41 protein-coding genes are annotated in these 53,701 nt (G+C 69.8%); 14 read left to right on the top strand and 27 right to left on the bottom strand.

The window, feature by feature from the left end:
• Positions 1–949: 949 nt before the first annotated feature.
• A complete protein-coding gene (locus D7X30_RS21275) occupies positions 950–2,035 on the bottom strand; it encodes an SGNH/GDSL hydrolase family protein (RefSeq protein ID WP_120564765.1) in 1,086 nt (361 codons plus the stop codon).
• Between the two features lie 227 nt (positions 2,036–2,262).
• Here D7X30_RS21275 and D7X30_RS21270 point away from each other — a divergent pair, with 227 nt between their 5' ends.
• A complete protein-coding gene (locus tag D7X30_RS21270) occupies positions 2,263–3,549 on the top strand; it encodes a chloride channel protein (RefSeq protein ID WP_120564764.1) in 1,287 nt (428 codons plus the stop codon).
• Positions 3,550–3,556: 7 nt separating this feature from the next.
• On the opposite strand, the gene D7X30_RS21265 is transcribed toward D7X30_RS21270, so the two are convergent.
• The 11 genes from D7X30_RS21265 to D7X30_RS21215 form a co-directional block, all read right to left on the bottom strand.
• Positions 3,557–5,860, bottom strand: a complete 2,304-nt coding sequence (locus tag D7X30_RS21265) for a membrane dipeptidase (protein ID WP_120564763.1) — start codon at positions 5,858–5,860, stop codon at positions 3,557–3,559.
• A gap of 78 nt (positions 5,861–5,938) precedes the next feature.
• Positions 5,939–7,213 (bottom strand): CapA family protein, encoded by a 1,275-nt coding sequence (locus D7X30_RS21260; RefSeq protein WP_120564762.1) that lies wholly within the window; start codon positions 7,211–7,213, stop codon positions 5,939–5,941.
• Positions 7,213–7,971 (bottom strand): class I SAM-dependent methyltransferase, encoded by a 759-nt coding sequence (locus D7X30_RS21255; RefSeq protein ID WP_120564761.1) that lies wholly within the window; start codon positions 7,969–7,971, stop codon positions 7,213–7,215. Before D7X30_RS21255 ends, D7X30_RS21260 begins: the two co-directional genes overlap by 1 nt.
• Before the next feature lie 63 nt (positions 7,972–8,034).
• Positions 8,035–9,438: a hypothetical protein gene (locus D7X30_RS21250; protein WP_120564760.1), complete on the bottom strand. Its 1,404-nt coding sequence runs from the start codon at positions 9,436–9,438 to the stop codon at positions 8,035–8,037.
• Positions 9,439–9,545: 107 nt separating this feature from the next.
• Positions 9,546–10,319 carry a trypsin-like serine protease gene (locus D7X30_RS21245; protein WP_158619311.1) on the bottom strand — a complete coding sequence of 258 codons (774 nt, stop codon included), beginning with the start codon at positions 10,317–10,319 and terminating at the stop codon, positions 9,546–9,548.
• Positions 10,320–10,374: 55 nt separating this feature from the next.
• Positions 10,375–11,019 carry a uracil phosphoribosyltransferase gene (gene upp, locus D7X30_RS21240; protein ID WP_120564758.1) on the bottom strand — a complete coding sequence of 215 codons (645 nt, stop codon included), beginning with the start codon at positions 11,017–11,019 and terminating at the stop codon, positions 10,375–10,377.
• Between the two features lie 24 nt (positions 11,020–11,043).
• Complete coding sequence (locus D7X30_RS21235) at positions 11,044–12,252, bottom strand: URC4/urg3 family protein (protein WP_120564757.1); 1,209 nt, start codon at positions 12,250–12,252, stop codon at positions 11,044–11,046.
• Entirely contained in the window at positions 12,245–13,498 is a 1,254-nt protein-coding gene (locus D7X30_RS21230) for a GTP cyclohydrolase II (protein WP_120564756.1), read from the bottom strand. Before D7X30_RS21230 ends, D7X30_RS21235 begins: the two co-directional genes overlap by 8 nt.
• Before the next feature lie 66 nt (positions 13,499–13,564).
• A complete protein-coding gene (locus tag D7X30_RS21225) occupies positions 13,565–15,049 on the bottom strand; it encodes a CoA-acylating methylmalonate-semialdehyde dehydrogenase (RefSeq protein WP_120564790.1) in 1,485 nt (494 codons plus the stop codon).
• Between the two features lie 180 nt (positions 15,050–15,229).
• Positions 15,230–15,670 carry a hypothetical protein gene (locus D7X30_RS21220; protein ID WP_120564755.1) on the bottom strand — a complete coding sequence of 147 codons (441 nt, stop codon included), beginning with the start codon at positions 15,668–15,670 and terminating at the stop codon, positions 15,230–15,232.
• A 210-nt stretch (positions 15,671–15,880) separates the two neighbouring features.
• Positions 15,881–16,534 carry a hypothetical protein gene (locus D7X30_RS21215; protein WP_139917158.1) on the bottom strand — a complete coding sequence of 218 codons (654 nt, stop codon included), beginning with the start codon at positions 16,532–16,534 and terminating at the stop codon, positions 15,881–15,883.
• Positions 16,535–16,819: 285 nt separating this feature from the next.
• On the opposite strand from D7X30_RS21215, the gene D7X30_RS21210 reads away from it, so the two are divergent.
• The 3 genes from D7X30_RS21210 (at position 16,820) to D7X30_RS21200 (ending at position 20,168) form a co-directional block, all read left to right on the top strand.
• A complete protein-coding gene (locus tag D7X30_RS21210) occupies positions 16,820–17,536 on the top strand; it encodes a hypothetical protein (RefSeq protein WP_120564753.1) in 717 nt (238 codons plus the stop codon).
• Positions 17,537–17,685: 149 nt separating this feature from the next.
• Positions 17,686–19,425 (top strand): PilZ domain-containing protein, encoded by a 1,740-nt coding sequence (locus tag D7X30_RS21205; RefSeq protein ID WP_120564752.1) that lies wholly within the window; start codon positions 17,686–17,688, stop codon positions 19,423–19,425.
• On the top strand, positions 19,422–20,168 hold the full coding sequence (locus D7X30_RS21200) for a hypothetical protein (protein WP_120564751.1): 747 nt from the start codon (positions 19,422–19,424) through the stop codon (positions 20,166–20,168). Before D7X30_RS21205 ends, D7X30_RS21200 begins: the two co-directional genes overlap by 4 nt.
• 15 nt (positions 20,169–20,183) lie before the next feature.
• Here D7X30_RS21200 and D7X30_RS21195 read toward each other — a convergent pair whose 3' ends face one another.
• The 4 genes from D7X30_RS21195 to D7X30_RS21180 all read right to left on the bottom strand — a co-directional run bounded on the left by D7X30_RS21195 (position 20,184) and on the right by D7X30_RS21180 (position 25,644).
• Positions 20,184–21,413, bottom strand: coding sequence for an AAA family ATPase (locus tag D7X30_RS21195; RefSeq protein ID WP_120564750.1), 1,230 nt, complete (start codon positions 21,411–21,413; stop codon positions 20,184–20,186).
• Between the two features lie 179 nt (positions 21,414–21,592).
• Positions 21,593–22,117, bottom strand: coding sequence for a GNAT family N-acetyltransferase (locus D7X30_RS21190; RefSeq protein WP_120564749.1), 525 nt, complete (start codon positions 22,115–22,117; stop codon positions 21,593–21,595).
• Between the two features lie 232 nt (positions 22,118–22,349).
• Positions 22,350–24,296: a DUF4091 domain-containing protein gene (locus D7X30_RS21185; protein WP_120564748.1), complete on the bottom strand. Its 1,947-nt coding sequence runs from the start codon at positions 24,294–24,296 to the stop codon at positions 22,350–22,352.
• 103 nt (positions 24,297–24,399) lie between these two features.
• On the bottom strand, positions 24,400–25,644 hold the full coding sequence (locus D7X30_RS21180) for a phosphatidylserine/phosphatidylglycerophosphate/cardiolipin synthase family protein (RefSeq protein WP_120564789.1): 1,245 nt from the start codon (positions 25,642–25,644) through the stop codon (positions 24,400–24,402).
• A gap of 195 nt (positions 25,645–25,839) precedes the next feature.
• Between D7X30_RS21180 and D7X30_RS21175 the strand changes: the two genes are divergently transcribed.
• Together D7X30_RS21175 and D7X30_RS42355 are read left to right on the top strand one after the other, a co-directional pair.
• Positions 25,840–26,688: a hypothetical protein gene (locus tag D7X30_RS21175; protein ID WP_147443261.1), complete on the top strand. Its 849-nt coding sequence runs from the start codon at positions 25,840–25,842 to the stop codon at positions 26,686–26,688.
• A 166-nt stretch (positions 26,689–26,854) separates the two neighbouring features.
• A complete protein-coding gene (locus tag D7X30_RS42355; protein WP_167508051.1) occupies positions 26,855–27,028 on the top strand; it encodes a hypothetical protein in 174 nt (57 codons plus the stop codon).
• A gap of 93 nt (positions 27,029–27,121) precedes the next feature.
• On the opposite strand, the gene D7X30_RS21170 is transcribed toward D7X30_RS42355, so the two are convergent.
• The 4 genes from D7X30_RS21170 to D7X30_RS21155 form a co-directional block, all read right to left on the bottom strand.
• Positions 27,122–28,348, bottom strand: a complete 1,227-nt coding sequence (locus tag D7X30_RS21170) for an ABC transporter permease (RefSeq protein ID WP_120564746.1) — start codon at positions 28,346–28,348, stop codon at positions 27,122–27,124.
• Positions 28,349–28,369: 21 nt separating this feature from the next.
• The gene (locus D7X30_RS21165) at positions 28,370–29,596 is read right to left on the bottom strand and encodes an ABC transporter permease (RefSeq protein WP_120564745.1); all 1,227 of its coding nucleotides are present in this window, start codon (positions 29,594–29,596) and stop codon (positions 28,370–28,372) included.
• 150 nt (positions 29,597–29,746) lie between these two features.
• Positions 29,747–31,786 (bottom strand): lysyl oxidase family protein, encoded by a 2,040-nt coding sequence (locus D7X30_RS21160; RefSeq protein ID WP_120564744.1) that lies wholly within the window; start codon positions 31,784–31,786, stop codon positions 29,747–29,749.
• 99 nt (positions 31,787–31,885) lie between these two features.
• A complete protein-coding gene (locus D7X30_RS21155; RefSeq protein ID WP_120564743.1) occupies positions 31,886–33,871 on the bottom strand; it encodes a lysyl oxidase family protein in 1,986 nt (661 codons plus the stop codon).
• Positions 33,872–34,118: 247 nt separating this feature from the next.
• Between D7X30_RS21155 and D7X30_RS21150 the strand changes: the two genes are divergently transcribed.
• Complete coding sequence (locus D7X30_RS21150) at positions 34,119–35,879, top strand: MDR family MFS transporter (protein WP_120564742.1); 1,761 nt, start codon at positions 34,119–34,121, stop codon at positions 35,877–35,879.
• Positions 35,880–35,885: 6 nt separating this feature from the next.
• Here D7X30_RS21150 and D7X30_RS21145 read toward each other — a convergent pair whose 3' ends face one another.
• Entirely contained in the window at positions 35,886–37,397 is a 1,512-nt protein-coding gene (locus tag D7X30_RS21145; protein ID WP_120564741.1) for a M20/M25/M40 family metallo-hydrolase, read from the bottom strand.
• A 624-nt stretch (positions 37,398–38,021) separates the two neighbouring features.
• On the opposite strand from D7X30_RS21145, the gene D7X30_RS21140 reads away from it, so the two are divergent.
• Complete coding sequence (locus D7X30_RS21140; RefSeq protein ID WP_120564740.1) at positions 38,022–41,414, top strand: PAS domain-containing protein; 3,393 nt, start codon at positions 38,022–38,024, stop codon at positions 41,412–41,414.
• Between the two features lie 4 nt (positions 41,415–41,418).
• On the opposite strand, the gene D7X30_RS41690 is transcribed toward D7X30_RS21140, so the two are convergent.
• Positions 41,419–41,631, bottom strand: a complete 213-nt coding sequence (locus D7X30_RS41690) for a hypothetical protein (protein WP_147443260.1) — start codon at positions 41,629–41,631, stop codon at positions 41,419–41,421.
• Positions 41,632–42,295: 664 nt separating this feature from the next.
• Positions 42,296–45,739, bottom strand: a complete 3,444-nt coding sequence (locus D7X30_RS21135) for an amidohydrolase family protein (protein WP_120564739.1) — start codon at positions 45,737–45,739, stop codon at positions 42,296–42,298.
• A 160-nt stretch (positions 45,740–45,899) separates the two neighbouring features.
• Here D7X30_RS21135 and D7X30_RS21130 point away from each other — a divergent pair, with 160 nt between their 5' ends.
• Both D7X30_RS21130 and D7X30_RS21125 read left to right on the top strand, forming a co-directional pair.
• Complete coding sequence (locus D7X30_RS21130; protein ID WP_120564788.1) at positions 45,900–46,349, top strand: PaaI family thioesterase; 450 nt, start codon at positions 45,900–45,902, stop codon at positions 46,347–46,349.
• On the top strand, positions 46,349–46,801 hold the full coding sequence (locus tag D7X30_RS21125) for a PaaI family thioesterase (protein ID WP_120564738.1): 453 nt from the start codon (positions 46,349–46,351) through the stop codon (positions 46,799–46,801). Before D7X30_RS21130 ends, D7X30_RS21125 begins: the two co-directional genes overlap by 1 nt.
• A gap of 19 nt (positions 46,802–46,820) precedes the next feature.
• Here D7X30_RS21125 and D7X30_RS21120 read toward each other — a convergent pair whose 3' ends face one another.
• Positions 46,821–47,147, bottom strand: coding sequence for a pilus assembly protein N-terminal domain-containing protein (locus tag D7X30_RS21120; RefSeq protein WP_158619309.1), 327 nt, complete (start codon positions 47,145–47,147; stop codon positions 46,821–46,823).
• A 52-nt stretch (positions 47,148–47,199) separates the two neighbouring features.
• Between D7X30_RS21120 and D7X30_RS21115 the strand changes: the two genes are divergently transcribed.
• Together D7X30_RS21115 and D7X30_RS21110 are read left to right on the top strand one after the other, a co-directional pair.
• The gene (locus D7X30_RS21115) at positions 47,200–48,627 is read left to right on the top strand and encodes a BTAD domain-containing putative transcriptional regulator (RefSeq protein WP_255424210.1); all 1,428 of its coding nucleotides are present in this window, start codon (positions 47,200–47,202) and stop codon (positions 48,625–48,627) included.
• Between the two features lie 205 nt (positions 48,628–48,832).
• Positions 48,833–49,183, top strand: coding sequence for a DUF2019 domain-containing protein (locus D7X30_RS21110; protein WP_199724468.1), 351 nt, complete (start codon positions 48,833–48,835; stop codon positions 49,181–49,183).
• 80 nt (positions 49,184–49,263) lie between these two features.
• On the opposite strand, the gene D7X30_RS21105 is transcribed toward D7X30_RS21110, so the two are convergent.
• The gene (locus tag D7X30_RS21105) at positions 49,264–49,545 is read right to left on the bottom strand and encodes a hypothetical protein (RefSeq protein WP_120564734.1); all 282 of its coding nucleotides are present in this window, start codon (positions 49,543–49,545) and stop codon (positions 49,264–49,266) included.
• Positions 49,546–49,780: 235 nt separating this feature from the next.
• Between D7X30_RS21105 and D7X30_RS21100 the strand changes: the two genes are divergently transcribed.
• Positions 49,781–51,139, top strand: a complete 1,359-nt coding sequence (locus D7X30_RS21100; protein ID WP_120564733.1) for an RtcB family protein — start codon at positions 49,781–49,783, stop codon at positions 51,137–51,139.
• Positions 51,140–51,214: 75 nt separating this feature from the next.
• The gene (locus tag D7X30_RS21095; RefSeq protein ID WP_120564732.1) at positions 51,215–52,147 is read left to right on the top strand and encodes a TIGR02266 family protein; all 933 of its coding nucleotides are present in this window, start codon (positions 51,215–51,217) and stop codon (positions 52,145–52,147) included.
• Here the strand turns inward: D7X30_RS21095 and D7X30_RS43820 are convergent.
• Together D7X30_RS43820 and D7X30_RS21085 are read right to left on the bottom strand one after the other, a co-directional pair.
• A complete protein-coding gene (locus D7X30_RS43820; protein WP_120564731.1) occupies positions 52,135–52,875 on the bottom strand; it encodes an immunity 52 family protein in 741 nt (246 codons plus the stop codon). The two genes, D7X30_RS21095 and D7X30_RS43820, sit on opposite strands and share 13 nt — an antisense overlap.
• A 14-nt stretch (positions 52,876–52,889) precedes the next feature.
• A partial coding sequence (locus D7X30_RS21085) for a restriction endonuclease fold toxin 5 domain-containing protein (protein ID WP_233591691.1) occupies positions 52,890–53,701 on the bottom strand: 812 nt, incomplete at its 5' end.

The raw sequence follows: 53,701 nt of genomic DNA, 5'->3' as shown, positions 1-53,701 counted from the left end.
ATGTGTTAGGCACGCCGCCAGCGTTCGTTCTGAGCCAGGATCAAACTCTCCAATTGTATTCTTGGTTTGCTTGAACCGGCGTTCCCCGAGACCCGGCTAAGGAGTCTCGGCTCGCTGATTCGTCGGCACTTCCCTCTCGCTGCGCTTTTCAGCGCTGCTCTTGAGGTGAAGCGCCCTCAAAAAATTGACTGCGGGTTTCCGCAATCCATTACTACTTGGGCTTGCTATTTGGTTTTCAAAGACCGAGCCGCTTGTTGCGACTTTGTTGCTTGCCGGTTTGTTTCGCCCGGCGGGGTTGCAGCTTCTATTTCAGTTCGCAGTCAGCGTCAACTTCGCTTTTGCGTCCTGCGGGCTGCTTCGAAGTTCGTCGGCGCCGTCCAGTGACTTCCGCCGTTTCTTTTCGAAGGGGAGCGGCTTCTACTTCAGCGCCGCGTTCCCTGTCAACCGCTTGCTGTCAGCTTTCTTCACCGCTTTGCGTCCGTAGTGTTGCCTTCCGGACCGCTGCTTCTTCGGTGGGGCGCGGCTTCTATCTCTTCGCCGCGCTCGCTGTCAACCCGCTTGTTGACTGCCCTATTTTCTTGTCGGTGCTGCTCTCTCCCCGAAGTGCCTTCCGCGCCAGTGCGCGGGCTTCGAGGTGAGGGGCGCGGCTTCTACCTCTTCGCCGCGTTCGGGATCAACAACCTTCGTCGATCCTTTTCTTCCCCCCCGCGCTGATTTCCGAGGCCCGGGGGCCAGCGGTTCGTCGCGGGGGGTGCACTCTCTAACGCTTCAGGCCGATGACGTCAAACCCTCGTTTGAGCCGGACCTGATCATTGGCGCTCCGACGAAAGGAGGCCTGGACGCCTGGACGCTGACCGGGCTGCAGGCCACTCCCTCGGTCCGGACACGACAAGGCCCCCGACCCGGTGACAGGTCGGAGGCCCTTTCTCCCTACGGATGCCGATTTACGTCACGGCGTCGCGGGGTCGAACGTGGAGATGCTCCAGCCCATGCGCTCGTGGCCGAACTTGTTCCAGTCCGGGTTCTTGCCGTCGACGACCTGGGCGTCCGTGTAGGACGGCGCCCCGGAGCCGGAGCCGGAGCCGGAGAAGATGTTCACGCTGATGGTGGAGCCCGTGTACGTCGGGTGCGTGTTGTCCGACTGGATGTAGTCGTAGCTGGTGCTGCTGTTCGCCAGGTGGCCGTTCGCGTCGCGCAGCGTGCTGCGCAGGGTGACGCTGATGCGCTGGACGTAGGCGTCCTCGGTCTCGCCGGCGCGGTACGCGATGGCCGCGGAGTCAATCTGACCGTCGCCGTTGCGGTCGTAGTCGGAGGCCATCATCTCCGCGAAGGCGTCCGCGCACTTGAAGCCGTACTTCGCCGCCAGGTTGCAGGCGCGCCAGTTGCTGCGCGCCAGCAGCGGCAGGAAGTACTGCTGCTTGTTCACCTTCTGGCCCGTCGTCGCGTCCGTGCAGGACGTCAGCACGTTGTCCGCGTCATAGCCGGGGTAATAGATGTTGGAGATGACCTTCACCTTGGCGGTGGTCGCGTACTGGTTGATGGCCTGCATGCCACGCTCCATGTACGTGGTGCACGCCGTCAGCGCGTTCTGCAGGCCGCTGTAGTTACAGGTGCCGGTCTGGTCGGAGAACGCGCTGCGGGCCTGCAGGTAGTCGTTGCCGCACATCTCGAACATCACGACGCGCGTCCGGGAGTCCTGCATGTAGGAGCGCTCGGAGACGATCTTGTTGTTGTAGATGTCGTCCGCCTTCGCGCCGGACTTCGTGCGGCGGATGACCTCCACGTTGGTGCCCCACTTCTTCGCCGCGTACTCACCTTCCACCACCGGGGCCGCACGACGCCCCACGCTGGTGATTCCGCCGTTGTAGCCAGCGAAGATGGAGTCGCCGTAGGCCACCACCCGGTACGTCTGCGACGCCGAGCGGTTGATGGTCCACGACGTGTTCTGGTTGATGGTGCTGGCCATCGCGGTGCCACTGAGGGTGGTGGCGGCGAGGACGGCGGCGAGGGACAGCCCGCTGCGACGAACGGACATACCGGCTCCTGAAGAGGTAGGGGGTTCCCGCCCCGGCAATGGGGAGAGGCCGCGCACGGTACACGGGTTTGACTCTGGAATCACTCCTCAGACCTGAATTAACCCCGCAATATGTATTCCATGTTGAACACGAATTCCGCCACGGTGCGTCAGAATGGAGCCGTTGTGTCCCCATTGCTGACGCAGCGCTTCCGGTTGACGCATTGTTTCACGGCTAGAGTCCAGCCATGAACCTCTCCGGGAGTGCTCGAGCGCTGGGCCAGTGGCTGCTGTTGGGCGCCATCGTGGGGGGCGTGTGTGGCGTGGCGTCCGCGGTGTTCCTGGCGCTGCTGGAAGAGGCCACGGAGTTCCGGCTGGCGCATGAGTGGCTGGTGTACGCGCTGCCCGTGGCGGGACTCGTCCTGGGTGCGGTGTACGGCCGGTGGGGCGCGTCCATCCGGGGCGGCAACAATCTGGTGCTGGACACGGTGCACGCGGGCGACGCGGTGATTCCCCTTCGCATGGCGCCCATGGTGCTGCTGGGCACGGTGCTCACACACCTGTTCGGCGGGAGCGCGGGACGCGAGGGGACCGCGGTGCAGATGGGCGCGAGCCTGGCGGACCAGATTGCCTGGCGCTTCCGTGTGACTCCTGACACCCGGCGCGAGCTGCTGGCGGCGGGCATCGCGGGCGGCTTCGGTTCGGTGTTCGGCACGCCGCTGGCGGGCACGGTGTTCGGGCTGGAGGTCGTGTGCGTGGGCCGGCTGGGCTACGAGGCGCTCCTGCCCGCGCTCACGGCTGCTGTCGTGGGCGACATCGTGACTCGCGGGCTGGGCATCCATCACACCGCGTATCCGGTGCCTCAGGCGCTGGCGCTGACGTTGCCCGTGCTGGGCAAGTGGCTGGTGTTCGCGGTGGGCATCGCGGGCGTGGCGGTGGCCTTCATCGAGGGCACGCATGGACTGAAGCGGGTCCTGGAGCGCCGTGTGCCGTGGCTTCCCGTGCGCATGGCCCTGGGCGGCCTGGGGGTGGTGGGGCTTTGGAAGCTCGCGGGCACCAGCGACTACCTGGGCCTGGGCGTGCCCGGCATCCTTCGCGCGTTCGAGGATGTGTCGCTGCCTTGGGGCGCGTTCGCCTGGAAGCTCGTGTTCACGGTGGTGACGCTGGGCGCGGGGTTCCTGGGCGGTGAGGTGACGCCGCTGTTCTTCATTGGCGCGGCGCTGGGCAACGTCCTCGCTCGGCTGTTGGGACTGCCGGTGGACCTGGGCGCGGCGGTGGGCATGGCGGCGCTGTTCGCGGCGGCGGCCAATACGCCGCTCGCGCTGTCCCTGATGGCGGTGGAGTTGGTGGGCGCCTCCGTGCTGCCTCACGTGGCCATCGTCGCCACGGTGGCGTACCTGCTCACCGGCCACCGGGGCATCTATCCGTCGCAGCGCATCGCCCGGAAGAAGCTGGGCGGGCCTCTGCTGGACCGTGTTGTCGCGTTGCGCGACCTGCACGAGGCGCCCCGGAAGGAATCCGAGGCGCCTCGCTGATTGGGTGCTACTTGCAGGTGAACGACCAGCGACACGTGCCGGAGGCGCACTCGCGATCGCTGGAGCAGGCCGCGCCCCGGCCTCGCTTGTTCACGCACTTGCCGGAGTTGAGCCCCCAGCCACAGAACTGGTTCGCTCCGCAGTGCGAGTCGCTGTCGCAGAGGCAGCTTCCCGTGGGGTTCAGGTAGCAGTCCGCGCTGCAGCGGTCGGTGGTACACTCGCGGTCGGACTTGCACGTCTGCCCGTAGGCCTTGGAGCGCGGCGTGTAGCACCAGCCCACCGCGTTGAAGCAGCCTCCGCAGGCTCCAGAGAGACACTGGCCGTCGCGGCTGCACGACGTGCCGTCCGTCTTGCGGTCCACGCAGTCGTTGTCGCCGGGGTTGCCCGGGATGTCGTTCTGGCAGTAGCGGGACGTGCCGCAGTCGCCGTCGTCATTGCAGACGCAGCGGCCGTCGAAGGTGGCGCAGAGCACGGAGGTGCACTGCTCGCTCTGGCACTCATCGTCAAAGCGGCAGCCCTGGCCCAGCGTCTTGGAGTCCGGTGCGTAGGCCTTGCCGCAGACGGTGGGGTACGCCTTCTCGCGCTCGTCCGGCGGCACCCACTGCGCGATGCCTCCCGTGTCGATGTCCAGCGCGGGGTCCGCCATGCTGCCGTTGCGCGCGGTGCTCGCGGTGCGCTCCCACATGCGGATGAACAGCTCCGCCGAGCGGTCCAGCGGCGTGGTGTCCGCGCCCAGGTTCCGCACGTCCCGGAGCAGGTCCGGCAGGAGGCCCACGTGGGCCAGGCCCTGCTCGTCGAACGGCGTACCCAGCCGGCCCGGTGCCTCCAGTTCCTGCTGGTGGGCCTGGGCGTCCGCCTCCGCCTGGAAGCCCGCGGAGCATGCGCCGTTGGGGCCGAAGCGGGGCCTCGTCTGCTGGATGAAGCCGTTGAAGTCCGCGCCGAAGGCCATGGGGACCTTGAGGCCCTGGCGGCCGTACTCGTAGGCCTGCGCGAAGGAGCGGCTGGAGCCCTGGCAGTCGTTGGCGATGTTCGCGGGCGTGTACGTGCGCGTCTCGTCGTGCGCGGTGCGCAGGCCGAACATGCCTCCCGTGCGGCGGAGCATCTGCACCACCCAGGCGGGCGTGGTCTTCTCGTGCTGGGCGAGCTTGCCGTTCATCACCTCGCGGAAGTGGCCGTGGCTGATGAAGAGCGGGTAGTAGCGGTTCGCCTGGGAGACGGCGTAGGCGTCGCGCACGCTCTTCTCCGACAGGTGCGCCAGGTCGATGAGCATGCCCTTGTCCATCATCGCCTGGAGGAGCTGCTGACCGTCCGCGGTGAGGCCCTTCACGTTGCGGCACTGGGCGTCCACGTCGAAGCCCAGCGTGAAGCCGGAGGCGGTGATTCCGCAGTCGGTGTCGATGTGGCAGTTCTCCAGGAACTGCGCGGCCTGGAAGATGGCGTTGTGCGGGGCCGCTCCGCCGAAGCGGTTGTCCAACTGGTGCACGGGCTGGAGCGTGCGCACGCCCAGCGCGTGGAAGCGGTTCAGCTCCGCGCGCCAGTCCTTCGCGCCGAAGAGCTTGCTGGTCTCGATGGAGAGGACCATGGCGAGCTTGCCTTGCGAGATGATCCGCCTCGCGTCCGCGGGTGACAGGGCGATCTCCACCCAGTCGTTGGCCGCGTCGAAGGCGCGGGCCATCTGGAGCTGGACCTCCACGTCCATCATCTCGTCGCAGGCGCGCTTGCGGTTCTGTGGGGGCAGCGCTTCGCAGAGGAAGCCGTTGCTCACTGCGGACACCACCACCAGCGACATGCCTCCCTGGTGCGCCTGCTTGAGCCACCCACCCCAGGACTGCTGGTGGGCGATGGTGTCCCAGCGGGGCCACTCCGTGCCGGGCTGACGGCGGCCCATGTGCAGGCCGGTGTCCCCTTCTGTTCCTTCAATCTTCCCGATGAACTCCGAGCCCACCGCTCCCGCGACTCCGAAGAGCTGGGACAGGATGGGGACTCCGCTCAGGTCCACGCCTCCGGAGTTGGGACACAGGTTGAGCAGGCCGCTCAGGTCCATGCGGACGCGGGCGTGGTCGCTCTCGGGCCAGCCTCCGTCACAGGTGTCGAGCGCGCCGTTGACGCCGCCGTGGAACCAGCCGCCTCCGAAGGCCTCCTCGGCGAACATGTGGTGGTGCAGCTCGGCGAAGCCCGGCACGTCCACGCCCTGCTTCTGGGTGGTGGGTTGTGGCGGGGGCTCCAGGTCCTCGGTGGGGGCACAAGAGAGGGAGGCCGCCAGCGTCAGAGCCAGGGGACTCCAGCGGAACCATGGGAGGGGATGGGACACGAACGCTCCGGGATGAGGGGAGCGTTCACATGCTTCAGCCCGGACACCGCGTGCAAGACGCGGCGTCCCAGAGTGTGTTCAGTGCGCGGTCTGAGCCGTCAGCTCTCTTCGCCTCAGCTCCGGGGTGGCTACCCGGAACTCCGCGGGCAGCATCCTCAGGATGCGTTCCCGGCGGTAACGGGCGTTGGTCAGGCGCTGCTCCAGGGCGGCCTTCTCGGCTCGGGTCGCCTTGTCGGGCGTCACGGTGCGCTGGGTGAGTGCCGTCAACCTTCGCGATACTTCTTCAATCTCGCGGTCGATGAGCACCGGCTGGATGTTCCGCTTCGATTTCGCCTTGCGGCCCTGGGCGTTGTTCTCAATCCAGACCGGCAACACTGAGACATCCGCCAGGGACACCGGGGCCCCGGGCTCTGCCCGGGTCACTCCAACTCTCAGGAGCAGGGTGTCCCGCTTGTCTCCGTCCTTGCCCAGTTGTCCCTTCACGTGCCGGTAGAAGCGCGCCTGGTTCGCCACCAGGTTGCCCAATGAGTAGGCGATGAAACCCCGGCGCCCGGACTTCGTTGTGTATGCCTCCAACGGCTGGAGCACGTGCGGATGGTGGCCGATGACCGCGAAGGCTCCTGCCTCCAGGAAGGACTGCCCCAAGGCCCTGTCCAACGGGTGCGGCGTGTCCGCGTACTCGCGCCCCCAGTGCCCCATCACGAAGAGCGCGTCACACTTCGCTGCCGCGGCTCGCACCCGCTCCAGCGCTTCCTCCGGCTTCAGCCCCCTTCTCGAGGCGTGCTCCGGGTAGGGCAAGAGCGCTACGTGCGGCGCGTCCGCTTCCTTCGGGTTGCTGAAGCCGTTCAGGCTCCTCGAGAAGGAGAGGAAGCCCAGCTTGATGCCTCGCACCTCCATGAACACCGGCTCCCAGGCCGCGTCTCTCGTGAGCCCCGTGCCCGTGTGGCGCAGTCCCGCCGCGTCCAGGTTTCGCAGCGTCTCCACCAGGCCTTCCACGCGCTGATCCCTTGCGTGGTTGTTGCCCGTGGACACCACCTTCACTCCGGCGTTCACCAACGCTTGCACCATCGCTGGAGGCGCGTTGAAGACCAGCTCCTGTGTGAAGGCCTTTCGCTCGTCCGTGACCGGCGTCTCCAGGTTCACCACGCCTACGTCCGCCGTGCGCAGCACGTCCGACATCGGCCCGAAGACGTGGTCCCAGCCTTCGTGGTTTCCACTGCGCGCGTGGGCCTTCGCCACCGACTTCACCTCGCCGTGCGGAATCACGTCTCCGCCAAAGACGAGCTCCACTCGCGCGGGCGCGGCCATCCCCCACAGCGGGATGAACAGCAGCAGGGCCCCCCACCCTCGCATCAGTCCTGCTCCCGCACTCCGATGAAGACTTCCCGGTTCCAGGGGTCCCTGCGCGTCGTCGCGGGACAGCCGGCCTCTTGCATCCATTCGAGCCAGTCGTCTCGCCGGAAGAGTCCGAAGCGGTGACGCTCCTGCGACATGCTCACCGTTCCGTCCGCTTCGCGCAGCAGATAGGCGAACGCGGTCTCGAACGTCTCGTCCTCCGGATCCGGATCCCAGGTCCACATGAGGTAGCGCATTCCTCTCCCGTCCGGCCCGTCGTGGCCTCCGGACTCGGTGAGGGGCTCGAAGGTCTCACGCACGCAGTCCGGCAACAGCACGACCCGGCCTCCCGGACGGCAGTGCGCCGCCGCCGTGTGGACCGTGGCTCGCGCGTCCTCGCGCTCCACCGCGTACATGATGGCGTCGTGCACCATCACCCGGTCGAACGTGCGCCCCAACCGCAGCGTGCGCATGTCCCCTACGCGGTGCTCGCACTCCGGGTTCACCTTGCGGCTCACCGCCACCATCTCCGCCGAGCGGTCCGTCAGCGTCAGCGTGAAGTGCTTCTTCAGGTGGAAGGCCAGGCTTCCTCCGCCCGAGCCCAATTCCAGCATCGTGCGCGCCGGGCCCTCCTCCGGATGCAACATGGGGAGCAGGTCCTCCGCCTCCTCCCCGTACTCTTCCGGTGGCGAGAACAACGGCCACCAGCCAGCAAGGTCGGTGTAGAGCTGGGGCTCCTCCACGGGAGGCGGGAGCACGGTGCGCAACGACGCCATGGATGACTTCCTCGGAGATGGGGCACCGTTCTATCGCCCGGACAACCCGTGCGTCCATGAGGCCTAACGGACCTGGATGGCGTCCGCGACCACGTAGGTCCCCGCCGTCACCCAACGGCTCAGCTGGACCTTGTTCCACCCCGCCGGGAAGCTCCACGTGCCGAGCGTGTTCCACCTTGCGCCGTTGACCGTCTGGTTCACCTTCACGTTCGCCAGCTGCGTGCCGGAGGCGTTCGTGACGATGAAGGGCGCGGCCGTGGAGCGGTCGCTCGCCGCCGTCCACCACGCGTCCACCGTCTTCGTTCCCGCCGCGGACAGGTAGAACCAGAACGTCGCCGGCTCCGACACCGCCGCGCCCGGAGACACCAGGTAGCTGGTGCCGTAGTAGCCCGCCACGTTCGTGGAGGACGCCCAGCTGGTGCCCGTGAGCTGGATGTAGCCCTTGGACTGGTCGTTGTTCGCGTTGTTGCTGTCGATGACCAGCCCCGTCGACGAACCACCGCCGGACGTCCACAGGTACGTCACGTCCACCCAGTCATTGTTCGACATGCCCAGGTCCAACCAGAACGTCCCGTCCGCGAGGTCGATGCCCGCGGGGTTCGCCGGCCGGCGACCGAACTGGTCCAACCCGCCGTTGAAGTTGTCCTGGTACGCCGCCTGCGCCTCCGGCTTTCCCTGCGGCAACGTCTTCCACATCTCGCGCACGCTGGACGGGTTCCAGTAGTCGTCCTTCGTGTTCCACGGGCCCACGTCCCAGACGGACGTCGTCGCGCACTTCGCCGTCTTCGAATAACAGACGCGCACCTGGTACTCGGAGCCTCCGTTCGACGCGAGCCCTCGCCGCGATGGCAGCGCCACGAAGCGGTCGTTCGTCTTGATGACGTGGCCGTTCGCCGTCGTGCCTCCCACCAGGCCCTCACGGGTGGCGTAGACGCGGTAGGTCAGCGGCGCGAGCGTCTGGAGCCCCTCCTCCGTGCCTCCTTCGCGCCAGCCCTCCAGGCCCACCTCCTGAACCACCGGACCGAGGCCTCGCTCGTCCGCGATGAGCGCCAGGCGCACCTGCACCTCCGTGCCCGAACGGGGCAGGCGCACGGCTTCGTCTCCGGTGGCGGTGCGCCACTCGCTCCAGGCTCCTCCGGGGGTTCTCACGCGCACGTCCACTTCGACGCTCTGTCCCAGGCCCACTGCCGCCTGGACTCGCGGGCGGAAGGTGTCCACGGGCTGATCGAGCTTGCGCGCCGGGAACTCGAAGAGGCCCGTGAGCCGGCTCAGGCCTTCGGGACGGCGCATCACGGCGTTGGGTTCGTAGAGCAGCCCGTCTCGTGTGCCCACGAGCTCCGACGTGCCCGTTCCGGCGGAAAGGTTCTCCGTCCAGTGCTGCGCGCCGGGCTCCGCCGCCTCCACTCCTTCCGCGAAGACCGCGCCCAACATCACCGCCATCAGGGTGGACCGCCACGACGCGCGCATGCCTGGACTCCCGGGAAATGGACAAAAACGTTTAGACCGCTCAACGTTTAAATCCGTCTTTCCCGGTTCTCAAGAGCCAAGGCGTGAAACCGCCGTGGCTCGGTGCATCACGTCCCGTTGATGACGGAGCGGAGCCACGGCGTGTACGTGGCCACGTTGGTGAACATGGAGAACGTGTTGCACTGGTTGGAGCCGAACGCGCTCACAATCCCATACAACTTCCCGTTGAAGGCCAGGGGTCCGCCATCGTCCCGGGTGCAGACGTTCGCGGTGGCGCTCGGCGCCGTGCACAGCATCGCGCCGTTGACGTAGTCGCTTCCCACCATGTCGCGGCAGGTGGCCGTGGAGGTGATGCTCAGGCTCACGCGCTTGAGCGCATCGGAGGTGGGCGCTGTCGGCGTGCGACCCCAGCCGCTCGCGACGTACGGCACTCCCATGGGCGCGGGCGCATCCGGCAGCGTCAGCGTCTGCACCGCCTGTGACAGGTTGAAGGGCTGGGCGAGTTGGAGGAGCGCGACGTCGTGGGCCCACCCGTCGTAGGACGGGTGCATCACCTTGCGCGACACCGCTCGGTATTGCTCGTCCGCCTCCACCGCGCCCAGCCGCAGGTCTCCCGCGTAGATGCGCATGGACGCGGGCGTGACGCCCTGGACGCAGTGGGCGGCCGTCACCACCCAACCGGCCCGGATGAGCGTGCCCCCGCAGGTGAACGCTCCCGCCACGTGGAGGCGCACCTGATGGGGCAACTCGTACCGGGCCGCGATGCCTCCGCCGATGATCTCCTGGGTCTGGACGCCGGGGACAGCTACCTCATCCGGCGCTCCACCACAGGCGAGGAACCCCAATGCCATCAACGCGGACGCGAAACGGGAGGTCTTCATGCGGTGAGACATGAAGGATTCACGTCTCACCGTCAATCCTGCAAATCGAGACTAGTCAGTCCACCGACTTCGTGCCGAAGAGGCGGTCTCCCGCGTCGCCCAGGCCGGGCAGGATGTAGCCGTGCGAGTCCAGCTTCTCGTCGATGGCGGCGGTGAAGACGCGCACGTCGGGGTGGTGCTCGCGCAGGTTCGTCAGGCCCTCCGGACACGCGAGCAGACACACGAAGCGCAATGAGCCCGGGCGGCTTCGCTTCACTCGCTGGAGCGCCGCCACCGCGGAGTTGCCTGTCGCGAGCATCGGGTCGCAGACGATGACGTCGCGGTCCTCCAGGTTCGCGGGCACGCGGTAGTAGTACTCCACCGCGCTCAGGGACTCCGGGTCGCGGTACAGGCCGATGTGGCCCACTCGCGCGGAGGGGACGAGTTGCAGCAGGCCGTCCAGGATGCCCTGCCCCGCTCTCAGGATGGGCACCAGCACCAGCTTCTTGCCGTCCAGCGCCCAGCCCGTGGTGCGCGCCATGGGCGTTTCAATCTCTTCCTCGCGCAGCTTCAGGTCTCGCAGCGCCTCGTACCCGAGCAGGAGGGAGATCTCCTCCAGCAGCGCCCGGAAGGACGCCGTGCTCGTGTCCGTCCTGCGCATCACCGTCAGCTTGTGCTTCACCAGCGGGTGATCCACCACCGTGCAGTTCGGGAAGTCCATGCGTCCTCCTCTTGGATTTGGGTTTCAGAACACCGTGCCGTCACTGCGGATGCGGATGGGCGGAACGCCGCCGGGGCGCAGCTCCGCCGCCACCCGGCGGCCCGCCGTCCACGTGCCGCCCTGGAGCACCTTCGCCAGCGGCAGCTCCTCCGCGCTCAACTCCAGACGCCCTCGCACCAGCGCGGCCACCCGGTCCAAGAGCGCCACCGTCAGCGCCCGCCACTCCACGATGGGCGGGTCCCCCGGTCCGTAGACCTCCGTCGTCATGCGGGGGTCCTGCGGCACCAGCACGCCCAGGTCCACGAAGAGGCCTCCGTTGCGGTACTCCGGCAGGCCGGTGAGCGCGTCCAGCTCCGTCACCGTCACGCCCGCTTCCGCCAGCGGCTCCACCAGCGAGTACGCCAACCACTGGGACAACTTGTGGAAGGGCACCAGCGCGTCCGCGCTCCCGGGTGGCCCGAGCGCTGGATGCGGCCACACGTCTCCCAGGTTCACTCCGTCCACCGTCGTACGACCCGGCCAGATGGGGCCCAGCACCTCCAGCACCGTGCCCAGCACCTCCGCCGCTCGCACGCTGCGGCGGTGCGCGGCCAGCATGTCGAACAGCGTCCCCGGCCTGGGCAGCACGCGCGACAGCGCCTGCATGAGGTGCAGCCGCCCCTCCACACCCAGGAGCGGATTGGATTCCGACACCTGGAAGCCGCGCTCCAAATGCTCGCGCGTCATGCGGCCCAGCGCCTCCGCGTCCGCGCGCAGCGGCCGGTCCGGATCCGAGGAGAAGCCGCCCGCCATGAACATGCGCAGCGACGCCACCGCCAGTCCCTCCGAGCGCACGTAGGACGCGCCTCCGGGCTCCTGGTAGCGCCATGCGGGCCCGCTGCCCGCGTCCAGCAGCACGCTCACCACGCCCAGGTCCACCTTCGCCCTGGCTCGCTCCTCCGGCGGCAGCGGGGCCAGCCTCGCCTCCAGCTGCGCGAGCCTGGGCACTCCTCCCGCGTCGAAGTGCCTCCAGCGGCTGTGCACCGGGATGTCCAGGCGGGGGTACGCCTCGTGCGTCACCGCCAGCACCCGGTCCACCACCGTGGGCAGCCGGGACGGCTCCACCCTGAAGTACTCCAGCCGGCCGGCGAGCCCCAGGTCCAACACCTGGTGACAGCGCTCGCGGATGGCCGCCGGGCTGCGCAGCCACGCCACCGTGGGGGACACCTCCTGCACCCGGATCGCGTCAAGCATCGAGGTCCCGTCCCTTCACCTGCGCCAGCTCCCCCGCGTCCGCCACCGGCCCGCGCGTGAAGTAGCCCGCGGCCTTCTTCGCCTCCATCTCCACCTTCGCGTCGGCCGGGATGAGCCCGTCCGGGATGGGCACCCGCTCCAGAATCTCGATGCCCGAGCGCACGATGGCGTCGTGCTTCATGTCGCTCATGGAGATGAAGCGGTGGATGCGCGTGATGCCCAGCCAGTGCAGCACGTCCGGCATCAGCTCCTGGAAGCGCATGTCCTGCACGCCCGCCACGCACTCCGTGCGGTGGAAGTACGTGGCCGCGGAGTCTCCGCCCTCCTGGCGCTTGCGTGCGTTGTAGACCAGGAACTTGGTCACCTCACCCAGCGCGCGGCCCTCCTTGCGGTGGTAGACGATGAGCCCCACCCCGCCCTGCTGCGCCGTCCGCACGCACTCCTCGATGCCGTGCACCAGGTAGGGCCGGCAAGTGCAGATGTCGCTGCCGAAGACGTCCGAGCCGTTGCACTCGTCATGCACCCGCGCCGCCAGCGGCACGTCCCGGTCCGCGAGCGAGTTGATGTTTCCAAACACATACAGCGACAGACCGCCGATGGGCGGCAGGAAGACGTGCAGGTCCGGGCGGGTGATGAGCTCCGGGTACATGCCTCCGGTGTGCTCAAAGAGGCCTCGGCGCAGCGCGCCCTCCGTGAGGCCGAAGCGTTCGGCGATGCCGGGCAGGTACCAGACGGGCTCCACCGCGGCCTTCACGACCTTCACGTCACCGTTGGCAGCGACGAGGTCGCCGTCCACCTTCAGGCGCCCGGCGGCCATGGCCTCGCGCACCTCCGGCATGTTGATGTGGGCCCGGGTGACGGCGATGGTGGGCCGGTAGTCCACACCCTGCTCGGCGTAGGCGCGGAACACCTGCGACGCCACCGCGCCCCACGGGTCCAGCGACACGATGCGCTTGGGGTCGCTCCACGCCGGATGCGGACCCACCTGCGCCGCCGGCGAGGTGTTGGTCAGGTCCGCCTTGTGGTCCTGCGGCAGCTTGCCCGCGGACACCGCCAGCGCGCGATAGATGGAGTACGCGCCCGAGTGCGTGCCGATGACGTTGCGGTTCGCGGGGTCGGAGAGCGTGGCCACCACCGGGCCCCGGCGCAGCGGCTCCGACTCGCCCCAGCGCAGGGGGACTCCGGGTGCCTGGCCATCGGGATGGGACGTGAGACGGATGTGATTGACCGGCTTCTTGTCAGCCATGGGTGCACCCTCCTCGCGGGGCGCGTGGGAAAAGACAGATGTCTGGGAATGGGCGAAGCAGCGACGTCAACTCATCCAGGAGCCGTCGGTGCGCGTGGACCACTTGCGCGTCACCTTCTTGAGCTGGCTCCAGAAGTCGAGGCTCGACGGTCCGGTGATGTCCCCGTGGCCGAACTTCGACTCGCCCGTGCCGCCGAAGGAGAAGGGCTCGCGCGGCACCGGCACGCCCACGTTCACGCCCACCATGCCAGCCCTGGCGCCCTCCACCACCGACTGGGCCACCGCGCCGTTGGTGGTGAAGATGGACGCCGCGTTGCCATAGGGCGACGCGTTCTCCACCGCGAGCGCCGCCGACAGCGTGGGAACCCGCACGATGGAGAGCACCGGGCCAAACAGCTCGCGCCGCGCGGCCTCCATCTCCGGACGTACGCCGTCCAGCACCGTGGGCCCCAGCCAGTGGCCGTTCGCGTAGGCCTCACCCGCGGGCCGCTTGCCTCGCCCGTCCAACAGCACTCGCGCCCCGTCCGCCTGGGCCCTGGCGATGGCCGTCTCCAGCCGGTCCACCGCGCCCCGGTCGATGAGCGCTCCCATGCCCGGGCCGACCTCCAGACGGGATGCCCGCCGGAGGATGTCGTCCACCAGCGGCTGCACGTCTCCCACCGCGAGCATCACGCTGGCCGCCATGCAGCGCTGGCCCGCGCAGCCGGTGAACGAGTCCACCACCGCCTGTGGCGTGAGCTCTGGATCCGCGTCCGGCACGACGATGAGGTGGTTCTTCGCGCCGCCCAGCGCCAGCACGCGCTTGCCGTGGCGGCTGCCCTCTACATAGACGTGCCTCGCGACCGGGGACGAGCCCACGAAGGCCAGCGCCTTCACGTCCGGGTGCTCCAAGAGCGCGTCCACCGCGGGCTTCGCGCCGTGCACCACGGAGAAGACTCCCGGCGGATAGCCGGCCTCCACCATCAGCTCGCCCATGGCGGTCGCGGTGAGCGGCACCTTCTCCGATGGCTTGAGGATGAAGGCGTTGCCCACCGTGACGGCGATGGGGAACAGCCACAGGGGCACCATCGCGGGGAAGTTGAACGGCGTGATGCCGACGACGACGCCCAGGGGCTCGCGGCGGTATTCGCAGGTGACGCCCCGGCTCACCTCCAGGTGCGCTCCGCCATCCAGGTTCTGGAGCGACAGGGCGAAATCACAGACCTCCATTCCCTTGAGCAGACCCGCGCGGCCCTCCGCCACCGTCTTGCCGGATTCGCTCGCGGCCAGGTGCGCGAGCCTTTCCAGGTGCGTCTCCAGCAGCGTGCGGAAGCGTTGCAGGAATTGGGTGCGCTCCCGCAGCGGGGTGACGCGCCAGCCTTGCGCGGCGACCTTCGCGGCCTCCACGGCCTGGGCCACACCGGAGGCGGTCGTCAGCGGCGCTCGGCCGATGAGCGCGCCTGTATATGGACTGCGGACCTCCTGCGCGGACGCTCCGGACGGAGAGACCCACTCTCCGCCCACGAGGTTGCGACAAGAGACCACGCTCTCGGGTAACCGAACAAAGGACACGCGCACCCCCCCGGTGTTGCGTGACAAATGGGCGGCAAGGATAGACGCAACCCCGGAAGCCAGGGCAAGGCGGGGAGCGTCACCGTGTCCGCGCCTGATCGGAAGCGATGGATCTCCCCAGGTTGCTGTGTCGTAAACCCGACCGATGCGTGGGTGCGCGAACGTGCGCGCCGCGCTTCGTCAGGCCTGGGAGAGCATCCGCTGGTGCCGCTCCGACAGCGCGGAGAGATCCGTGAGGGTGCGCAGCTCCGCGATGGCGGTGGCGTCCTCGGTGTCCGGGTTGAGGCCGAGCGAGATGGCCTCCAGGTACAGCTCCAGCGACAGCAGGAAGCGCGAGTCCGCGGTGAGGGGGTCGCCCTGCTCGCGCATCAGCTCGCCGTCCTCTCGCACCAGCTTCGCGAGCATCCGCACGCGCGAGGCGGTGCCGAGCAGGCGAGAGGTGGACTCGGCGTCCGCGAGGACGAGCGCGCCGTACTCCATGCCCAGCACGGTGAGGGAGGTGTCGCGGATGAGGGCGCGTGCGTCCCCGTACCGCTTCTCCTTCCGGGCCTTGAGGATGCTGGCGATGGCGGCGACGAACTGCTCGATGGCGCGCTCGATGAAGTCCTTGCGGAGGGACATGGGTCCCGCAAGGTAAGCCCGACCCGGGGCATCCGCACGTTTCCCACCGTGGGGGCACTCTTCTGTCACATGAAACCCAGGAGGTTTCTTGGCTTCAGTGCCTTGGCGTGAGGGGGGAGTGTCCGGTGGACGCACTCCCTTTGCCCGGGAAGCGCGGCGGCACCTGTGTAGCGCGTGCCGCCGCCCATCACCCATCCAGGGCCCGCGGCCTCAGTCCGCGATGGACCACGAGTCCGCGCAGGGCTCGATGTCCGACGGGTTGTAGATGCTCGCCAGCGTCGGCGTCATGTTGCCCGAGGAGGGGATCTGCGCCACCAGGTCATCCCCGATGAAGAAGCCCACCACGTAGCTCTCCATCTGGGAGCAGACCCCCATCTGGAAGACCGGCGCGGCGTTCGGCTGCACATCGAAGGCCTCCAGGTAGACGACGCCCGACAGGCCGACCCGCTTGTAGAAGACGACGATGTCGAACCAGTCCGCCGAGGTGAGGTTGCGCACCGTCACCGTATAGATGTCCTCCAGCAGCGCCCCGGACGAGGACGGCGTCCCTCCAGCCAGGATGGACAGCGGACGGGCCGTCACGGGACGGAGCGCGAGCAGCGCCCGGGCCTCCGCCGTGCCCGGAAGCGTCCCATCGAACTGGGACACCAGCCGCAACAACCCTACGTCCACGGGGTCCTGGGCCCTCAGGGTCACGGAGACGAGCCCCTCCGCCTGGATGCGAGCGAGCAGCGCCTGGGCACGCGCCGCCATCCCCTCCTTCCGCGACGACGTCCCACTCCCGGACGCCGGCCCCTCCGCGAGGACAGTCGTGGAACCCAGCAGCATGCACATCGAGGCAACGACGGTCAGCAACCGCTTCATTGGCAATCCCTCCCACTTGTCAGTGATTCCCAACCCCTACCAAATGGGCTCAAAGCTTTTCAAGATCTTTCCTGAATTTACCATCTGCGTATGGATTTTCGATTAAGGCTGGAAAGGCATTCCGGGAGCCGGCCCGGCGCCTCGGGGCACATCTGACAGGCTTCTGGGGAGCACCATGACAAACTGTCGCGGTCCCAGGCGGGGAGGCACCCCATCCGCGAGGAATCCCAGCGGGTTCCAGACGGCATAGCGATTGCTAAGCTTTCACCCAAAAGGAGTCAGGCCATGCCCCTGTCCATGATGAAGTCTGGGATTCGCGCCGCCATGCTGCTGTCTGTCTGCATTGCTGGAAGGACTGCCTGGAGCGAGGAGGTCCAGCTCACCGTCCAGGACGTGCCCCAGCCGCTCGCCGCCGCGGTGAAGCAGCTGGAGACCCGCGAGGGGTGGGGCATCACCTATGAGGAGCCGCCCGACAGGCCCGCGCCGAAGGGCTCCATCACCCTGACCTATGCCGTCACGGACGCCACCCGGACGGATGCCAAACTCCAGGAGGAGGTCCTCACGCGGCTGCTCGCGCAGCAGGCCGGGAAGGAGGCCCCGCGCTTCCGGTTGGTTCAGGCGGGAGGACTCTGGCACGTCACGCCCGAGCAGGGCTCTCCACTGGAGACGCCCCTCACCCTGCCCCGCCAGGAGCGCTCCCTGGGAGAGCTCCTCCGGCTCCTCTGCGCGGAGGTCTCGAAGCAGAGCGGGACGCAGGTCGAGCTGGGGAGCACGGCCGGGCTTCCGTTGGAGAGCCGGGTCACCCTGGAAGCCGTGACCCGGGAGCCCGCGCGGGCCGTGCTGGCGCGGCTGCTGAACACCCCTCCCCGGCGTGCGGCGTGGACCCTGAAGACGCAAGGCCCGGAGCGGAAGTTCATCCTTTCTCCCCACCGGATCTTCCGTCTCACGGGCGGCACGCCGACGACCGCCGGGAGCGCGCCGGGGCCGACTCCATCGAAGTGACCCACCCGTGACCTTCGGATGAGGAGGGCTTCCGGCGGGATTGAACGACCAGGCCCAAGGTCCGGTTGCGTATCCCGTTCAAGCGCGGATCCACGGGAGCCCCGGAGGATTCGCGCGCCCCCCGACGTCATTCATCTGGAGAGTCCACCGTGGGAGCGCCTTTCGCTCGCGCACAGCTGCGTCCGTTGTCCGAGGCACCGGTCCTGGAATGGGGGATCCGGTGGGACGTCACCGACTCCGAGCGCATCCGCATCATCCTCGCCACCGCCGCCGCGATGGGCTCGTCCGCCCTGCTGCGACGGGGAGACATGGCGTCGCCGCTGCGGCTGGAGACGCTGGAGCTGGAAGGCGGAGTCCTCCACTGGTCCGGGCTGACGGTGGATCCGGGCGCGGACGCGTGGGAGGTGGAGGTGTTTGGCCATGGCTGCGTCTACCGGATGCTCCTGTCCGGTGAGCCGGCGGAGCCGGGGACGTGGGTGACGCCGCTGCCTCGTCAGTTGATCCAGGTGCGCCGCCGGGCGCATCGGCGGGCTCCCGCGCCTCTGGACCTGAGCGTGCGCCTGCCGCTGCCAGGGTGGCTGGGCCGGGAGCGCGACGCGGTGGATGTGTCCCTGCATGGGATGGCGCTGCGGCTGGGGACCGGGGAACGCCTTTCGCCGGGCCGGGTGCTCCAGCCCATCGAGCTGCGCACGGCGGCGGGTGAGGTCCTGTCGCTGCGCGGGGAGGTGCGCCATGTGTCGGACCGCACCGATGGGGAGCTCCAGTGCGGGCTCCTGGTGACGCCGCTGACCGCCGAGGACTCGGAGCGATGGCAGGCGCTGGTGGCGCGGGCCCTTCATCCGACGACTTGCACCGATGGCGCGCGGGTGGAGGAGCAGTGGCGGCTGTTCATCGACTCCGGCTACTTCAACCTGGCGGGCAGGTCCGTGGAGGACTTCGAGTCGCGACGGCGGAGCTTCATCGAGCTGGGCCGCCAGGCCGGTTCGATGGGCTCGGTCCTCACCGAGGTGGTGTGGCCTTCCGAGCGTGGCTTGGAGGCGACCCTCTCCGCGATGAAGCCCTACCGCTCCGTGTGGATGGTGCACCAGCTGGCGCGGCGTCAGGACGCCACACGGTTCGAGCGCCTCAAGGGCCAGATGCTGCGTGAGCTGTACGTGCATTGTGTGGAGCACGCGCAGCGGGACAGCGGGTTCCGGTGGTTCGCGGCGTACATCGAATCGACCGTGCCCTTCACGTACCGCTCGCACGTCGGCTTCGCCGAGCGCATGGCGGCGACGGGGCGGACGCTGATGCTGCCGATGCGAATGATTGACGTCGAGTGTGGCCATTCCCCTGCCCCGCCGTCGACGGGGCTGGAGTTGGGGCCCGCGACGGAGGCGGAGCGGCGGCTGCTCGTGGAGCGGATCGCCCTCACCCGCCCTGCCTGCTACGCCGAGGCGTTGGACCTGCGCCTGGAGACGCTGGACCTGCGGGACGTGACGCGGGCCTGGCAGGCGGTGGGCCTGGAGCGCGAGCGGCATCTGCTGGTCGCTCGCGAGGGCGCGAAGCCGGTGGCGGTGGCCGTCCTGGAGTCGGGGTCTCCCGGCACCAATCCCTTCGGGCTGCTGGACTCCGTGCGGGTGTTCGCGCTGTCGCCGCGTGCCCGGCAGGCCTATCCGGCGCTGATGGATGGGGCTCGCCGCTGGTTCGCCCAACGGGGCCGCGACGGCTTCACCTTCCTGGCTGAAGAGGCTGGCGACGTGGAGGCCGCGGGCCTGCATGACGCCGCGCCCGACGCGAAGCCCTACCTGTGGCTCATCCCCGCAGACCTCGCTCCCGAGTTCCTGGAGCACATCCATGAGCAGACGGCGCCCCGTCCGCTCTCCCACCCCCAGAAGGAGCTGTCATGAGCCTCATCCAGACGCAGTACCTGCCGCACGCCATGGAAACCCGCGCCCGCCTGGAGACGGAGCCCGTCGTGCGCACGCTCCTGTCGCCGGACATCACGCCGGACCTGATGGCGCGCTTCCTCATCGAGTGGTCCGCCCGGGGCGCGTACATGACCGAGCCCGTGGACGGATGGATCCGCAGCGCCGGTGAGCGCTGCATCGCGCTGGGCCAGGAGAAGGTGGGCCGGCAGCTCATCACCCACGCGAAGCACGAGGCCGGCCATCACCTGATGACCCTCCAGGACGCTCGCGTGCTGACGGCGCAGTGGAACGCGAGCCACTCGCAGCAGCTGGACGCGGAGGCGCTGGTCACCCAGGCGCCCACGGCCGCCATGCGCGAGTACCGGCAGGTGCACGACGAGGCCATCACCGGCGACCTGCCGCTGGGCCAGGCCGCCATCGAGTACGAGGTGGGCTACCTGGCGGTGGTGCTGGTGCCGCGCATCCTGGCGCGCGTGCGCGAGGTGCTGGGACAGGGGACGCTGGACACGCTCACCTTCCTGCGCGAGCACGCGGAGGTGGACGTGGGCCACACCGCGCTCAACGAGCGGATGATGGAGGGGATGCTGAGCACCCATCCCGAGGAAGGCCGGCGGCTGGCGTCGTTCGGCTCGCGCGGTCTGGACTGCTACCTGCGCTTCCTGGGCGACTGCATGGAGGCGGCGCGCCGCAGCGTGGGCGGCGTCACCGCCGCGGCGGCCTGACATCTTCCCGGAGGGTCACGGAGCCGCGTGGCTCCGTGACTTCCAGTACTCACGCTGCGCGGGCACGGAGACGAGCTCACGCTCCGGATAGCGCAGCGCGGTCAGCTTCCCTCCGAACACACAGCCCGTGTCCACGCAGAGGGTGTTGTTCACCCATTCGGCTTCAGGCACGGGGGTGTGGCCGTACACGACCGTCGCCGGTCCCCGGTAGTCCCGGGCCCAGTCGGCTCGCACCGGCAGACCGTAGGCGTCCGCCTCGCCGGTGGTCTCTCCGTAGAGGGCGAAGTCGCGCACCTCCGGGGTGTCCCGGCCGTGCATGGACTCCTTCAGGCCCGCGTGCGCCACCACCAGGTGGCCGTCGTCCAGGACGTAGTGCGGCGAACGGGCTTCGATGAAGTCGGCGACCGCCTGGGAGAATCCGGGCGGCTCACGTTCCAACTGCTCCAGCGTCATCGCGAGCCCGCGCGCCACGCGCACGTCCTTGCCACGCAGCTTCTTGAGCAACTTGATTTCGTGATTGCCCGGCGCGCACAGCGCCGTGCCCGCCTCCACCATCCCCATCACCAGCCGCAGCACGTCCACCACGCCGGGCCCCCGGTCCACCAGGTCGCCCAGGAACACGACCTTGCGCCCGGCGGGCGTGCCCACGTCGAAGCCGGGGGCTCCGTCCGCTCGCGGCGCGACCGTGTAGCCCAGCTCCGTCAGCAGGGCCTTCAGTTCGGTGAAGCAGCCGTGGATGTCTCCGATGATGTCGAAGGGGCCGTGCTCGTCCTGGCGGTGGCTCGGCAGCGGGCGGTGCTCGAAGGCCACCGCGCCCACCGTCTCCGGCGTGAGCACGTGCACGTGCCGGATGCCTTCCTTCGTCAGCCCCTTCAGCGCGTTCTGGAGCTGCTGCAACTGATTGCGCAGGGCCCGGGGACTGGCGTGCGACCCGGAGCGCGTGCGGTTGCGCTCCAGACAGAGCGCTTCCGGCGTGTCCATGGCCACCGCGACCAGGGCCACGTGGTGCTCGCGTGCCAGGGTCACGTAGTGACGGCGTGACTCGGCGCTGAGGGGGACGCCGTCGATGACGGTGAGCGTGCCCTTCGCGAGCCTTCGCGCCACCTCGTCGTGGAGCTTCGTTTCGTTGCCCGTGCCGGGCAGCACGTCCTCGGGGAGGAAGTGCGCGTTCGCGAGGGTGGACTTGCCGGAACCGGAGGGGCCCAGGAGCAGCACGAGCGACTGCTCGGGAATGGGAATCATCATGGTGGGAACACCGGGGTGGGGGTCGGCGTACCGACCGGCGCCCCTTCCGGGGCAGGGCGCACGCCACGACTCCGGCGCGCGATCCCTTCCGGTGCCCGGGTCACGCGAGCGTTCGCGGACCCTCCGGCGTCAGACGGGATGCGCAATCCACGGATGAACGCGTCCCCGCCTGACATGCGTCACTTCAGGGGCAGCAGGTACGCCTCCAGGAACACCTCCGGACGACGGTCCATGTCGCCTTCCGGCACACGCTGGTAGCCCCGGCGCTGGTACATGCGCGCGACGCCCACGACCCCCTGGCGCACGTGGAGGGAGATGGCGTCCACGCCCCAGCGCTTCGCGAGGACCTCCGTCTCCGCCAGCAGCGGCTGGGCCAGGCCCTGGCCGTGGAAGCGCACCGCGGTGGCCAGGGCGCGCAGGTCCGCCGTGCGAGGCAGCCAGGCCTCGGTGCCGGGCGCGCCGGGCGGATACAGGGCCACCGTGCCCGCGATCTCTCCGTCCACTTCCGCCACCAGGATGGTGCACACCTTGCGCCGGGAGGCGATGTCTCGCAGGAACGCCTTGCGCTCGTCGGAGTAGACGATCTCCGGCAGGTGCTTCGCGTACTGCGTGACGTAGGCGTCCACCAACAGCTCGCCAATCGCCTTGTCGTCCTCGGGCCGCGCCTCGCGGATGACGGCTCGCTTCACCACGTCCGTGATCATGCGACGCCCTCTAGCATGACGGCCCGGGCCCACGCGGCGCATCCGGGCAGGCAGCCAGTCTTGTACCTCCCCCGTCCGACACGGGCCCGACCTGGCTACCAGGACCGGGGGTCCGGGCCCCGGTCTTCCGAAACCTGTCCGACTGTCGGACAGGTTCGTGCGCTGTGCCTCCGGCAGAGAGGGGCTGCTGTCTTGGCGCGTTGCGGCAGGCGCGCTACGCCTGCCCCCGCGCCTACCTCCTCCGCGCGGGCACGGTCACGCGAGCGTGACGACGACGCATGCCGCCGAGCGCCCAGGCCGCGAACAACAGGCCCCCCGCGACCGCCGCCGTGCCGCCTCCGCCCGTGGTGCAGCCTCCCGCCTGCGCGTCACCGACCGCGGCCGGCGCCACATCGGAAGTGGAGCCGGGCGACCCCTTCGATGGGCCTCCCGCGGCTTCATCCGGCTTGGGCCCCGTGCCTCCGTCCGCGGGGCTTCCCGTTCCCGGCTGCTGCGTGTCCGGCGTCTGGGTCGCGGTCAGCTCCTCGTAACGCTGGATGAGCTTCAGCCTCGCCGCGTCGAACGCGGCGCCGTCGTCCGTCACTCGCGACGCGGCCGGGATCAGGTCCCTGGCCACCTTGCGCGCGAAGTCCGGGTCTCCCGCGTCACTCACCGCCTTGAGCCACTCGTAGTCCTGCATGCCCTGACGGATGAGCTTGAGCCGCAGCGAGGCCACCGGCACGTCCGTCTTGCCACCGATGGCTTCCGGCGTGCCCGGGTAGAAGAGCGTCCCGTCCCCGTTGCCGTTGAAGCGGTACTGGTCCGACCATGCCGTGGAGAGCATGCCCACCGACTGGTAGTAGAGCTCGCCCGTCGCGCCCTCCAGGAACGTCACCCACTCCATCGCGCGCGCCTTCGCCGCCGACCGGTCCAGCATGTACGACGGCCAGCCCGCGCCCGGCTGGTTCTCCGGCGCGTTGGTCCCATACGCACAGCCGTGGCTCATGCAGCTCTGATACATCCACAACGCCGTTCCAGGACGCTCCAGGAAGTTCGTGTACGTCCCCCGCTGGTCGCCCTGGAAGTTCGCGTCCGTGCCGTCCAGGTGGTTCACCAGCGGCACCACCGTGTCCACCGTGCCCTCCAGGCCGTTGGCCTTCAGCTCGCGCGAGTTCGTCGTCAGCAGCGTGCGCAGCCCGGGCGCAGCCTGGCGCACCAGCTCTCCCGTCGCTTGCACCTGAGCGAAGGGCGTGCCGTAGGGCGGTTCGTCCCCCAGCTGCACGTAGGCCCGGTCCAGCCAGCCCTTCTCCTTCATGTGCGCCGTGAAGTCCTTCAGGTTCGCCGCGTCGAGCGGACCCACGTACTCCAGGCTCGTCATCCGCGCGCCTTGCAGGCGATTGGGCGCCGTGCCCTCCAGGTACGGTCCCCACGTCGCGTCGAAGGCGCTCCACTCCGGCGGCCACGGCTTGCGCGGGAAGAGGCTGGAGAGCGTGAAGCGGTGCTCCAACGCCATCCGCTGGTAGCGCGTGAGCAGCGGCTGCAGCTCCTCCGGCGTGCAGTCCTCGCGGCCCGTGTGCGCGCGGCACACGTGCGGCGGCCAGAGCAGGAACGCGGACGGCAGTGAGGACGTGCTCGGCAATGCCGCGTCCACCACCGTCAGCCTCGCCGTCACCTGCCGCTGGAAGCCTCCGTCCGCCTCCACCGTCACCGTGCCCATGTAGTCGCCGGGCGGTGCGTCCTCCGGCACGTGCACGTCCACCCAGAGGGCCCGTGCCTCATTCGCTGGCACGTCGAAGGGGAAGGCGCTTCGCGTCTCTCCGGCGATCTCGTCCGTGTCCGGCACCAGTCCGTCCGGCCACGCGCCCACGGACTCGCCCGCCACCGATGCCTGCTTCGTGGTGACCAGCGCCTCGCGGTACAGCGTCACGTCCGGCCCCGTCAGCTTCGCGGGCCCTTCCAACGAGGGCAGGTTCGCGCGCACGCCCTTCAGCCCCGTGTCACCGCCTTGCAGCGCGACCTGGAAGGAGACGAACTCGTTGCGCGCGGCGGTGAGCCGCACCTCGGTGGCGCTCCGGGCGGCGGTCTCCGGCCGCACCTTCACCATCATCCCCTCACCCCACACGGCGGGCCCGGCCGCGAACACCGGCAGGGCCACGGTCAACGACAGCAGGGCAGCACGGAACGGTCGAATCGAAGGCATGAAGAAACCAACGCGCCCTGGCCCTGGCGGCCTTCCCACACCGGGTGTTCCTTGTCAGCCGGACAGGCAGGCGGCCAGGGGCTCCAGACCTCGCGGGGTGAGCTCACAGGAAGTCGCTGATGAACCACGGCAGCTGCTCGCCCAGCCTCTGAAGCAGGCCCCGCCGCTTCCAGCCGTGCCAGTGGACCTCCGCCGAGTGCGTGAGGTCCACCTCGAAGGACTTCGCCAGCTCCTCCGCGAACACCGGATCCTCCACCATCACCGAGGCCTCGTCGGTGTGGCTGAGCGCCAGCGGATCCAGGTTGGTGGAGCCCACGATGCTCAGCGTGTCGTCCGCGACCAGCGTCTTGGAATGCATCATCGAGATCTCGTACTCGTAGATGCGCACGCCTGCCTCCAGGAGCCTCGCGTAGGACGCCCGCTGCGCGTTGAGCACGGGCTTCACGTCGTGGTAGCGGCCGGGCACCAGCACCCGCACGTCCACGCCCTCGCGCGCCTTGAGGATGAGCATGTCGCTGATGGCTTCCGACGGGATGAAGTACGAGTTGGCGATCCACAGCCGGTGCTTCGCGGCGGCGATGGGCAGCAGCCACATCTTCGTGGCTTCCGACAGGAAGCGGTGTCCCGTGCTGGCGACGAAGAGGGCCCGCGCGCCGCCCGCGGGCGCCAGCTCCGGGAAGGACTCCGGGGGCAGGAAGGCGCCGCCGGACTCCTGCCAGTTCTGCGCGAAGGCGAGCTGCATGCCTCGCACGACGGGGCCCCGCACCCTCACGTTGGTGTCGCGCCAGGTCTCCGCCGCGTCGCCGTTGCCCAGCCAGCTGCGCCAGATGCCGAAGCCGCCGGTCAGCGCGACCTCGCCGTCGCGGATGACCATCTTGCGGTGCATGCGCGCGCGGATCCTCACCGCGTCCAGGGACGTCACCGCGCCCTGGTAGGGACGGTAGATGCGCACGTCGCAGCCCGCGTCCGCGAGCACCGGGGCCACGGCCTCGAAGTTCACGCTGCCCAGCGGATCCACGATGACCCGGCACTGCACACCGGGGGCCCGCTCGCGCAGCGCGATGAGCAGCCGGTCCGACGGGATGCCCGGACGCCAGATGTAGCTGGCGATGTGGATGCTGGAGCGCGCGGCGCGGATCTCCTCCTCGATGACGTCGAAGACCTGACCGTTCTGCACCAGCTCCACGCCGTTGCCGGGCTGCATCGGGACGCCCATCGTCTGCTCGATGGCGATCTCCCTCGCGGCCGGGTCCTCCGGCAACGCGCGCAGGCGCAGGTCCTGTCGGTGGTTCGGGTAGGGACACCCCGCGGCGAGCAGGGCGAGCAGGATGGGCCAGACCAACCGCACGGTCCGGAAGCTATGGCAGCCCCCGCCCTTCCGCATCCGCCGTGTGTCTCCGAGTGGAGGAAGCGTGTGGATGGACACGGACACCGTCCACCCGCCGACGCTTGAGCCCCATGACCCCCGAGCCCGGTGGTGCTGGACGCGCCGCGTGCGCACTGCTGGGTGCGGACAGCGGATGCACAGGAGGACGGACACGGCATGGGGCGACAGGGGATGGCACCCGCGTACGCAGCGCTCCTGTGGGTGGGCCTGCTGGGGGCACCGGCCGCGTCCGCCTCCGTGTGGAGGCAGGACGTGCCGCCCGCGGGGGATGTCTCATCCGCGCCTCGGGATGAGCAGACGCCCACGCCGGACGCGCCCGCGCCTCAGGATGAATCGAGCGCCGCGGATACGCCCGCGTCACCCGCGCCTGAACCTCCGCCGCCTCCGCTGAGACCCACCGTCCTGGATGCGCCGTTCCTGGACGCGGATCCTCCGCCTCCCGCCGTGCCACCCCGTCCGCTGCGGCCCTTCATTCCGCACGGCGAGCCCTACACGGAGGCACCGTTGTCCGCCGGCACCTGGGCCGCGCATGGCGGTGTCACGCTGCTGCCCCTGGGCACCGTCTGGGCCGCGACCCGCGTGGGCGGTGACACGCGCCTGGGCGCCAGCGCCGCGGAGGCCGCCGCGGGCACCGTGCTCGCGTCGCTTCCGGGGCGCTTCCTCTTCGTGCATCCCTCCTATCCGCAAGGGCGGTGGATGGAGCTGGAGGTGGGCGCGTTCGGCGCCGCCATGGTCGTCACGCCGCCCATCGCCGCGCTCGGCACCTGGGGCATGGGCGAGGTCGCGTTCGGCGACAGCCAGGATCGCGGCCACGCGTACCTGGGCGCGCTCGGCGGTGCGACCGTGGGAATGCTCCTGGGCCTCGCCGCGCATGAAGGCCTGCGCCACCTGGCCGGCACCAGCGAACGGCTGGACTTCCTGCGCCAGTACCTCGCGTTCTCGCTCATCGGCAGCGGAGCGACGGTGGGCTATCAGTGGAGTCGCACCCCCACGCCCAGTCGTTGACGCATTGTTTCGCCGCATCGGTGTTTCAAATTTCTTCCCGCGTGCGGCGCCTTGGCGCCCCGCCCTCCGCGCGTGCGCGCGTGCCTGCAATCTCGCCAGTGGCGTTGTCAGCCCCGGTCCCTAGAGTGCTCCGTGCAGCGCCAACACATCGCAGGGAGACGACACCATGCAGGCTCGCAAGAACGTCCGTCGCATCGCCTTCGTCCTCGCCGCCGCCGCCACCGTGATGGGCCTGGGCATCGCCGCCACGCCGTCCTCCGCCGACGCGCAGGACTGCACGCCCCAGTGTTTCAAGAACCCCATCTCCGGGCAGATCACCTGTACGTACCCCTGCCCGTAGTCCCGGGCCGGCCACGACCGTGATGAAAAAAGGCCCCACCCGCTTCATGCCGGGTCGGGGCCTTCTCATGCGCCATGCTCGGATGAGCGCGTGCTACTCGGTGCGCATCGCCTCCACGGGGTCCAGCTTCGCCGCGCGCGCCGCCGGGTAGATGCCGAACGCCAGCCCCACCCCGCAGCTCATCACCAGCGACACCACCACGGACCACATGGGGACCTCCGTGGGCAGGTTGATCATCCACCGCGCCAGGTGCGCCAGGCCCACGCCCAGCGCCACGCCCACCGCGCCGCCCACCAGCGACAGCACCACCGCCTCCAGCGCGAACTGCGCGAGGATTCGGTAGCGCTTGGCCCCCAGCGCCTTGCGGATGCCAATCTCCCGCGTCCGCTCCGTCACGGCGACCAGCATGATGTTCAGGATGCCGATGCCGCCCACCAGGAGCGACAGGATGCACACGCCGAAGCTGGCCGCGGACACCGCCGCGGAGAGGCTGTTGAACATCTCCGTGGCGGACGCATTGTTGTAGAGGAAGAAGTCGTCCGGTTCGGTCGGCTTGAGCCCGTGGCGGCGGCGCATGAGCAGCGTCACTTCATCCTGGGCCCGCTGGAGCACCTCCGGGGACTTCGCCTGGATGCTGATGCGGAAGTCGCGCACGCCGAACATGCCCGCGAAGGTGGACAGCGGAATCATGGCCTGGTTGTCCTGGCTGCCGCCGCCCAGGAACCCGCCCCGGCGCTTGAGCGTGCCCACCACCTGGAAGGTGCGGCCCAGGAGGCGGAACTCGCGGTTCAGGGGGTCCAGGCCGGGCCACAGCGTGTCCGCCAGGTCCTGGCCAATCACCGCCACGCGCCGGCCGTCCACGAACTCCGCGTCCGTGAAGGGCCGCCCGGTGGCGAGGCTCACCGAGTTGGTGTTGAAGTACTCCGCCGTGCCGGCCCAGACGTTCACGTTGGGACGCGACTCGCGGTCGGCGGTGGAGGCCTTCTGGCCGCCCTTGGAGTCCTCGCCGGCGGCCTGCGAGATGGAGGGCTGCGTGCGGATGGCGTCCAGGTCCGCGTAGGTGAAGCGCGGCCGGCGCGCGAGCTCCGCGATGGACAGCTCACCCTGGCCGAAGGGCAGCCGCTGAACCTGGAAGCAGTCGCTGCCCAGGTCCGACATCTGTTCGTTCACCTGGTTCCGGAGGCCCTCGATGAGGGCCATCATGGACACCACCGTGGTGACGCCGATGACGATGCCCAAGAGCGTGAGGAAGGAGCGCAGGGGGTTGGAGCGGAACGTGCCAAACGCCAGCCGCACCGTGTCCCAGAAAGCCATCCACATGGTCAGGTCTCCCGCTCGCGCCTAGTCGTGGCGGAGCGCTTCCACGGGGTCCAGGTTCGCGGCGCGCGCCGCCGGCCAGATGCCGAACAGCAGGCCCACCACCGCGGAGAAGCCCACGCCCAGCACCACCGTCATGGGCTGCACCGCCGCCGCCAGGGGCGTGAGGTAGTTCACCAGCCACGCGAGGCTCATGCCCACCGCGGTGCCCATCGCGCCGCCCACCGCGGACACGCTGGCCGCCTCCATGAGGAACTGGAGGATGATGGTGTGCTTGCGAGCGCCCAGCGCCCGCCGCACGCCAATCTCGCGCGTCCGCTCGCGCACGGACACCAGCATGATGTTCATGATGCCGATGCCGCCCACGAGCAGCGTGATGAGCCCGACGCCGGTGGCCGCGCCGTAGAGCGCGCCGGTGAGCTGCGCGTACATGTTGGCCAATTGGTCCGGCCGGTTGATGGCGAAGTCGTCCGGCGCGCCGGGCTTGGTGTTGCGCTCACGGCGCAGCGTCTCCGTGAGCCGGTCCTGCACACGGGGGACGTTCTCCTGCTGGTCCACCGCGAGCACCAGGGTCACGTCGCGCTGGGTGCCGAAGTGCCCCTGGAACGCGGTGTACGGCAGCATCACCACCAGGTCCACGTTCTGCCCCAGCAGCGTGCCGCGCTCCACGATGACGCCCGCGACGCGGTAGGGGCGGCGGTCCACGAGGATGCGGTGGCCCACCGGGTTGATGCCCGGGAAGAGCACCTTGCCTATCTCCGCGCCAATCACCACGACGGCGGAGCGGTTGTCCACGTCCGCCTGCGTGAGGAAGCGCCCCTGGCCCATCTCCACGGAGGACGTCATCGCGTAGTCGGGGCTGGTGCCCATGGTCTGCACGGAGGCGAGCTTCCGGCTCTGGAAGGACACCTCCGCGTTGACGAACATCATGGGGGCCACCGCGATGACGTGCTCGGAGGCGGCACGCATGGGCTCCACCAGGTCCAGCGAGAGCTTCTTGCGGTTGCGGTACGCCCACCAGTCCCCGTTCATCACCCAGGGGAACTTGGACACCTGCAGCGTGTTGGAGCCAATCTTGCTGAGCTGGTCCGAGAACGAGCTGTTCAAGCCCTGGATGATGCCGACGATGGCCAGCAGGGTGCACACGCCCACGCCGATGCCCACCGTGGTGAGCACCGTCCGCAGCCGGTTGGAGCGCAGCGAGGTCAGCGCGATGCGCGCGCCCTCCCACACGTCGACCCGGAAGTTCACGAAACCACCTCTTCACGCTGGAAGCCATGCGGCCCACCGCACCGGGAAGGTCCCCGGCGGGCGGGCCGCGTCAGGCACTCTACGCCCAGGAGGGCCGCTCATTGCACGCGGCCTTCACCGGACGGCGTTTCGCGGCGGGATTTTCCCGTTTCAGGGCAGCACGGTCACCGTGTCACCGGTCAAGCGCACCTTGACGGTGACCTCGTTGGGCAGCGTGTCGGCCTCGTCCACGATGTGGTTCTCATCCACGCCCACGCGCACGGTGTACTCGCCGTCCGGGGTGTCGGTGACGTCCAGCCACTGGCAGGGCAGGTCCGCGGTGTAGACGTCCGACCAGCCGGGCGAGATGCCCGTGCCCGGGTCGTACCAGCTGTAGGGTTCCCCGTCCGCGCAGTACTGGGTGAAGTCGATCATGTAGAAGCCCTGCTTGCGCCCCACGGACGTCGTGTTACCCGCCGCGTCCTTCAGGTCGTAGCCGGCGAAGTTCGTCAGGTGGTGGTGCTGGTGGCACTCGTCGTAGACGAAGAGGTCCGGGCGCTCCTCCGGTGAAGGCACCACCAGCGGGCCCGTGCCCATGTTCATGATGGAGGTGGTGAAGCGCAAAAGGCGCCGCTCACCGCCCGCGGGCACGCAGCCCTCGCGCACCTCACACGAGTCCGCCGTGAAGGAGCGCCGGTCGATGTAGAGCGAGCGGGCGATGACGTCCCGGTCCACCGTGAGGTCCGGCTTGCCGTTCACCGGATCCACCTGGAGGTTGCACGTCTTCGTGGGCATCAGCGCGGGCGCGGGCTCCTGGGAGTCCGGCACCGCGCCGCCGCCGAACACCATCACCCGGCCCAGGGCGGACTCGCCGTCGCCTCCCGAGGGTGTGCCCGCGGGCGTGCCGCTGAGTCCCGGGGACACGCCCACCACCAGGTCGTCGTACCCATCCCCGTCCAGGTCGCCCGCGGAGGCCATGCCCAGGTAGTCGGTGCCCAGCGACGTCCGGGGGTCGAGCCGGTTGGCGCGCGGCCACGCCCACACCGGCTCCAGCGGGCCGGACACGTTCGCGGTGGGGCGGAAGAGGTACACGCGGCCGACAGCGCCGATGGCGAAGTCGTGGCCCGTGCCACCCTCCACCATGGAGCCCGCGGAGACGACGGTCTTGTTGAAGGTGATGAAGGCCTGTCCGAAGAGGGGGAAGGCCGCGTCGTCCATGGGCTGCCAGGTGATTTGCGGCGCGTAGCCCGGGCCCGCGGCGTCGGACAGGTGCAGGCGCTGGCTGCCGTCCAGCAGGAGGAGCGCCTCCGAGCGGCCGTCTCCGTTCAGGTCGGGCAGCGCGGCGAACAACTCGGCCTGGCCCGTCCACACGGGCTGCGCGGTGAGCGGTCCTTCACAGACGTGGGCGCTGCCCGCCTTGCACCCCAGGAAGAGCTCCACCTTGAAGTCGTCGTGGGTCACGGCCAGGTCCTTGACCCCGTCCCCGTCAACGTCCCCTGCGGGGTTGGGGACGCCGGTCAGCTTGCGCACGGCGGTGAAGGCCCCCTCCGGTGCTCCCGGCGTCGCCCGGTACACGGTGAGCTCCCCGTCGAGCGTGGAGACGGTGAGCTCGTCCTTCCCGTCCCCGTCCAGGTCCAGCAGCCGCGCGCCGCTGAAGCGCAGGGTGGTGGAGTCCGGCGCACGGAACACCGGCTGGGCCAGCACCTGGGACAGGTCCGGCCCGCCCTTGAAGACGCTGACGCCGAAGCCGGTGGCGACGAGCACGTCCGTGTACGCGTCCCCGTCGATGTTGCCCGTGGTCACCGTCATCCGGTTGCTGGAGGAGCGGGGGCTGGGGTGCACCCACGTCAGCGTGGTGGTGACCGGCGTCTTCGAGAAGTCGCGCGCCTCGCCCGCGTACACCATCACGCGGCCAGGGTCCGTCTGGGTGCTCGAGCAGGGCGCGGACGTCACCAGCAGGTCCTTGCGCCCGTCTCCGTTGAGGTCTCCCACCGCCACGGTGCGGCCGAAGCACTCCTTGGGGTTCGCGCCGTCACCGGTCACCTGCCAGCGCGGCGTTTCGGAGAGGGTGGGACCAGCGGAGGTGCCGCCGTCATCCCCCGAGCCCGCGTCCGGAGTGCCCGCATCCGGCTGGGACTTCGGGTCGTCCTTGCAGCCCGTCAGGGCCAGGAGTCCCACCACCGCGCAGGACCGCGCGAGTCGCATCCGCATCGTGTCGTTCTCCCCGGAATGAACCGGCCGGCATTGCACCGGCCCCATCCCCAGGAGTCCCTTCGCGGAGAAACAATGCGCGCGGTCCGCCCTTTCGCTTCAGGGCAGCACGGTCACCGTGTCCCCCTTCAAGCGCACCTTGACGGTGGCCTCGTTGGGGAGCGCGTCGAGCTCGTCGATGATGTGGTTCTCATCCACGCCCACCCGCACGGTGTAGTCGCCGTCCGGGGTGTCCGTGACATCCAGCCACTGGCAGGCGGTGTCCGCCGTGTAGACGTCCGACCAGCCCGGCGAGATGCCCGTGCCCGGGTCGTACCAGGTGAACGGCGTGCCGTCCGCGCAGTACTGGGTGAAGTCCACCATGTAGAAGCCCTGCTTGCGCCCCACGGACAGGGAGTTGCCGGAGGCATCCTTGAGGTCGTAGCCGGCGAAGTTCACCAGGTGGTCGTGCTGGTGGCACTCGTCGTAGACGAAGAGGTCCGGCCGCTCCTCCGGCGAGGGCACCACCGCCGGCGCGGTGCCCATGTTCACGATGGAGGTGGTGAAGCGCAGCAGGCGCCGCTCGCCGCCCGCGGGCACGCAGCCTTCACGCACCTCGCAGGAGTCCGCCGCGAAGGCGCGCCGTTCGATGTAGAGCGAGCGGGCGATGACGTCCCGGTCCACCGTGAGGTCCGGCTTGCCGTTCACCGGATCCACCTGGAGGTTGCACGTCTTCGTGGGCATCAGCGCGGGCGCGGGCTCCTCCGAGTCCGGCACCACGCCGCCGCCGAACACCATCACCCGGCCCGGGGCGCGCGTGCCGTCGCTCTCCTGCGAGGCGCCCACCACCAGGTCGTCGTAGCCGTCCCCGTCCAGGTCGCCGGGGCTGGCCACGCTGGGGAGGATGAAGCCCAGCATCGTCTGGGGCAGGAGGCGGTTGGCGCGCGGCCACGACCACACCGGCTCCAGCGGACCGGACACGTTCGCCGTGGGGCGGAAGAGGTACACGCGCCCCAGCGAGGCGAGCACGAAGTCGTGGCCCGTGCTCCCCTCCACCATGGAGCCCACGGTGAGGCTCTGGGCGGCCACGCTGGGGAAGGCCGGGTCGTCCATCAACGTCCACACGGGCGTGGCGGAGTAGCCCTGGACGGAGGCGTCGGACAGGTGCAGGCGCACGCTGCCCCTCAGCCCCGCGAGCATCTCCGGACGGCCGTCCCCGTTCAGGTCCGGAATCCCTCTCACACTCTCCGCCGTGCCCTTCCACACCGGCTGCGTGGTGAGCGGTCCATCACAGACGCGCGAGCTGTCCGCCTTGCAGCCCAGGAAGAGGCCCTGGCTGTTCTCCTCGTCGTACAGGGGGATGAGCAGGTCCTGGGCGCCGTCCCCGTCCGTGTCTCCCGCGGGCTGCGCGTAGCCGGACAGCACGCGCACGTTGGTGAAGGGGCCCTCCTTCCCGCCGGGCGTCGCGCGGTAGATCGTGGTGCTCCCGGTGAAGGTGGAGACGATGAGGTCGTCCAGCCCGTCGCCATCCACGTCCAGCAGCCGCCCGATGCCGAAGCGCGTGGTCGAGGAGTCCGGCACGCGGAACAGCGGCTGGGCGAACACCTGGGACAGGTCCGGCCCGCCCTTGTACACACTGACGCCGTAGTAGCTCTTCACCACCACGTCCGCGTACGCATCCCCGTCGACGTCGCCCGTGCCCACCGTCATCTGGTAGCCCGACGTGCGCGGGCTGGGATGCACCCACGACAGCTTGGAGGTGACGGGCGTCTGGGAGAAGTAGGACGCCTGCCCCGAGTACACCATCACGCGGCCGGGGTTCGTGGGGCCGCTGGTGCACGGCGGAGAGGTGACCACCAGGTCCTTGCGCCCGTCCCCGTCGAGGTCACCCAGCGCCACGCCACGGCCGAAGCACTCCTTCGCGTCGAGGCCATCGCCCTCCACCTGCCAGCGTGGCGTTTCAGAGAGGGTGGGCCCGGCGGTGCCGGCATCGTCCTGAGAGCCTGCGTCCGGAACTCCCGCGTCGGGCTGGGGCTTGGGGTCGTCCTTGCAGCCCGCCGTCAGGAACACCACCACGGCGCAGGCCAGCGCTCCACGGATCCGCATGTTCACTCCTGGGCAGGACGCGCTCACGCCCCCAGCGCGTCCGACGTCCGGTATGAAGGGAGGCGCAGGATAGAACCGCGCACCATCCTCCCCGAAAGACCCTTGTTGGATGAACGGCACTTCCGACAGCTGCCCGACGGCGCATTGCCTTCCGGACGGAGAGCAGCCGGGCAGGCGAACGTGGCCAGCCCCCGCCGCCATCCCCAGATTCGCGCGAATGCACGCGCCCTGAGCGCGTGCCCGAGCCATGGCCGACACCCCCGCCGACACCGCCCTGGACTCCCATGCCGCTCCGGCCTCAGAGCGGTTCAGCCGTTCACAGAAGGCCTTCACGCTGGCGGGGGCGCTGCTGGGGCTGCTACTGGCGGCGTTGGATCAGACCATCGTGGCCACGGCGGGGCCCACCATCCAGGCGGACCTCCACATCGCGCCGGAGCACTACCCGTGGCTCACCACCGCGTACCTGGTGGCCTCCACGATGATGGTGCCCGTGTGGGGCAAGCTGTCCGACCTGCTGGGCCGCCGCGCGGTGCTGGTGGCGGGCATCGCCGTGTTCCTCACCGGCAGCTTCCTGTGCGGCGCGGCCCGCTCCACGCTCGTGCTCATCCTCTGCCGCGCGGTGCAGGGGCTGGGCAGCGCGGCGCTCTTCACCGGCTCGCTGGCGGTGGTGGCGGACCTGTTCCCGCCGCGCGACCGGGGCAAGTACCAGGGCCTGTTCGGCGCGGTGTTCGGCCTGTCCAGCGTCATTGGTCCGCTGGCCGGCGGCTTCATCACCGACTCGCTGGGCTGGCACTGGGTGTTCTTCATCAACCTGCCGGTGGGCGCGCTCGCGCTGGCGCTCATCTTCCTGCGCATGCCGCCGCTCAAGCCGGAGGGCGTGCACGGCGGGAAGCTGGATGTGTTGGGGGCGGTGGCGCTGGCGGTGGGCGTGGTGCCGCTGCTGCTCGCGCTCAGCCTGGGCCATGGCGCGGCGGTGCCCCGAGCGGGCGGGTTCCCATGGGGCTCCGCGCCCATCCTGGGGTTGTTCGCGCTGTCGGCGGTGGGGCTGGGCCTCTTCGTGTGGCGGGAGCGCCGTGCCAAGGAGCCGCTGCTGGATCCGTCGCTGTTCCGCCTGCGCGCGTTCTCCGCGGGAAACGCGGCGGTGTTCATCATCGGCGCGGTGTTCCTGGCGTCCGTCACCTTCCTGCCGCTGTTCATGGTGAACGTGGTGGGCCTGTCCGCGACGCACTCCGGGCTGACGCTGACGCCGCTGACGCTGGGCGTGGTGGCGGGCAACGTGCTGTCCGGGCAGCTGGCGTCGCGGATGGGCCGCTACAAGGCGCTGATGGTGGGGGCGCTGCTGTTCCTCATGGGCGGCTTCGCGGTGATGGGCTTCACGCTGACGCCCGACTCCAGCCAGGCCGAGGTCACCGTGAAGATGGTGCTGGTGGGCCTGGGCCTGGGCCCGTCCATTCCGCTCTACACCGTGGCCGTGCAGAACTCCGTGCCGCCCCAGCGCATCGGCGTGGCCACGTCCGCGACGACGTTCTTCCGGCAGCTGGGCATGACGGTGGGCGTGGCGCTCCTGGGCACCGTGTTCGCGAGCACGCTGGGCCGGGAGATGCACACGCGCACGCAGCAGGCCACGCGCGGACTGCCTCCGGACGTACGACAGGAACTGCACGCGTCCGCGCCGGCGGGCCTGGGCGGAGGCGAAGGCGCGCCGCAGGGCCAGCGGTTCCAACCGGAGCAGGTGAAGGCGAAGCTGCGCGAGGGCTTCGCCGAGGAGCGGCGGCAGGCCCTGCGAGAAGGGCCCGAGGCCCGCGCGCGAGTGGACGCGGACGAGGCCCGCGCGCTGTCCACCGTGGACCGCATGGAGCGCGCGCTGAAGGAGTCCTTCACCCGCGCGACGATGGCCGTGTACCGCTTCGCCATCTTCGTCGCGCTGGCGGCCCTGCTCGTCACGCTGCTCTTGCCGGAGCTGCCGCTGCGCCGGGGCGGGCCGCACAAGGCCCCGGCGGAGGCGTAGCGCAGCCTACTTCTTCGCCGGCGGCGGCATGTCCGACTCCGGCGCGGTGGGGCGCGCGAGCGTGCCCGGCGACTCCGCCAGCGCGTACGCCATCCACGTCACCGCGGCGGTGCTGCGCGACAGGTCCTGGGGGTCCACCTTGTCCAGCGTGTCCGCCATGGAGTGGTGCACGTCGAAGTAGCGGCTGCTGTCCACGCGCACGCCCACGAAGGGCACGTGCGCGGGCTCCATGGGGCTCAGGTCCGCGCCCGTCGCGTGCCCCACCAGGAATTTCGCCGCGCCCAGCCCTTCCAGCGGCGCCAGCCACGGCCACAGCAGCGTCTCACCACCCGGCCCCGCGTGCAGGCTCACGCCCAGGGGCCGCCCTCCGCCCGCGTCCATCTCGATGGCGGCCACGTGCTTGGGCAGCTCCTTCGCGTGCGCTTGCGCGTACGCGCGGCCGCCGCGCAGCCCGTTCTCCTCGTTCATGAACAGCACCACGCGCACCGTGCGCCGGGGCGCCTGGGGCAGCTTGGCGATGAGCCGCGCGGCCTCCATCACCATCACCACGCCCGCGCCGTCGTCGTGCGCGCCCGTGCCCACGTCCCAGGAGTCCAGGTGCGCGCCCAGGAGCACCACCTCGTCCGGCTTCTCGCGGCCCCGCACCTCCGCCACGACGTTGGACGAGTCCGCCTCCGGCAGGTCCGAGCACCCCAGCACCAGCCGCACCTTCACCGCCCCGCCCTGGAGCATCCGGTGCAGCGTGAGCGCGTCCTCCACCGACACCGCCGCCGCGGGCAGGCGCGGGCCGCCTTCGTCAAAGCGCGTGGAGCCCGTGTGCGGCGTGCTCAGCGACGCCGTGGCCAGCGAGCGCACCAGCGCGGCCACCGCGCCCTGCTTCGCCGCCGCCGCCGGGCCCCGGCCGCGCAGCCCCGCGAAGCGGCCGTAGTCCGCCGCCTCCGACATGGTGTGGTTGAAGAACACGATGCGGCCCTTCACCTTGTCACCCAGCGCCGCCAGCTCCTCCAGGGAGTTCACCTCCACCACCTCCGCCGTGATGCCCTCCGGCGGCGTGGGCGCGCTGCCGCCCAGGGCCAGCAGCGACAGGGGCAGGCCGCGCGTGCGCTCGGAGGCGAGGATTTCGCCGTGCTCCTCGCCCCGCACCCAGCGCGGCACCTTCACCGGCTCCTTCCACGCCTTCACCCCGTCCGCCTGGAAGCTGCGCAGGGCCCACTGCACCGCGGCCTCCGCGGACTCGGAGCCGGACAGGCGCGGCCCGATGCCGTCCGTCAGCTCCGCCAGCCGCGCGTACGCATGGCCCTCCGCGAGCGCGGGCCCCACCAGCTTCGCCGCCGTGGCCTGCTGCGCGGCGCTCAGCTTCGTCACGGCCGGGGGCGTGGCCTTCACCGACGAGGTGGCCGGGGACTTCGGCGCGGGCTCCTGGGAGGGCGCGGTCGCCGTGTTCTGGGGGGAAGGCGACGCCGAGGTGAGCAGCTGCAGGGCCAGCGAGACGGGCAGGACGAAGGCGGACGTGGACACTCGAATCCTCGAGGGGACCTGATGAGTGAGCAGGGCGGGGTGGAAGTCCCAGGGGCCACCGCGCGCCGAGAGGGGGAACGCGGCGCGCGGGGCTCAACTGGGACGTCACGCACCGGTTCCGCGGTTGGGGAACGCGAGGTCCGGTACATACGCCATCTTCCAAGAAGAAGAGGACGTGCGTGCATTCTTTAAAGAAATTCCTGGCAGCGTCAAGGCGGGAAGTGAGCATTGCGACCCGCGGGTGATGTGAGTGTTCACGACTCTCCGCTACGCGGGACGTCCCATGGCCCGGGCCTCCCCTGGGTAACCCGAGACGTTCTCCAGAATCCGGGGTCCTGGACACGCCGCGGCGCGCTGTATTCCCCAGGTCCCAGGACGCCCTGACGCCCTGGCTGCCCTGCGTCAAGGCGACGGGCCAGAGGGGCTCGCGCGCCGGCACGACGGACTGGCGACGCACCTTCGGGCGTTCACCCGGAACAGCCGGGCGCGGACGCCGACACCGGGGAGGATGCTCCGGTTCTGGAGGAATGACTCCTTCGGAATTCTCCGTTGCCCACCCCGGAGGACCCGGGCGACAGTGCCACGGCCGGAGGTCGTCCCCCGCGACCCGCGGTCCCCCCGCTCATGAGCGTGCCCCCTTCCGAAACGGAACAGGCCCTGAGGGCCGAGGTCGAACGTCTGCGGTTCCGCCTGCGCGCCGCGGGCCTGGATGACGGCGTTGGCACGGTCCCCGAGGACCCGGCGTCCCATGCTGGGAACACCGACGCGCGCGTGAAGCAGGAACAGCTGCGGCTGGCGCAGGAGGCGGGCGGCATTGGTGTGTTCACGCTGGACATCGCCACCAACCAGCTGACGGTGACGCCGGAGTTCTGCCGGCTGTACGGCGTGCCGGTTTCGGACACCCTGCCCGCGCCGGTCATCGAGGCGCTCGCGCTGGTGGAGGACCGGCGCCACGTGTCCAACGAGCGGACGCGGGCCTCGGGGCAGGTCACGCCGTCGGTGGAGTACCGCATCCGCCGTCATGACACCGGGGACGTGCGGTGGATCCACCGGCGCGCGTCGCTGGTGTACGACGCGGCCGGCAAGCCGGTGCAGTTGGTGGGCATCACCCAGGACGTCACCGAGCGCCGCCAGGCCGACGATGCCTTGCGCGAGGCGAACGAGCGCGTGCAATTGGCGCTGAACGCCGAGGCAATGATTGGCACCTGGGTGTGGGACGTGCCCGGCAACCGCGTCGTCGCGGACGAGCGCTTCGCGCATTCCTTCTCTCTGGACCCCGAGCAGGCGCGCGAAGGTCTGCCCATCTCCCAGTTCGTGGCCGCCATCCACCCGGAGGACCGGCCCGCGGTGGAGGCGGCCATCACCCGCACGCTGGAGACGGGCGGTGCGTACCGCGCCGAGTACCGCGTGCTCCGCGCCGACGGCGCGAACCGGTGGGTGGAGGCCAGCGGCCACTGCCAGCTCTCCGCGCAGGGCGCGCCGCTGCGCTTTCCCGGCGTGCTGGTGGACATCGACGCGCGCAAGCGGGCGGAGCTGCGGCAGACGGCGCTGCTGGAGATGGCGGACCGGCTGCGCGAGGCGTCGTCCCCGGACGCCGCCGCGCAGCTGGCCATGGAGGTGGTGGGGCGGATGCTGGGCGTGCCGCGCGCGGGCTACGGCACGGTGGACGCGGCGCACGCGCTGGTGCTGATGCACCCGAACTGGGTGGCCTCGCCGGACGTGGTGCGAGTGGAGGGCGTGCACCGCTTCCACGACTACGGCGTGTTCCTGGAAGACCTCCTGAAGGGCGAGGTCGTGGCCATCCCGGACGTGCGGGAGGACCCGCGCACGGAGCCCCAGGCGGACGCGCTGGAGCAGGTGGGCATCCGGGCACTGTTCAACATCCCGCTGCTGGAGCACGGCCGGTTCGTGGCGGTGCTGTTCCTGCACGACGTGCAGCCGCGCACGTGGACCGCGGAGGAGATCGAGCTGTCGCGCAACGTGGCCGACCGCGTGTGGGCGACGCTGTCCAGGCTCAAGGCGCTGTCGGACCTGAAGCAGGCCAACGAGACGCTGGAGCAGCGCGTGGCGCAGCGCACGCGGGAGCGGGACCGCGTGTGGAACGTGTCCCAGGACCTGCTGGTGGTGGGGAGCCTGTCGGAGGGGAAGTTCCTCAGCGTCAATCCGGCCTGGACGCAGATGCTGGGGTGGACGGAGGAGGAGCTGCTGGGCCGCACGTCGGAGTGGCTGGAGCGCCCGGACGACTACGCGCGGACGCGCGCCGAGGTGCACCGCCTGGGGGGAGGAAATCCCACGCTGAACTTCGAGAGCTCCTACCGGTGCAAGCACGGCGGTTACCGGCGCATCTCCTGGACGGCGGTGCCGATGCCGGAGGACGGCGTGCTGTACGCCAGCGGGCGCGACGTCACCGAGCAGCGGCAGACGGAGGAGCAGCTCCGTCAGGCGCAGAAGATGGAGGCGGTGGGGAAGCTCACGGGCGGCGTGGCGCACGACTTCAACAACCTGCTCCAGGTGGTGGGCGGCAACCTGCAGCTGCTCCAGCGCGACGTGGCGGGCAACGAGCGGGGCTTGAACCGGGTGCGCTCGGCGCTGAGCGCGGTGGAGCGCGGGGCCCGGCTGTCCGGGCAGTTGCTGGCGTTCTCGCGGCGGCAGCCGCTGGAGCCTCGCTCCCTGAGCCTGGGCCGGCTGGTGCGGGGCATGGACGACCTCCTGCGCCGCGCGCTGGGCGAGGACGTGGAGGTGGAGACGGTCATCGGCGGCGGGCTGTGGAACACGATGGCGGACCCACACCAGTTGGAGAACGTCATCCTCAACCTGGCCATCAACGCGCGCGACGCGATGGGGGGCGCCGGGAAGCTGACGCTGGAGTTGAGCAACGCGTCGCTGGACGACCACTACGCGCAGGCGCACCCGGAGGTGATGGCCGGGGCGTACGTGCTGCTGGCGGTGTCGGACACGGGCGGGGGCATGTCGTCGGAGGTGATGGAGCGCGCGTTCGAGCCCTTCTTCACCACGAAGCCGGAGGGCCGGGGCACGGGCCTGGGGCTGAGCATGGTGTACGGCTTCGTGAAGCAGTCCGGCGGGCACGTGAAGCTCTACAGCGAGCTGGGGCACGGCACGACGGTGAAGGTGTACCTGCCGCGCGCCTTCCAGCCGGAGGTGCCGGTGACGGAGGTGGTGACGGGGCCGGTGGAGGGCGGGAAGGAGACCATCCTCGCGGTGGAGGACGACGCGGAGGTCCGCGCGACGGTGGTGGAGCTGCTGACGGAGCTGGGCTACCGCGTGCTGCGCGCGGTGGACGGCCAGAGCGCGCTGTCCATCCTGAAGAGCGGCGTGGCGGTGGACCTGCTCTTCACGGACGTGGTGATGCCGGGGCCGGTGCGCAGTCCGGAGCTGGCGCGGCAGGCGAAGGCGCTGCAGCCGGACATCGAGGTGCTCTTCACGTCCGGCTACACGGAGAACGCCATCGTGCACGGCGGCCGGTTGGATCCGGGCGTGAGCCTCTTGTCCAAGCCGTACCGGCGTGAGGACCTGGCGCGCAAGGTGCGGGCGCTGCTGGACCAACGGCAGCAGCGGATGGCGACGCCGAAGCTCCAGTGGCCAGAGGTACCGCGCACCGGGGAAACGTCTGCCACGCAGGAGGCCGCGCGGCGGATGCACGTGCTGTTGGTGGAGGACGACGAGGACATCCGCGCGTCCGCCAGCGAGCTGCTGGGACTGCTGGGCCACGCGGTGATGTCGGTGGCGAGCGCGGAGGAGGCGCGGGTGGCGCTGGCGGCGGAGCGGTTCGACGTGCTCTTCACGGACGTGACGCTGCCGGGCATGTCCGGCGTGGACCTGGCGCGCGAGGTGGCGCTGCGCAAGCCCGCCATGCGAATCATCATCGCGTCCGGTCATGGCCGCGCGGCGCTGGAGGGAGATCCGCAGCAGTGGTTGGGCGTGGTGGTCCTGCCCAAGCCCTACGCGCTGCCGCAGATACAGCAGGCCCTGGCCCAGGTGGCCGCGACGGCCCGCTGAGGGGTCAGCGGCGCTGGCGCTCCAGGAAGGCCAGCAGGCCTTCCGTGTTGCGTCGCTCGTGGTCGTCCAGGGACGGCAGGTACTCGCGGACCTCCGCGAGCATGGCCTCCGCGGCGGGCAGGTCCGCGGGGGAGACCTTGTACGCCCACTGCCAGTACTCCGCGGCCGTATAGGAATACATCATCGTCTCCAGGGGATGCCGCAGGAGTTCACGCAACGCGCCCCGCACGACCCGAGGTGTTTGCCCCCAATGCGCCCCACAGAAGAAAGCGGTCTTGGCGATGTATCGATGAAGAGGGGCTGCCGGCACCCGTCCCTCATGGCGCCGCTCGACCTGCTTGAGGCCCGCGCGGAACCGGGGCCAGTCCCTGGGCGCGAGGCCACTCACTTCCGATACATCTTCACTGAAGGCACACCAGGCCAGATCCCGAAAGGACGGATCCGGGAACGCTTTCTTCATTTTCGTTGGCATGGCAGCGCCTCCCCATTCCAGGTGTAAACAGCGTCAGGCCAGAACCCATTGGCCATACAGTAAGACCGACAAGAGTCACAAAGGCTCTCTCCCTTCACGCGTCCGGGCTTGCTGTCTCCACCAGTATCAGCACAGCGAACGTAGTCCTGGGTGCAGGTCTCCCTGACCCGTTCCTTCTCCGTCTTCTCCAGTTCCTCACCCGCTCCAGGTGGAGGCAACGGATTCGGCTTCCGGGGCCGGGGCGGCTTCATCATCTCCATCTGCTCGCACGCCGCCGCCGAACCACTCTTGCACTGGCAATCCACCGTGCTGACGCAGCCCGGCCCGGGCCCCGGGCCCAGGGATTGACGGAGCTGTCGCGGGCCGCCTGCGCAGCCCGCGAGCACTCCGCACAACACGAGGACGACGCCTAATCGCAGACCTGCTCCGTGGCGTGCGTGGTGGCGCGGGGGCTCCAGCCCTCGTTGCCGTCCTTCTCGAAGTAGAACTTCGCGCGCGTGCGCTGCCGCGTGCCCACTTCGTTCAGCGTGTTCGCGTCGTACAGCCGGCCGTTCACCATCGTGTAGCGCACCGTGCGGCTGTTCGAGATGTCCTCCAGCGGGTTTCTGTCCAGCACCACCAGGTCCGCCAGCTTGCCCACCTCCAGCGAGCCCAGGTCCTTGTCCATGCCCAGGTGACGCGCGCCGTTGAGCGTGCCCACGCGCAAGGCCTGCATCGGTGACATGCCGCCCTGCACGAACATCGCCAGCTCCCAGTGCGCCGCCAGGCCTTCACGCTGACCGTGCGCGCCCAGCTGCACGCTCACGCCCAGGTCGTTCAGCTCCTTCGCCACGCGGGCCACGTTCTGGTGGTTGAACTCCTCGTCCGGAATCATCACGCGGCGCCGTGAGCGCCCGTCCACCACGCGCCGGGGCACGAACGACAAGAGGCGCGTGTCCTCCCAGACGTTCGTCTTCTGGTACCAGTAGTTCTCCCCCATGAGCCCGCCGTAGGCCACGCCCAGCGTCGGCGTGTAGTCCACCTGCGTGCCCTTCCACAGCTGGCGCACGTCGTCGTAGATGCGCGCCACCGGCAGCGAGTGCTCCAGCCCCGTGTGGCCGTCCACCACCATGGTCAGGTTGTGCTGGAGCAGCGAGCCGCCCTCGGGCACCACCAGCATGTCCAGCTCGCGCGCCGCCTGGAGAATCTTCTGCCGCTGGTCGCGCCGGGGCTGGTTGTAGCTCTTCACGCTGAACGCGCCCAATGCCTTCATCCGCCGCAGGTGCCGGCGCGCGTCGTCCAGCGTGTCGATTTCGACGTGCGCGTCCGCGCTCGCCGCTCCGTACAGGATGGTGCCCGTGGAGAAGATGCGCGGCGACGTCAGCATCCCCGCCTTGCCCAGCTCGCTCGCGGCGAAGATGGTCTCCGAGTGGTTGGACGGGTCGTGCAGCGTCGTCACCCCGAACGCCAGCGACGCCGCCTGCACCCAGCTCTGCTCCGGCATCAGCCCGTCCACGCCCATGGCCCCGTGCCAGTGCACGTCAATCAGGCCCGGCATCAGCGTCTTGCCCTTCACGTCCACCACCTTCGCCGCCGCGGGCACGTTCACCTTCCCCACCGGGCCCAGCGCCACGATGCGGTTGCCCTTCACCACCACCACGCCCTCCTCCACCACCTGCTCGCCCTTCATCGTGACGAGCCGCCCGCCCACCAGCGCCAGCATCCCCTCCGGCACGTCCGACTTCTGGGAGAACGCCACGTCCACCCCGTCCGCCTCCGGCGGCGGCAGCGTCTTGGGCGCGCCATCCATGAACGTGAACGCGTCCTTCAGCGCCCGCGTGTAGAGCTTCGGCCCCAGCGCCCAGTGCAGGGACAGCCGCGCGTCCGCGCCGGACCAGTGCAGGTATTCGCCCGCGTCACGGCTCACCTGCGTCACCGGCATCGCCTTGCTGCCCGGCCCCACCCGCGCCTCCTTCGCGCCGCGCACGAAGGGCGTCACGTAGGCGTTGAAGTCCTCGCGGAAGGCCACCCACTTGTCATCCGGCGACACGCGCATCTCCAGCGCGCCCCCGCTCGTCAGGTGCGTGCGCGGCTCGCCTCCGTCCAGGCCGATGCTGCGCAGCGTGCGCACGTCCTCCACGTCCTTGGACTCCACGTGCAGGAAGTACACGCGGTCCGACTTCGCGCCGAAGTGCGGCTGCTCCCCGTCGCGCGTCAGCTTGCTCGCCACGCCTCTACCCGTGGACGGCACCACGAACAGCCCCGTCTCCCGGCTCCACGTGCCCGGCATCAGGTAGCCGTCGCCCGTCGTCCGGTACACCACCCACTTGCCGTCCGGGCTCATCGCGGGCTCCACGTAGAAGCCCGGCTGCGTCGTCACCACGCGGCCCTCGCCGCCCGTCACCGCCACCACACGCACCGCGCCCAGCGCGTCGTCGTCCCACGTCGTGTAGACGATGGAGCGCCCGTCCCGGGAGAACGACGGATAGAACTCCAGGTGCTCGTTCTGCCGCGTCAGCCGCCGCGGCGTCCCGGACGGCAGCTCCTTCACGTACAGCTTGCCCAGCGCCTGGTACACCAGCCTCTTGCCATCCGGTGACACCTGCATCCAGCGCAGCATCTGCACGCCGAAGCGGTCCGGCGCCACGGGACGCGTGCCCTTCACCGCCGCGAACACCGTGCGCGTGCCCTTCACGTGGAAGGGGATGGGCGACACCTTCTTCGTCGCCACGTCGATGCGGTGCAGCGTCCCGCCCGCCCAGAACACCAGGGACTTGTTGTCCGGCGTCCACGCCATCACCGGGGACACGCCGTGGATGGCCCACGTCTCCTGCATGTCCCGGTCGAGCCCGTCATGCAGCGGCCGCTCCGCTCCGGACTTCACGTCCGTCACGTACAGCACGCTCCTACCGCGCACCCGCCGCACGAACGCCAGCTGCTTGCCGTCCGGCGACGGCGTGGGCCGGATGGAGCCACCCGGACCGGTGACGAAGGGCTCCACCTCCTTCGTGTCCAGGTCCAGCCGCTGGATGGCGTAGAGCTCCTTGTTCGGGTCTTTGTCGTACTCGAAGGACTTCCCCGGCGTGACGTCCTGGCTGAAGTAGACGTAGCGGCCGTCCGGGGAGAACGCGGGCTCGCCCAGGTCCTTCTGGTCGTTGGCGCGCTCGGTGAGCTTCACGCCTTCACCGCCCGCGCGGTGGTACATCCACACCTCGCCCGCGCCCAGCGAGCGCCGGCCGGTGAAGTGCTTGCGCGCCACCAGGAACTGGCCGTCCGGACTCCACGCCGGGCTGTTGAGCAGGCGGAACTTCTCCTGCGTCACCGCGCGCGGGTTCTTGCCGTCGCGGTCCATCACCCAGACGTTGTCCCCGCCACCCCGGTCGCTGGTGAACACGATGGACTTCCCGTCCGGGCTGTAGCGCGGCTGCATGTCCCACGCGGCGCCGGACGTCAGCGCGCGCGCCTCGCCGCCCGCGATGGGCAGCGCGTAGAGGTCCCCCAGCAGGTCGAAGAGGATTTCGTCCCCGCGCGGGCTCACGTCCACGTTCATCCACGTGCCCTCGCGCACGTCGATGGGCACCTGCGTGCTGGCCACGCCCGGGGGCGCGTCCACCTTCCATTCATCCTTCTTCGCGTCCGGCTGCTCGGGCGTGGCGACGGGGGCCAGGGTGCCGCCGTCGCCCTCGCTCGCCCGGGCGGCTTCGCGCGCGGTGTCCCTGGGCGCGGGCGGCTTGGGCGGTTCCTGCGGAGGCGCTTCACCCTGCCCTGGGGGTGCGGGCTCGGGTGCACTCGCGGGCCGGGGCAGGGGCTGCGCCGCCAGGAGCAGGCCTGGGACGAGCAGTGCGAAGCAGAGAGCGGAGAGGGGTCGGTTCACCGGAAGTGTCCTCGGGGAAGACGCGGGGCGCGGCATCCTGCCAGGATGCGTGGGCTCGCAGGGTGCCCGTGAACTCGCGGACGGGCAGGCGTGTTCCTGGGCGCGGCGTGCCGCGGTGCGTTCCCCCGGCGCGGTCCGAATCTGCTACTGCATCCAGCCCATGTCGGACTTCAGTCTTCCCACGGATCCGGCGGAGCGGCGCGAGGCGCTCTCCGTCCTGTTCTCCGAGGCGGTGCCCCACAACCATGCGCTCGGGCTGCGGCTGGAAGCGGTGGGGACCACGGACGCGACGGTGGTGATGCCGTACGCGGATGTGCTCGTCGGCAACCCGGAGACGGGGGTGGTGGCGGGCGGCGCGGTGACCACGCTCATCGACGCGGCGAGCGGCGCGGCGGTGATGGCGGCACTGGGCGCGTTCGCGGCCATCGTCACGCTGGACCTGCGAATCGACTACCTGCGCCCCGCGCGCCCGGGCCTGCCGCTGACCGCTCAGGCCGAGTGCTACAAGGTCACCCGCATGGTCGCCTTCGTGCGAGCGCTGGTGCACCAGGGCGACCCGGCGACACCGGTGGCCTCGTCACAGGGCACCTTCATGCGGGTGGAGAGCTGATGAGCACGCCTTCGCTTCCCCTCGCGGACCTGGTGCGCCAGGTGCGCAAGTCGCGCGAGTACCACCGCCTCACGGACGCCATCCCCTACACGCGCTTCGTGGGCATTGGGGTGGAGAACCTGGCCGGCGAGATGCTCTGCCGCATGCGCTACGCCCCGCACCTCATTGGCAACAGCATCCTGCCCGCGCTGCACGGCGGCACGCTGGGGGCGCTCTTGGAGTCGAGCGCCATCTTCGAGCTGCTGCTCCAGACGGACACCGAGCGTGTGCCCAAGGTCATCTCCACCACGGTGGACTTCCTGCGCTCGGGCAAGGCACAGGACACCTTCGCGCGAGCGTTCATCACGCGGCAGGGACGGCGCGTGGCCAACGTGCGCGTGGAGGCCTGGCAGGACGACCGCACGCGGCCCATCGCCAGCTCGCACGCGCTGTTCCTGCTGTCGGAGCCGTGAGGCTCCAGCTCGGGGGCCGCTAGCCGTCCACCACGATGCGGTACGTGCGGCGCTTGCCGTCAGCGCCCCAGATGATGAGCGTGGTCGTCCCCTTCGCCAGCGCGGAGACCTCCACGCCGTCCTTCCCGGTGGTCTTCACGTCCGCGACGGACGGGTCGCCCAGCGCCACGCGGCTCATCCCCGGCACCGTCAGCACCTGCTTCGCGCCCTTCTTCAGGGTGAGCGTCTCGTCCGCGGCAGGAAGCTCCTTCGTGTCCCCAGCGCGAGCGGCGGGCTCCCTGGCCCCCGCGGGCAGGGCGCTGAGCAGCAGGGTTCCCAACGTCAGGGCCACGAAGCGTGAAGCCATGGATGCGACCTCCGGGTGACTCCGGGAGAGTCCGGAGCTGCCCCAATGTCCCATGCGTGGGCATCCGACGTCTCCCGAGAGCCCCCGCGATGCGGGCACTGACGTTGTTACAGCGTGGTTCCCATTTCTACAGGGTTCATGCCGGGTTCTTCAGCGGACAGCGTGCACGGGGGCACGGTGGATTGCCTTGGGGTCCGCCGGGTGGAGGACAGGGTTTCCAGCCTGGGGTCGCGGTGGGGGCACGGCAGTGAACGCGAGCGCGCGTCACGGGAGCGCGGCACGTCGCCTGCTAGCTCACGGGAGCGACACCGATGCGGAGACCCCCATGAGCGAGCGCGAGTCGATGAAGCTGCGGGAGTTGAAGGAAACCGCCTACGCGCTGTACCAGCGGGGGAGGTATGCGCAGTGCGTGGAAACGTACGCGCAGCTCGCGAAGTTGCTGCCGCGCGACGCGAATGTGCGCGTCCGGCTGGCGGAGGCCTGCCGCCGCGCGGGGCAGAAGGTACAGGCGATCGCCGCGTACCGTAAAGCCGCGCAGGTGCTGTTGTCACTCGGTTGCGAGTCCCGTGCGCGAGGCGCCCTGAAGGCAGCGCTGGAGTTGGATCCGCGCGACCCGACGTTGCAGCAGGAAGTGGTGCGGATGGGTCAGGGCGCGGTGACGCCGACGGCGCTGGAGGACGAGGAGCTCTACCGTTTCGACCGGCTGCCGCCGCCGACGCCACCGCCCGGACGGATGCGCCGCGTGCTGACGCCTATCGTGCTCAACGCCGCGCAGGAGCCGGACGCACCGCGGAGTCTTCCGGCGGCGCCGTCCATCACGCCGGTGAACGTCCGTGGGACACCGAGCGCGCTGCCGGGGCCGGGGCGGCAGGCGGTGCTGCCCCATCCGCGTCCTGCCATGCCGGCCGTGACGCCCGCGCTGGATTCGGCGACGGAGTCGATGTCGCGCTCCATGGCGCAGGTGGCGGCGGGTGCACCGGAGGCCGCGCCGTTGCCAAAGGTCATCGTGTCGATGTCCGCCTTCGGGGAGCCACCGGCGCCCGGCGCCGCGCGGCCGGGAGGGAATACACCTCCGGGCATCACGCCGGTCACGGTGGGCAGGAGCGTGCCCCAGAAGGCCCTGACGGGTGTGCCGCGGGGCTTGCCCGCGCTGCCGCGGAGTCCTCCGGGCGTACAGCCGTCCACGGTGAATCCTGCTCCGACGCCGGAGCGCCCCACGGTGAAGGTCCTCGCGCTGATGAATCGCACGTCTGGGGCCCAGCCGACGCCGCAGCCCTCCGCGCCGAGGCCACCCGACCCTCCGCACGCGGCGCAGCCGCTGGCGGTGATGCCCTACAAGCCGGAGATGCGCCGCCTGGCACCGAACGTGGTGGCCCTGCGCGTGTCGCCGCAGGCGCGCTGGGTCATCATCCGCTCGGAGAGCGAGCTCGAGGTGAGCCGTTCGGAGGCACTGCCCGGCGAGTTTGTCGCCGCGCATTGAGGCGGGGCTGTGCGCGGAGCATGCCCTCTGCATTCGTCTGCCATTGCATGCTCAAATGACTCTCACGGAGCGTCTCAGTGATCCGGCGTAACCTCACGGGCTCAGGCGGATTGACCGTGCGGCAATGGTTGAGCACCCAGTCGTACGCGGCCCAGCGCGACTTCGGACTGCGGGCCATCGAGAACGTGTCGAAGGGACTCTGGCAATGACCTTGGAAAAGCTGGTCGAACAGGTCGCACTGCACGTCGCCACCCAGACCGATGCCATCTGGAAGGGAGACGCGAAGACCGGCAACAAGCACGCCAGGAAGTACGGAGCCGCGATCGATCAACTCCTGGCCCACGGCGATCCTGGACGGGATGCGCTCCTCGTACTGCTCAAGCATGAGCGCATGGACGTGCGGGTCATGGCCGCTGCCCACCTGCTTCGCTACCGGACGGCGGAAGCCAGGGCGGTCTTGGAGGAAGCCGCGAAGGGCCAGGGACTCGTGCCCTTTGAAGCTTCGGAAGCACTGAAGCGGTGGGACGAAGGCACCTGGACCCTGGACCCGGGATAGCCGTCCCCACAACGCACCATGGCGCCCTCCCCTCTTCAGGGAAGGACGCCCGGTGATTCCACTCCCACTCAGGAACCGTCCTACATGGACACGGACTTCGCCGGGTCGATGAGGCTCTGGAGCGGATTCGTGGCCTCCGCGGTCTCCTGCTCCACGTCCGGCACGTAGGCGCGGACCTGCGCCTCGCAGTGGTTGCTCTTCCGGTTCTGGTGGCAGTGCCGGATGCCGTACACGTGGTGGCACCCGCATGGATCCACGCGCTTCTTGGCGCACAGCGAGGGATTGAACACCGGAGCCGCGGTCATCTCCACCGGCCCCGCCTGCAACGCCACCGACAGCACCATCCCCGTCAAAAACCCCATCGCCCACCCCCTTGATGCACGCTGCAGAAATGGGAATGCCGATCCGCCGCCGCAACCCCCAGGCTTGTCTGAATGCCGCTCCGTGCACTCCCGGCCGTTCCCTCCGTCCACCCCACGGGGTTTCTGCTCGGCACAGGCCAGGCAGGCAGCCAATCGTGTGTCCGGAAACCGGCACCGTCAGGGATGATGGAGGGCTTCGTCCCTGCCGCGGGTTCACCCACCTGGGGGATTCACCATGAGCTGGAAGCAACACCTGGAAAAGGTCTCCGAGGGCCACTACGTCCTGCCACGCACCAAGACGATGCGTGTGCACGCGGACCTGTTCCTCTCCGACAAGCTCCTCTGGGGGGAGGAAGGCAACCCGGAAGCCCCCCCGCTGGAAGACGCCGTCTTCGATCAGGTCGTCAACGCCGCCACCTTCCCCGGCGTCACCCGCGTCGCCGTCACGCCCGACTGTCACGTGGGCTACGGCGTCCCCATTGGCACCATCGTGGAGACGGACGGCATCCTGCTGCCCACCGCCGCCGGCTACGACATCGGCTGCGGCATGGTGCAGCTGCAGACCTCCCTCACCGTGGAGGACGTCGCCGACCCCGCGAAGCGCCGCCAGTGGATCGACGAGGTGACCGACCGCATCGCCGTGGGCGTGGGCGCCACCCGGGCACGCAAGCAGCGCAGGCTCAGCGAACCCACCCTCAAGGAAGTCCTACGCCACGGCGCCAAGGCCCTGGGCCGCAGCCGCTCCGTCACCGAGCGCGACTTCATCCCCGTGGAGGACACCGGCGTGTCCATCCCAGAGCGCGCCTTCGACAAGCGCGGCCAGCTGGGCAGCCTGGGCGGCGGCAACCACTTCACCGAGATGCAGGTGGATGAGACGGGCCGCGTCTGGGTGATGCTCCACACCGGCAGCCGGGGCTTCGGCTGGAACATCGCCAAGCACTTCTTCGTGGCGGGCGCCGCGCAGCTGGGCCTCAAGAGCCGCAGCGAGGACTTCGTCTGGCTGGACGCGGACAGCGCCCTGGGCCGCAGCTACTGGAACCTGCACAACATGGCGGCCAACTTCGCCGTGGCCAACCGGTTGCTCATCGGCGAGGCCGTGTGCGAGGCGATCGAGGACGTGTTCGGCGGCACCGCGAACATCTACTACGAGATCAGCCACAACCTCATCCAGCGCGAGGGCGGTAGGTTCGTCGCACGCAAGGGCGCCACGCGGGCCTTCCCTGCCGGACATCCGGCACTCAAGGGCACGACGTGGGAGGCCACCGGGCACCCCATCCTCATCCCCGGCTCCATGGAGACGGGCAGCGCCATCCTCTTCGCGGAGCCCGGGGCGGAGAAGTCCATCTACTCGGTGAACCACGGCTCCGGCCGGCGGCTGTCACGCTCCGCCGCGCGCCGGCAGCTCCAGCAGGAGGAGACGGACCGGCGCATGGCGGAGGCCGGCATCCTGCTCAACACCCGCACCACGCCGCTGGACGAGTCCGGGCCCTGCTACAAGAACCTGGACGACGTGCTGGAGACGGTGGAGCAGGCGGGACTCGCCCGGGTGGCCCACCGCCTCAAGCCGGTGGCCTGCATCAAGGGCGCGGACTGACGGGGTATCCCTGGAAGGGGACTCGTGGGGGAGGCCGGGCGGCGGTAGACTGGGCCTCCGCCTGGAGCCCCACCCATGCCCCCGTCCCCCACCCCCTCCCGGGAAGTCGAACTGGCGCGCGCCGAAGCCGACATGGCCCGGCTGGAAGCGCAGCTCGCCGAACAGGTGGCCCGCGCCACCGCGGATGCCGCCGCGTTGACCGACCGGCTCTCCCGCATGCGCCAGGCCCTGACCCGGCCGGAGCATGCCGGGGACCCGCGCCTGTCCCAGTGGGCCATGCGCCTGGAGGACACCGAGTCCCCCGAGCCGTCCCCGGAGCTCGCGCGGCTGCGTGAGAAGGCCCTGGACGCGCGCGAGGCCGCGCTGGACACGCGCCGGCAGGCCGGGCTGGACCTCCAGTCCGCGCTGCGCGTGCAGCAGGAGGACGCCGCCCGGGTGGACAAGGCGCTGACGTCCGCCGAGTCCGACCTGAAGCGCGTGGAGGACGCCGCCAGGGCTCACGCGGAAGCCGAGGCGAAGGCCCGCCGCGCGGCGGAGGCGGAGACCCAGAAGGTCGTCCCGCCCCCGGCCCTGCGCCCGTCCCAGGAGAAGCCGTCCACGGAGACGCCGACGCGCGCGGAGCGGCTCCCGGCGCGCGCGCCCGTGGCCGCCACTCCGGCGAAGAGCGACTCGCGCAAGGCGGGCCGGGTGCGGATGCACACGACCATCGACACGCGCAGTGATTCCAACTTCTTCACCGGCTTCTCGATGGACATCAGCGAGGGCGGCATCTTCATCGCCACGGTGGAGGCGGTGCCGCGCGGCACGCCGGTGGAGCTGGACTTCACGCTGCCAGGGGGCCGGCCGCTGACGGTGAATGGCGTGGTGCGCTGGGCGCGCGACGGCAACGACCGCACGCCGGACCTGATGCCGGGCGTGGGCGTGCAGTTCACCACGCTGCCGCCGGAGGTGGCGAACGCCATCTCGTCGTTCGTGACGACGCGCGACCCGATGTTCTACCCGGACTGAGTGGGTCCGGTGCCCCAGGGGCGCAGGGGCGTGAGCAGCCCCGCGTCCTGGAGGCGCGCCTGGACGTCCGCGGCCAGGGCGACGTGGGCCGGATTGGAGACGGTGAACTTCTCCGGCGTGAGGGTGATGAGCGTGCCCCGGTCCGGGATGTGCTCCACCTGGACCGGCGCGGGCAGTGGGGGCACGGGGCCACGGAAGTCGGCGAGGTAGGTGACCCAGCCGACGAAGGTGCCGACCTTTGAAGATTGACCGACCTTGATCAGCTCCCGATGCGCATCGGAGGTTGCGATGCCGACCTCGGGCTCCCATGCGAGGGCCATGGCGCGCATCACGCCTGTGAGGCCCGGAGCTGTCAGCACACGCTCGGCGACACTGCCCCGACTGATCGTGTTGAGGACGCAGACGGAGCCTGAATGGATGGAAGCACTCCCGCAGTCGCCGTGGACGCTTGAGGTTTCCTCTTCATTCTCACCCGCCCAGAGCCAGAAGCTGGAGCTGTCCATGAACCGATGGGCCTTGCTCTTCATGAGCTTCGCGAGTGTTGCCTCATCCGTCTGGACCTGACGCTTCCGGGCCTTCTCGAAGTTGGCTGCGGTTTGATGCCAGCGGTTCCACGTGGGTTCCAACGGGCCTAACCGCTGGATGAAGGAGGCTAGACGCTGAGCACAGGCCTCGACCGGCTCTGGACGCGCCAGCCAATAGCAGCCTGCGTAATACGTCTCGGACATGGATCCAGGACTCCTCATTTAAGGGGAGCGATGTAAACAACCTCGATGTTGCGTCCCAATTGCTCGAAGGCAGTTCGAAGCACGGTGGCAAAGCGTTCCTCCGCGACAACCCAGCGAATGCGCCTTCCCTGCGCGAGTTTCTCCTGCCGAGCCCCCTGCTCAAGCATTTTTCGGAAGCCCTTGAAGAAGTCCTTCATCTCCATGTTGTCCTGGATGAACTTCGCGTAGCCCGGGCCCTTGGCCTCCAGCAGCAGATCCTCCACCAGGTCATAGCCGTCGAAGTCGACCTCATCGTCTCCCTGCTTGAGCCGGTACGCGGATCCCTTCGGTGCTCCGGTTACCTGGGCCTGATAGTCGCGGGCACGGTCGGACATCGATTCGTTCACCTGCACCCACTTGCCCGGGCCACTCGCGCTGCTCGGAGGAGGAGGGCCCATGGCGGCCATGGCCACCGCCGTGGACGCGAGCGTCACCTCCACCACTCCGTCCACCACCGCCACCGCGCTCACATCCAGCACGCGTGCCGGGTTGAAGCCCGCCTGTGTCGAGCCCAGCCGCACCGCGTCCGGGAAACGCGGCATCAACGAGAGCGCCGACGACAGCCCCACCGTCACGCCGTGACTCACCAGCACCGTCACCGCGAGCACGAAGACGCGCGCCACCTCCGGCCCCAGTGCCTGCGCGAAGACCTCCGCCGCTTCCTCCAACTCCTGGAACGTCTGCGCCCGGTCCGTCGCATCCTTCAGCGCACCGCACGCGCGCACCACCGTGAGGAACGACTGCACGCCCACGTACGCCAGGAACACGGCGGCAATCACCGCCGCGG

This window comes from Corallococcus sp. AB011P, from assembly GCF_003611605.1.
GTDB classification, from domain to species: Bacteria; Myxococcota; Myxococcia; order Myxococcales; family Myxococcaceae; genus Corallococcus; species Corallococcus coralloides.
The sequence above is the reverse complement of the archived record's forward strand: the minus strand, read 5'-3'. Positions and strand labels throughout refer to the sequence as shown.

Bases quoted from the DNA above. Each gene is read 5' to 3' on its own strand.
- D7X30_RS21275 (WP_120564765.1), bottom strand. From the start codon at position 2,035: ATGTCCGTTCGTCGCAGCGGGCTGTCCCTCGCCGCCGTCCTCGCCGCC.
- D7X30_RS21270 (WP_120564764.1), top strand. From the start codon at position 2,263: ATGAACCTCTCCGGGAGTGCTCGAGCGCTGGGCCAGTGGCTGCTGTTG.
- D7X30_RS21260 (WP_120564762.1), bottom strand. From the start codon at position 7,213: ATGCGAGGGTGGGGGGCCCTGCTGCTGTTCATCCCGCTGTGGGGGATG.
- D7X30_RS21255 (WP_120564761.1), bottom strand. From the start codon at position 7,971: ATGGCGTCGTTGCGCACCGTGCTCCCGCCTCCCGTGGAGGAGCCCCAG.
- D7X30_RS21250 (WP_120564760.1), bottom strand. From the start codon at position 9,438: ATGCGCGCGTCGTGGCGGTCCACCCTGATGGCGGTGATGTTGGGCGCG.
- D7X30_RS21245 (WP_158619311.1), bottom strand. From the start codon at position 10,319: ATGAAGACCTCCCGTTTCGCGTCCGCGTTGATGGCATTGGGGTTCCTC.
- upp (WP_120564758.1), bottom strand. From the start codon at position 11,019: ATGGACTTCCCGAACTGCACGGTGGTGGATCACCCGCTGGTGAAGCAC.
- D7X30_RS21235 (WP_120564757.1), bottom strand. From the start codon at position 12,252: ATGCTTGACGCGATCCGGGTGCAGGAGGTGTCCCCCACGGTGGCGTGG.
- D7X30_RS21230 (WP_120564756.1), bottom strand. From the start codon at position 13,498: ATGGCTGACAAGAAGCCGGTCAATCACATCCGTCTCACGTCCCATCCC.
- D7X30_RS21220 (WP_120564755.1), bottom strand. From the start codon at position 15,670: ATGTCCCTCCGCAAGGACTTCATCGAGCGCGCCATCGAGCAGTTCGTC.
- D7X30_RS21215 (WP_139917158.1), bottom strand. From the start codon at position 16,534: ATGAAGCGGTTGCTGACCGTCGTTGCCTCGATGTGCATGCTGCTGGGT.
- D7X30_RS21210 (WP_120564753.1), top strand. From the start codon at position 16,820: ATGCCCCTGTCCATGATGAAGTCTGGGATTCGCGCCGCCATGCTGCTG.
- D7X30_RS21200 (WP_120564751.1), top strand. From the start codon at position 19,422: ATGAGCCTCATCCAGACGCAGTACCTGCCGCACGCCATGGAAACCCGC.
- D7X30_RS21195 (WP_120564750.1), bottom strand. From the start codon at position 21,413: ATGATGATTCCCATTCCCGAGCAGTCGCTCGTGCTGCTCCTGGGCCCC.
- D7X30_RS21190 (WP_120564749.1), bottom strand. From the start codon at position 22,117: ATGATCACGGACGTGGTGAAGCGAGCCGTCATCCGCGAGGCGCGGCCC.
- D7X30_RS21185 (WP_120564748.1), bottom strand. From the start codon at position 24,296: ATGCCTTCGATTCGACCGTTCCGTGCTGCCCTGCTGTCGTTGACCGTG.
- D7X30_RS21175 (WP_147443261.1), top strand. From the start codon at position 25,840: ATGGGGCGACAGGGGATGGCACCCGCGTACGCAGCGCTCCTGTGGGTG.
- D7X30_RS42355 (WP_167508051.1), top strand. From the start codon at position 26,855: ATGCAGGCTCGCAAGAACGTCCGTCGCATCGCCTTCGTCCTCGCCGCC.
- D7X30_RS21170 (WP_120564746.1), bottom strand. From the start codon at position 28,348: ATGTGGATGGCTTTCTGGGACACGGTGCGGCTGGCGTTTGGCACGTTC.
- D7X30_RS21160 (WP_120564744.1), bottom strand. From the start codon at position 31,786: ATGCGGATGCGACTCGCGCGGTCCTGCGCGGTGGTGGGACTCCTGGCC.
- D7X30_RS21155 (WP_120564743.1), bottom strand. From the start codon at position 33,871: ATGCGGATCCGTGGAGCGCTGGCCTGCGCCGTGGTGGTGTTCCTGACG.
- D7X30_RS21150 (WP_120564742.1), top strand. From the start codon at position 34,119: ATGGCCGACACCCCCGCCGACACCGCCCTGGACTCCCATGCCGCTCCG.
- D7X30_RS21140 (WP_120564740.1), top strand. From the start codon at position 38,022: ATGAGCGTGCCCCCTTCCGAAACGGAACAGGCCCTGAGGGCCGAGGTC.
- D7X30_RS21130 (WP_120564788.1), top strand. From the start codon at position 45,900: ATGTCGGACTTCAGTCTTCCCACGGATCCGGCGGAGCGGCGCGAGGCG.
- D7X30_RS21125 (WP_120564738.1), top strand. From the start codon at position 46,349: ATGAGCACGCCTTCGCTTCCCCTCGCGGACCTGGTGCGCCAGGTGCGC.
- D7X30_RS21120 (WP_158619309.1), bottom strand. From the start codon at position 47,147: ATGGCTTCACGCTTCGTGGCCCTGACGTTGGGAACCCTGCTGCTCAGC.
- D7X30_RS21115 (WP_255424210.1), top strand. From the start codon at position 47,200: ATGCGTGGGCATCCGACGTCTCCCGAGAGCCCCCGCGATGCGGGCACT.
- D7X30_RS21110 (WP_199724468.1), top strand. From the start codon at position 48,833: ATGACCTTGGAAAAGCTGGTCGAACAGGTCGCACTGCACGTCGCCACC.
- D7X30_RS21105 (WP_120564734.1), bottom strand. From the start codon at position 49,545: ATGGGGTTTTTGACGGGGATGGTGCTGTCGGTGGCGTTGCAGGCGGGG.
- D7X30_RS21100 (WP_120564733.1), top strand. From the start codon at position 49,781: ATGAGCTGGAAGCAACACCTGGAAAAGGTCTCCGAGGGCCACTACGTC.
- D7X30_RS21095 (WP_120564732.1), top strand. From the start codon at position 51,215: ATGCCCCCGTCCCCCACCCCCTCCCGGGAAGTCGAACTGGCGCGCGCC.
- D7X30_RS43820 (WP_120564731.1), bottom strand. From the start codon at position 52,875: ATGTCCGAGACGTATTACGCAGGCTGCTATTGGCTGGCGCGTCCAGAG.